The following is a 56003-nucleotide window of genomic DNA, read 5'->3' as shown; positions in this document are numbered from 1 at the left end:
ATGATGGCGATAAAGGCCCGAACACGGGCGGCATGGGTACCTATGCGCCGGCACCGGTCATGACGAAGGCTATGGTGGACAAGGCCTATGAGACGATTCTCGTACCGACCATCAAGGCTATGGAACAGGAAGGTCGCCTTTATAAGGGCTGCCTCTATGCCGGCCTTATGATTACGGCTGAGGGGCCGAAGGTTGTCGAGTTCAACGCGCGCTTTGGCGACCCGGAGACTCAGGTTGTCCTGCCACTCTTGGAGAGCGACCTTGTCGATATCATGCTGGCCTGTGCCGATGGCACCCTGGCCGGGCAGGACATCCAGTGGAGCGATGGCGCAGCTGTCTGCGTGGTCATGGCATCGGGGGGCTATCCCAAATCCTATCAGAAGGGATTTGCCATTGCAGGTTTAGCGGAGGCCAAGGCCGCTGGTACGGAAGTATTCCATGCGGGTACGGCGGAAAAAGATGGCCAGATCGTCACGGCTGGCGGCCGCGTCCTCGGCGTTGTCGCTAAGGCGGCTGATGTCAAGACAGCTGTGGACAAGGCGTATGCTGGCGTTAAGAAAATTTCCTTCCAGGATGCCTTCTATCGCAACGATATTGCCCATCGTGCCTTGGAACGGCTTTAAGTTGGATTGGATATGTTGGCATAGCAGGTATGTCTATTTGTGTATACTTTTGCAGGCTATTTACAACTTGACAGTTGTCTATTATAATTAACCACATAGACGTCAATGGTGGACGCTCTGAAGTTGTCAGCTGACAACAACAGGGCGTTTTCTGTGTCTTAGGCAATCATTTTTGCGATGTGGTTTTGCAAGTTATATCGGTGGAGGGGCTTATGGATCTGACAAGGCTAATGGCAGATATCAATGACTTTGTTTGGGGGCCTGTGATGCTGACACTCTTAGTCGGCACAGGAGTTTTCTTGACTATACGCTTGAGATTCCTTCCCTGGCGGAATCTCGGTTATGCGATCCGGATGATCTTCCGGCAGAAAAAGGAACATGAGGGAGATATCTCGCCGTTCCAGTCGCTGATGACAGCTCTTTCGGCGACGGTGGGGACTGGTAATATTGTCGGCGTAGCGACGGCGATGGTTCTCGGCGGCCCAGGGGCGTTGGTCTGGATGTGGATCAGTGCGGCCTTTGGCCTGTCGACGAAATACGGTGAGTCGGTACTGGCGGTGAAATATCGTGAGACCAACAGCGTTGGTGAGATGGCTGGCGGTCCGATGTATGCGATGAAGAACGGCATCAAGAATAAATATATCGGCCGCGGACTGGCTGCGCTGTTTGCCTTCTTCGTCGTTGTTTCGTCATTCGGTATCGGCAATATGACTCAGGCCAATTCTATCGCGGCTGCGCTGTCGACGAGCTTTGCCGTGCCGGCCTGGCTGACTGGCGGCATCGTAGCCGTGCTGGCACTGGCGGTGCTGCTGCGCGGCATCCATAGCATCGGTAAGGTGTCGAGCGTGGTCGTGCCGGCGATGGCAGCTTTCTATTTCGTCGTAGCTCTCATTGTCATTGTGGTGAATTTTGCAGCGGTACCGGCCGGTGTGGCTGAGATGTTCCGCATGGCCTTTTCCTTTGACTCTGTGGCTGGCGGTATCGGCGGCAGCATTGTCGCATCGATGCTGACCTCGATGCGTTGGGGCGTGGCTCGCGGTGTGTTCTCGAATGAGGCTGGCCTCGGCTCGGCGCCGATTGCAGCGGCTGCTGCCCGGACCGATCATGCGTCCCGTCAAGGCTATGTCAATATGACCGGAACTTTCTTCGATACGATGATTGTCTGCATGCTCACGGGCCTTGTCATTGCCTCGTCGGGGATGCTGGGCACGGTGGATCCGGTAACGGGCAAGATGGTTTCGGGGGCGCAGCTGACAATCCTGGCATTCAGCTCGGTATTTGGTGAGTATGCCAAACTGATCGTTTCGGTGGCATTGTCACTATTTGCTTTTTCGACGATTCTCGGCTGGGAATACTATGGCGAGAAAGCACTTGAGTATCTCGTGAGCAACCGCAAGGCAATCATTGGCTATCGCGTCTTGTTCAGTCTGGTTACTTTTGTGGGTGCGACGACGGCGTTGGAGGTTGTCTGGAATTTCTCCGATACGATGAACGGTCTCATGGCTATCCCGAACCTTATCTGCCTGCTCTGGCTCAATAAGGATATCGCCGAGGAATGTTTTGAGTTCGAGCGTGTGGTCGTAGTCCGCGAGAAAATGGGCGAGAAGATCGACTATCAGTCGGATGTTGAAGATTTGCAGATATGAATGAAAAGAGGAGCTTTGCCGAAAAGCTCCTTTTTGCTATATGGATAAAACAAAAAAGCCAGCAACCGAAGTTGCTGGCTTGACCATTCAGATGGTCGGGATGACAGGATTCGAACCTGCGGCCTCTTCGTCCCGAACGAAGCGCGCTACCAAACTGTGCCACATCCCGCAATCACAAGAAATATTATACGCATAATGGTCATGCCTGTCAACACCTTTTTTATATTTTTCGTTAAGTTTTTTACTGGAAAGTTCTGGTTGCAGATTTTGGATAGATTTGTTACACTTATAGCGTTAACTTTATAGAATGATTCACTAGGGGCGCAGGTCCTATCCTGCTGAGAGACAAATGTCGACCCTTGGAACCTGTTGGGTTAAGACCTGCGTAGGGAAGTGACAAGTAAGATTGCCGTTCAGCTATGCTGGGCGGCTTTTATTTTTAGGAGGTTATACGATGGCAACACAGATGCAGTTGGCCCGTGAGGGCAAGATTACAGAAGCGATGCAGGCAGTAGCGGCAGAGGAACATGTTCCGGCTGAAGTCATCCGGGCTGGTGTGGCAAAGGGAACCATTACGATTCCCTGCAACATCAATCACAAGGGTCTGAAGCCGTGTGGTGTTGGCGAAGGGCTGCGTGTCAAGGTCAACGCCAATATTGGCACGTCGAGTACCTATCCAGATATTGAGCCTGAACTGGAAAAGCTGGCGGAGGCGGTCAAATGCGGTGCGGATGCTGTCATGGACTTGTCGACAGGCAACAATATCGACGCTTCACGACGTGAGATCATCGCCAAATCCCCGGTGATGGTCGGAACGGTACCAATCTATGAGGCCACGGTGCGTGCCATCCGCGAGCATGGCGCGGTGGTCGAGATGACAGAGGAGGATCTTCTGGAGACCATCGAGCAGCAGGCAAAGGATGGTGCTGACTTCATGACGCTGCATTGCGGTGTGACCCTTTCAGCCATCGAGCGCATGCGCAGCCAGGGACGTCTCATGGATATCGTGAGTCGTGGCGGTTCATTCATTGCCGGCTGGATGCTGCACAACGAACGAGAGAATCCGCTTCATGAACATTATGATAAGATCCTGGATATCTGTGAGAAGTACGACGTGACGCTGAGCCTTGGCGATGGCATGCGCCCAGGCTGTACGGCTGATGCGACGGACCGCGGACAGCTCACGGAGCTCATCACGCTAGGCGAACTTGTGGACCGCGCTTGGCGTCGTGGCGTGCAGGTCATGGTCGAGGGGCCGGGTCATGTGCCTTATGATCAGATTGCCGCCAATATGAAGCTTGAGAAACGCCTTTGCCGCAATGCGCCGTTCTATGTGTTGGGGCCGCTGGTGACGGATGTCGCGCCAGGGTACGATCACATTACGGCAGCGATTGGCGGGACGCTGGCAGCGGTCAGTGGTGCGGATTTCCTGTGCTATGTGACGCCGGCTGAGCATCTGGCGCTGCCAACGATTGAGGATGTGCATACGGGGGTCATCACGTCGCGGATTGCAGCGCATGCGGCCGATATGGTTCGCGGTGTGCCCGGTGCTGTGGCCTGGGACAAGAAGATGGCCGAGGCGCGCAAGCAGCTTGACTGGGAGGCACAGCTTGACCTGGCCATCGATCCTGATCTGGCCAGAACGAAACGCGGTGCCCGCAACAAGCAGGGGGAGGAGGCCTGCTCGATGTGCGGCGACTATTGTGCCGTCAAGATCATCGGGGAGTATTTTGACAAGCCGCAATGTCCCTGTAATGATTGAACTGCAAACAATTGAAAAAATTCAGTCGAAAAGCAGGAATCATCAGCCAAAATCCCGAATATAGCTATATACAATAAAACGAACTCGTTGGGAGGTTTTATTATGGGGAAAATCAAAAAGATCTTGGTACCGGTTGATGGTTCTGTAAATGGCTGCAAGGCTGTAGATGAGGCGATTTTCTTTGCGGAGAAATGCCAGGCGGATCTGGATTTTGTCTATGTCGCCAGCAATATCAATAAGGATATCCCAAGCCATATTGTTTTTGATCGTATTTGGGAGAAAATCCCTGATGATATCAAGGCGGCAAAACATGTGGAGACCGGCAACATCCCGAAGGCTATCATCCGTGTGGCCGGACAGGAGCACAGCGATATGATCATTATGGGCAGCCGTGGCCTGGGCCTCTTCAAGGGCGCGCTGATTGGCAGTGTCAGCCAGAAGGTCATTGAGGAGTCGCCAATTCCGGTAATGGTCATTAAATAAAGTATCGTGGCAGCTGCCAGTGGATTCCCGCTGGCAGCTTTTGTTCTTATGTTTGCAACAGGGAAGGTGTTTAGCATGCAAGTCAAAGATATCATGACCAAAAACGTAATCACAGTAAAACCTGAAGCAACGATTCGTGAGTTGGCAGAGCTGCTTGTGACGAAGAAGATCTCTGGTGTGCCTGTCGTCGATGATGCGGGCAAGGTTTGCGGCATTGTCAGTGAAGGCGATCTCATGCGCAAGGAAATCGCACCCGAGATGCCCGATGAGCTCTGCATCCTTGGAGCTGTCATCTACTATAATGGATTGCAGGAATATCGCGATGCGTTCCGGAAGTTCTCAGCATTGACTGCCGAGCAGATCATGACGGAGGATGTCATAGCGGTCAAGGCGGAGGATGAGGTCAGCAAGATTGCCAAGCTCATGCATGACAAGCATATCAAGCGCCTGCCGGTGCTTGATGAAGCGAAGAATCTGATTGGCATCGTAAGTCGGACGGATATCGTCAAGATGCTGCTGTGATTTCTTGGCGGGCGCAAAAAGGAACTGCCTGCGTAGTGGACGACAGGCAGTTCCTTTATTTTTGCGCTTCGTTGCTGTTTTTGGCCAGCCAGCGTGATTCGCGTTTGATTTTCTTCTGTAGCAGCCGGTTCTCGTAGATATCTTCGATGACAAGCTTGCAGATAACGATGAAAGGCACGGCCAGGAACATGCCAGTGGCGCCAAGCAGTTCGCCGCCGAGAATGATGCCAAGGATGATGGCAATCGGGTGCAGGTTCAGTGACTTGCCAATCAAGGTCGGATAGACAAGATTGTGGTTGATTTGCGTGAGCAGCAGGTAAAATCCCGCTGTCTGCAAGGCAATGAGCGGATCGACTGTTGCCGTCAGCAGGATACCGAAGACGGAGGCTACTGTCGGGCCGAGTACCGGGATGAATTCCGCGATGCCTGAGACAGTGGCAAATACCGAGGCATATGGCAGGCTGCGCATGGTGAAGTAGAGAAAGACGATGGTGGCAGTGATACAGCAGATGACGAGCTGGCTGCAGATGTAGGTGCGCAGGGCGCTCAGGATGTTGTTGAACAGCTTGAGCACACGGCCTGTGTCACGCTGTGGGAAACGCGTGACCAGATACTGCTTGATTTCCTCGCCATCTTTCAAGAGGTAGAAGGTCACAAACAGGATGATGACGAAATCGATGACCTTGCTGAAGAGCGAGAGCAGCAGCTGTAGCGAGGATTTCAGTGCCGTGATGCCTGTGGATTTGATTTCGGCCCAGACATTGCCGAGTTCGCTGTGCAGGAACTCAGATTCCTGCAGCAAGGGCAGATTCTGGAACTTTTCAGTTATCTGCGGAAAATCCGTGATGAACCGGGAAAAGGTCGGCACGAAACTGCTCGATACGAGCCCCAGCAGCAGGAATCCGACGCCGATGAAGACGGTGAGTACGAATCCGGCGGCAATGGCCCGTGGCAGTTTCTGGTTCAGGCGGTCGACAGCTGGCAGCAAGAGCAGCTGCAGCAATAGTGACAAAAAGATGATGAAGGCCAACTGCGGCATGAACCAGAAGGTTGACAGCAGTATGGTAAAGGTAATTCCAAGCAGGATAGATGTACGGTAATCGCGTAGATGCATAGATGCTCCTTTTATTTGATGGCATTGAGGCGCTCAGCAAGGGTGTGGGCACTTTCGTCGCCGTTGACACAGGTCATGATTGGCTGGGCACCGAGCATGACGGTATTGCCGTCTGCGTAGGCGCGGCGCTTGTCATAGCCTTTGTGGTAGGCGGCAGCCAGGTTGCCCATGACGAAGTAGGAACGTTCGCGGGCGCTCATGCCGCCGGCAGGGGCCGGGGTAGTGAAATCTTTCGTATTGACGCGGACGAGACCGTCCTTGTTGGTGACATGGTTGCCGCTGTAAGCGGAGATTTTTTTGACATAGGCATCGCGGCGGTCGTCATCGGCGGGATGGTCCGAGAGGAATTCCTGCACGGCGTTCGCTTTGGTTTTTGACAGGTCAAGGACGCGCTGCCAGACAGCCGCTGTTGCACCGGGGTTGTAGCTTGTATGGGTGATGTAATCGAAGGCCAGGGAATCGGCCTCATTCTCCATCGGCTTGGTGATATGGCGGTTGTTGATGACCTGGGCCATGACTGCACCGGCCTGAGAACCTGTGGCGGCACCGAGAATCTGCACGTTGAGGGAGCGGCGGGCGCCCTTGGCAGGATGATCTTTCTGACCGTGGCCGAGCTCGTGGGCGAGGACAACGGCAATCTCGTCTTCATTGGTCAGGACATTGTATAGCCCTGTGTTGACGCTCAGATTGTGCCCAAGCGTGCAAAAGGCATTGAATCCTTTTTGGTTGTTGATGAAATAATTATAAGGTTTGTTGTATATTGAGGGATCGACGGCACCAATGCCGGCTGTAAGATTGGTCATGATGCGGTCGAGCTGTTGGTTGAGTGCCCAGTCATTATTTACGCCATATTGTTTTTTCATCTCGCGGAAGTATTCCTGACGTCCTTCCTCGGAGTCATTGTACTTGCGCAGCAGGGCATCGAGCTGCGAATGAGCAGCAACGCCATTGATGAGTGCGCCGATGATGCTCGCTGTTCCGGCTTCGGCAGCCGGTGCTGGAATCGTACTGAAGGATAGAGGAAAAGCCAGTAGGCTGGCGGCGATTGTTCCCGTAATCAGCTTGCGCAATTTCGTAGATTTCATGTATAATTCCTCCTGTAGATGTTTGTTGTTCTCTGCAATCATTATAGCGAATTTTGGCGAGAAGATGCTAGAAAATTCGCTAGAATTAATAGAAATTTAACCTGAAAACGACTGGGTCGTCTGGGCTCGGGATAAGGAGGCGTGACTCATGGAGGAAAAAGCATGGCGCACCTTGCGTTTGACCATCAATGGATTAGGTCATAAGGTGCGGTATAATCAGGAGACCATTGACAATCTGTTCCTGCCGTTCTTGCGGCGTATGACAAAACTGCAGCGCGAGAAGGGCACACGGATTGTCGTGTATTTGGTGGCGCCGCCGGGCACGGGGAAATCGACATTGGCTTTGCTGCTTGAAAAACTCTCGCTGACCGATTCGGCGCTGGAACCGGTGCAGGCGCTAGGACTGGATGGCTTTCATTATCATGCGGATTATATCCGCACCCATACGGTGGAGCGTGATGGCAAGCAGGTACCGATGAGCCTGGTCAAGGGCTGTCCAGAGACCTTTGATGTGGAGCACTTGCTGGCAAAGCTTGCGGGGCTCCGCGATAGCGACTGTCGCTGGCCCATCTATGACCGCACGACCCATGATGTGGTGGAAGAGGTCATAAAAGTTCGCCGTTCGATTGTCCTGCTGGAGGGCAATTGGCTGTTGCTCGGCGATGACCGTTGGCTTACGGTGCGCAATTTTGCGGATTATTCTCTGTTTGTTGGGGCAGAGCCGCAGGATCTCAAGGAACGGCTCATTGAGCGCAAGATACTTGGTGGCAAGAGCCGTGAGGAGGCAGAGATCTTCTACCGGAACAGCGACCGAATAAATGTCGAGCGGGTGCTGAAGAAATCTTGGCCGGCTGACGAGACCTGGCAGATGCTGTCAGATGGTGACTATCAGCTGCGCGGCAAGATGATGCCGAACCGTATGGTAAACCGCGATGTGCTGTGGAAAAAGCCTGATGTGACTATCGACAACAGCCTGCTTAGTGGCATCAACCGCCGTATCAGTGCGGAACCGGGAGATGTGGGCCGCCTCTATAAGAACGGGTATGCGGAAGGGCTTTCCCATGCCCGCAAAGCCATTCTGCGGAAACTTTATCAGGATGGGACAATGAGCAGCAAGGCAATCATGGAGACTTTTGAACTCAGCGATGACGAACTGCAGGATATCCTGAAATGAATTTGTGATAAACAATGAGCCTGCTGGCAATCTGATTGCCGGCAGGCTCATTGTCATTAGCGGGTCTTGCTGGAAAAGAGATAGACGAGAATGGTGAGGATAATGCCGCCGACGCCCCACATCCAGCCTTTGTCATACCAAGCGTAGGCTGTGGCCGCAAGGCAGAAGAGCACGGCAAACAACGTCTGCTTAGCGTTTTCTTTGCGATAGGCGAAGGTTTTGTAATCGACACCAGTCAGCCGTTCGAAGCATTCCGGGCAGATGACCTTGCGCTGGCCGTCTTCGGTCGTATGGACGAGCGCTTCCTTTTCCTCAAGGTCGCGGCTGCATTCTGAACATTTCAGCATATATGGATTCCCCCAGTTGATTTCTTGCGTATTCACACATATCTTTTATTTTATCGCATCTATCGTGATTTGACTAGGATTTCTTGACACTGTACAGGAAAAACATTAAAATAATAGAGTATAGTTATGTATCAACTATCCGAGAATCAATCATGCATAAAAGCAAATAAAAAAAGAGGGGGTGAGTATTATCGTTATCGAAATAGTAGTAGCGGTAATAGTTGCAGCTATCATCGGTGCCTTTTTTGGCTATGTTGCCCGTAAACGTACGGCAGAAGCGCAGATCGGCTCCGCTGAGGAAGAAGCAAAACGCATTGTAGCAGACGCGGAAGAAAAAGGCGAAACCAAGAAGAAAGAGGCCCTGCTGGAGGCGAAGGAGGATATCCACCGCCTGCGCCAGGAACTCGATCGCGATACGAAGGAGCGCCGCAGCGAGATCCAGCGCCAGGAGCGCCGCGTGGTGCAGAAGGAGGAGAATCTCGACCGCAAGCTCGATTCCATCGAGAAGAAGGAAGAGGCTCTTTCCCGCAAGGAGTCGCGTCTCGACAAGAGCCAGCAGGCAGTTGACGAGATGCATGAGAAGCAGAAAGCAGAACTCGAGCGCATCTCAAGCCTGACGGCTGAGGAGGCGCGGACGATGCTCATGGCAGAGGCTGAGGAAGAACTCAAGCATGAGAAAGCCATGAAGATCAAAGAGTATGAGCAGCAGATGAAGGATGAGTGCGACAAGAAGGCGCAGGATATCCTGAGCCAGGCCATCCAGCGCTGTGCAGCTGACCATGTGGCTGAGACGACGGTTTCGGTCGTCGCTCTGCCGAACGACGAGATGAAGGGGCGCATCATTGGCCGTGAGGGCCGCAACATCCGCACATTGGAGACAATGACGGGGGTTGATCTCATCATCGACGATACGCCGGAGGCTGTCATCCTGTCGGGATTCGATCCGGTACGCCGCGAAGTTGCCCGCATTGCCCTGGAGAAACTGATCCAGGATGGCCGCATCCATCCGGCCCGCATCGAGGAAATGGTCGAGAAGGCAAAACGCGAAGTCGATCAGCGTATCAAAGAGGCTGGTGAGCAGGCTACGTTTGATACGGGCGTTCACGGCATCCATCCGGAGCTCGTGAAGATGCTCGGTCGTCTGCGTTACCGCACGAGCTATGGGCAGAATGTCCTCAATCACTCGATTGAGGTAGCGCACCTGGCTGGTGTCATGGCATCGGAGCTGGGCTGCGATGTGACGCTGGCAAAACGTGGCGGTCTGCTGCACGATATCGGCAAGGCCATCGACCGTGAGGTTGAGGGTTCGCATACGACGATTGGTGCCGATCTTGCGCATAAGTTCCGCGAGTCCAAGGATGTCATCAACTGCATCGCTTCCCACCATGGGGATGTCGAGGCAACGAGCGTAGAGGCTGTCCTCGTCGCTGCTGCCGATGCTGTGTCGGCGGCAAGACCTGGTGCACGCCGTGAGAGCCTTGAGTCGTACCTCAAGCGCCTCAAACGTCTCGAGGAGATTGCTGAGTCCTATGAGGGCGTAGAGCGCTGCTTTGCCATTCAGGCCGGTCGTGAGATTCGCGTCATGGTCAAGCCGGACAAGGTGGATGATGCTGAGGCTGCTGCCTTGGCACATGATATTGTCAAGAAGATCGAGGACGAGCTCGAATATCCGGGCCAGATCAAGGCTACGGTCATTCGTGAGACGCGCGTCGTCGACTATGCGAAATAAGCAAGGAATAAGAGATTTGGGGATGCAGGGCCTGGCTCTGCATCCCCATTCTACCTATAAGAGGATAGACGATGTTCAGATTCAAGGATTTGATGAAACAAGCGACGGGAAAACAGCCGGGTGATAAGACTGGCATACAATTGCTGGCTTCCATACTCGTGTGCTATCCGGAAATCGAGTCGATAACCTATGAGCCCGAGCATACGGAGATCGTCATGGAGTTTATCGTTACGGGCAAGCTGGACAAGCCGGAGCTTGAGGAATTTGTCAAACTGCTCGACGACAGCTTGCAGGCTTATCATGAGCTTGATTCGGGCAGACAGGTATGGATGGCTGCCGAGGCGGAGTGTCTCGGCAGCATGACGACAATCCATATCCATCGGCAGCTGGTGACTTTGACGCGTGGTGAGCTGACGCTTATCGCGGACCTGTTCCAGGAGAAGTTTGGCGAGCGCCTCAAGTGCGACAAGCATTCGCTGGAGCAGTTGGAGCCGGATTTTGCCGATGCGCAGAGCGCGGCACTTGACCATTTGCTCGATCAGAATCAGGAGTACAGGATCCGTGAGCAGATGATCGGGATTCGTGATCGGGATAGGGTTGTAGTCTATAACCGCTGAGCAGGCTTGGTGGGAGGAGGAAATAAAAACGTGCGAGTAATGTTGGTTGGGGATGTTGTCGGCCGCCCAGGGCGGAAGGCCTTTCAGTTATATACACCAAAACTCCGTCAGGAGAAAGGCATCGATGTGGTCATCGTCAATGGTGAGAACTCGGCGGGAGGCAAGGGCTTTTCACGCAAGTCCCTTAATGAGCTTTATCATGGCGGCGCTGATATCATCACGTCGGGCAACCATGTTTGGGATAAGAAAGATGTTTTGGAGTTTATCGATCAGGAGCCCTTTTTGATCCGACCGGCAAATTATCCGGAAGGAACACCGGGCAAGGGCTGGTGCATCTATCCGTTCAAGGCCAAGAATATCGGTGTCATCAATCTTTCGGGAAGGGCCTTCATGCCAGCGCTTGACTGTCCGTTTCAGAAGGTTGAAGATATCCTGCATGAAATCAAGCAGGAGTGTGACATCATCTTCTTGGACTTCCATGCGGAGACGACTTCGGAAAAGATGGCGATGGGCTGGTATCTTGACGGCCGCGTCAACGGTGTTGTCGGCACGCATACGCATATCCAGACAGCCGATGCGCGCATCCTGCCCCAGGGAACGGCCTATATCACGGACCTTGGCATGACGGGCCCGTGGAACTCGGTGCTCGGTGTCAAGACTGAGATCATCCTGCGCAAGTTCACGACGGCCATGCCGTGCCGGTTTGATCTCGAAGAGAGCGGGCCGCAGGTCTACTCGGCTGTTATCGTTGACATCGATGATGCGACGAATCGGACGACGGGAATCGAGCGTATTTTTCTTACTGAAGAGTAAGCCGAAAATACTTTAGTTTATAGAAAAAAGAAGGACTTTGCAGTTTTTTGCAGAATACTCTTCCTAGTGACAGTAAGTTTTGACTACAGGATATACACAATTTGTTGATGTAGTGTTTTTGTTGAGAGGACGTGCTGAACATGGAAATTCTGAAGGTATCTGCGAAGTCGAATCCGAACTCAGTGGCAGGCGCTTTAGCCGGGGTACTGCGCGAAAGCGGCAGTGCTGAGATGCAGGCGATTGGCGCTGGTGCGCTTAATCAGGCAGTCAAGGCTGTGGCCATTGCCCGTGGATTTGTAGCACCACATGGGATTGACCTCATATGCATCCCCGCTTTTACGGATATCAAGATTGACGGTGAGGAACGTACCGCTATCAAACTGATTGTAGAGCCGCGCTGAGTATAGAGTATAGGAGTGGATCCGAATGCCAAGTGATTTGCATATGCATACGTCTTTTTCGGATGGCAAGCTGACACCGGAAGAGCTCGTAGCAGCCGCAAAAGCAGCCGGCCTTACTTATATGGCCATCACAGACCATGATACAGTGGAAGGCATCGTCGATTTATACGAGAATGGACACTATCCGGCCCGGGGGATACGCATTATCCCTGGGATTGAGTTCAGTGCGCATCATCCGACCCAGGAAATCCATATCCTGGGATTCAATGTAGATATCTACTACCGGGGGCTCGCCGACAAACTCAACGATGTGACGGAAGGACGCTGGAGCAGGTTCTCAGAAATGGTGGAGAAGCTGCGGGCTTTAGGCTATAACATCACCGAGGCTGATGTCTTGGCAATTGCCGGGGCCAGCAAGTCTATCAGCCGCTCGCATATAGGCCGTGTACTGGTCAAGAAGGGGTATTTTGCCTCTGTGCGGGAGGCCTTTGATGCGGTGTTGAGCAAGGGACAGCCTGCCTATGTGCCGCACTACCATTTGGAGGTAGAGGAAATCATCGCTATCATCAAGGCTGCCGGTGGTACGCCAGTGCTGGCACATCCCAAGCTCATCGGTGATGACGAGCTGGTGCGGGAACTTTGCCAGCGTGGCATCGAAGGGCTGGAAGTATTCTATCCGCAGCATGATGCCGAGGATACGAGCCGTTATCTGGCCATGGCTGAGGAGTTTGGCCTCATGGTGTCAGGGGGATCTGATTTTCATGGGTTTCCGACGCGCTATCCGCAGGAATTGGGGATATTCACGATTGAAGACAGCTGGGCGGAGAAATTCTATCGTCCGGAACAGAAACTGGGATAAACAGGAGTGTAGAGCATGAACGTAATCGCACTGGTGGGACCCAGTGGTACTGGCAAGAGCCATCATGCGCTGGTTGTGGCGCATGAAAACAAGGCGGATGCTATCATTGATGATGGCATCCTGATCAAGGACGGCAAGATCCTGGCTGGTCATTCGGCAAAAAAGGAGCAGAGCAAGATCATGGCAGTGCGCCGGGCAATCTTTGTCCTGCCGGGACATGCCGAGGAGGTGCGGGCTGCAATCCAAGAGGCAAAGCCGCATCGCATCTTGATTCTCGGGACATCCGAGAATATGGTGCAGAAGATTGCTAAGGCACTCAAGCTGCCGTCAATTGCGAAGATCATCCATATTGAGGATGTGGCGTCCAAACAGGAGATGGAAAAGGCACAGTTCTACCGTCTGAAGCAGGGAAAACACATCATTCCTGTGCCGACCATTGAGCTAAAGCCACATTTCTCCGGCTATCTGGTGGATCCGCTGCAGACCTTTTTCAAGCGGTCATCGACGCGGCGCCGCCGCCTGGGTGAGAAATCTATCGTGCGGCCGGTATTCAGTTACTACGGCAAGCTCGAAATCGATGATGCGGCCATCAAGTCCATCATCCGCCAGGTAATCACGAAGCAGGAGCCCTTTACGAAGGTAAGCGGAATTGACGTTACGCACCTTATGCAGGGTGAAGAGGATTTAGGGCTAAAGATATCGTGTGATGTTGTCCTGACTTATGGTAATCACATCCCGACGCTGATCGCGCAGGCGCAGCATAGTGTGCGTGAGGCGGTGGAATACATGACCGGCATGATCGTGCACGAAGTGAATATACGCGTCAAGGCACTTTTTGTGCAGTCTTGATGCCTGATAATGAAAATACCCGTTGCAAGCGTTGTACGTTGCTTGTAACGGGTATTTTCATATATGTCATTCTGTTGCTGCAGGGGCAGGATTCTTGGTAACCAAGATCTTATCGATACGCGCCCGGTCCATGTCGACGACTTCGAATGTCAGGCCATTCCAATCTTTCTTTTCGCCGGCCTTGGGAATATAGCCGAAATAGGAGGTCAGAAAGCCGCCCATGGTCTGATAGTGGTCGTGGTCTTCGTCAGGAAGTTCGTCGATATCGAAACGTTCCTTGAAGTCATCAATCGAGTAGAGACCATCGACAAGCCAGGAATTCTCATCGCGGACAGTCAGTTGGACGGGATCAGGCTCTCGCGTTGATAGCGAGTCGCCGATGATTTCCTGCAGGATGTCGTCCATGGTCAAAAAGCCGATGACGCCGCCGTACTCGTCGAGCACCATAGCCTCGTGGGTTCCGCTGTCGCGGAACTGCTCGAGGACGCGGAAGGTTTCCATGGAACGTGGCACGAACAGCGGCTTGCGGATATAGAGCGACAGGTCGAGTGACTTGCGCTCAAGTGAAGCATTCAACAGGTCCTTGGCATAGAGGATGCCGCAGAAATCGTCGAGACTGTCGCGGCCGACAGGAAATACGTCCTGAGGGGTTTCGCGGATCAATCGCAAATTGTGTTTCAGCGAGTCAGAAAGGTCAAGCCAGAGCATCTGCGTGCGTGGCGTCATCAGTGCATAAGCTGTCTGGTCGCTCATATGGAAGATGCGGTCGACCATGGCCTGCTCGGTCTTTTCAAAGGTACCGTCTTCGGTGCCCTGCTCGATGAGGTCTTTGACCTCGTCTTCCGTGACAGTGTCCTCATATTTAGGATTGATGCCGAATATCAGCAGGATGAGGTTGGCGGAGCCAGACAGCAGTGTGATGAGTGGCTGGGTGAGCCGCGTGATGATGCGTAGGCTGCGGTGGTACTTGAGCAGTACGCGCTCGGGGGCCTGCATGGCTGCCTTCTTGGGCAGGAATTCGCTGAAGAGCAGCGTGATATAGGTCATGATGACAATGCTTACGAGGAGCGCCAGAGCATGTGCCTGTGGGAGGAAGGGCATCATGGCGGCGAGAACGGGCGCAAGGAATACCCCCGTGCATAGTCCGGTCAGGATGCTGGTCAGCGTGATGCCGACCTGTGCCAGTGAGAGCATCTGCTCGGGACGCTCGAGGATGGCCAGTGCGTTTTCAGCATCAGGGTTGCCGTCTTCCTGCAACCGCTCGAGGCGGCTGCGGTGGCTTTCGGTAATGGCTGTCTCAATCAGTGAGAAAAAGCCATTGATGCTCAGCAAAAACAAGAGCAAGAGAAATAGTAAACCTGCTTGGGAACTATCCAATGAAAAATACACATCCTTTTTGACAATTCAATAAGTCGGAAATAAACCGTTAAAATTGCTTATAGTATACCATATTCTGATCGGTCAGTCATCAGAAATGGAGACAAGGCTTGCCAGCGTATTGTATAATAGATACATTGACATTTGCAAGGAGTACTTGATTCGGAGGTTTTCAGAATATGATGGATAGAGAGAAAGATACGCGAACGGATATCCCTACCCTGCAGTGGTTCCCAGGACACATGAAAAAGGCACAGCGCTTGATCGAGGAGAACCTGAAGCTCGTGGATGTGGTCATCGAGCTGTTGGATGCGCGGATTCCCGCAAGCTCGGCTAACCCGATGCTCGCCGAGATCATCAAGGATAAGCCGCGCATGATTGCACTGAATAAAGCGGACCTGGCTGACAGCCAGAGCACGAAGAAGTGGCTTGCCTATTTCCGCGCCCAGGGGATTCCCGCTGTGGCCATTGATTCGATGAAGGGCAAGGGCATGAAACAGCTGGTCAAGGAGGCCGAGGAACTCGCGCGGCCGAAGACGGAGAAATTCGTTTCCAAAGGGGCGCGTGCGCGCGCAGCCCGCTGCATGATCCTGGGCATCCCGAACGTCGGCAAGTCGTCGCTGATCAACCGGTTGGCTGGTGCAGTAAAGGCCAAGGCTGCCAATCAGCCAGGTGTAACGCGAGCTAAACAGTGGATCAAGATTGGCAGCAATCTTGACCTGCTCGACACGCCGGGCATTCTCTGGCCGAAATTCGAAGACCAGACCGTTGGTCTTAAGCTTGCGTTCACTGGGGCAATCAATGATGATATCTACGATCGCGAGCAGGTTACGGCCCTGCTGCTGGCATCGATGCGCCGCGATTACCCGGAGCGCTTGATCGAGCGGTTCAAATTCAAAGGCGAGATGCCGGCCGATGGCTTGGAACTGTTGGAAGCTGTAGGCCGCAAGCGGGGCTGTCTTGTCAAGGGCGGTGTCGTTGACCTCGAAAAGGCGCAGAATATTGTTCTGACCGAGTTCCGCGCCGGCAAGCTTGGTCTGGTGACACTTGATGAAGTACCAGCTGATACAGCTGCAGAGGAAGAGGCGGAAAAAAACATTGAATGATTTGGCAAATTATACGATAAAAGATATAGAGGGTCTGTTTGCTGCGGAGAAAATCGATGCAGCATTCCTGGAGGCCTGCCGGGCTGACAGCCGCAAGGCTGTCGCGCGACTTGTCCGCCGCTATGAACGTGAGCAGCAGGATCGCATCCGCGTCATGACGATGTATAGCTATGAGCATCAGGCCATGGCCGAAGGCTATGATATCGTCGCTGGCGTCGATGAGGCTGGCCGTGGCCCCTTGGCTGGGCCAGTGTCCGTGGCAGCTGTCATCCTGCCCCATGACCTGTACCTGCCCAAGATCAATGATTCCAAGAAGATATCGGCCAAGGTCCGCGAGGAACTGTTTGATGAGATCCAGGCTAAGGCACTGGCCATCGGCACGGCGCTTATCGATGCGCAGACTATCGACCGCGTCAATATCTATCAGGCCACCATCAATGGCATGTACGAGTCGATTTTCATGCTGAAGCCTGAGCCGAAGAAGGTGCTTATCGATGCGGTGAAACTCGACAACCTGCCGATGGAATCGGAATCCATCATCAAGGGCGATGCGAAGTCGGCATCGATTGCTGCGGCATCGATTATCGCCAAGGTCACGCGAGACCGGCTGATGGATGCTTACGATAAGCAGTATCCTGAGTACGGCTTTGCCCAACACAAGGGCTATGGCACGGCACAGCATCTTGAGGCCTTGCGGAAATATGGTCCTTGTCCGATCCACCGTCTTTCCTTTGAACCGGTACGGTCATTGGTAAGTGGTAATGGCTGAGTAAAATGTGATTTTCGATAAAGGTGTGTGAAAGCAATGGCAATGGAAACGGCGATGAATGTAGGGATTCGTCCGGTAGACCGTCCGCAGTCGACTGGTGGTACGGAAGGCGTATCCCGTCGTGGCGATGGCGGCAGCTCTTCGGCGGCGTTCAGTCCGAAGACGAACGTTTCCATTCAGAGTGCAGTCGATGATATGGCGGGCATCCTGTCTAAGATATCGAGCAATCAGAGCGAGGCTGTGGATAAGATGCCTCAGGATCTGCAGAAAGTCATCCAGAATGTGCTCAAGCAGGCACTTTCTTTGGAGGAGACTTTGGGACAGGGGCTCGGCAGCACGCTGGAGAGCCAGCGCTTTTCGATGGATCAGCTCAGTGCCCTTTCCCGTATGCTTTCACAGCTGGGGGCAATGGCCGAGAAGGGCATGCCTGTGGAGGTAAGTGATGAGATGCGGGCCCTGCTGTCCAATTTCAAGGCCCTGGTCGCAACAGAAAATGGTGCATCGCTGGAGCCTGTACTGTTGACCAAGGCAGCGTTTGAGCTGCTTGACAACAAGAGCTTCAGTGAACTGCCGAAGGAAGTGCAGGCGCTTTTGCTGACCTTGCAGCCGCAGGGACAAACGGCGGCCATGCAGGCTGATTCTGATAGCAGCATGGGCTTTTTGAAGCAGCTCGTGCAGTACTTCATGCCGCGTCCGGCAGCGGAGGAGGCACCGCAGAGTCAGCAGCCAGCTCCGCAAGGACAGCAGAATGCCAACCAACCTCAAGGCCAGCAGGGGGCAAATCAGCCCCAGGGACAGAATGCCGCGCAGAGTAACGCGAATACGGCAGGTACCCAGCAGGGACAGCAGAGTGGCACGCCACAGCAGGCAGGACAGAATGCTGCACCGCAGGGGCAAGCCCAGGGGCAGCCCGCCGCCGGTCAGCAGCCAGGTCAGGCACAGCCTCAGCAAGGGGCAAATCAGCTCCAGGGTCAGAATGCTGCGCAGGGCAATGCGAACCCGGCAGGTACCCAGCAAGGGCAGCAGAGCGGCACGTCGCAGCAGGCAGGACAGAATGCTGCGACGCAGGGGCAGGCCCAGGGACAGCCAGCCGCTGGTCAGCAGCCAGGCCAGGCGCAGGGCCAGCAAGGGGCGAATCAGCCGCAGGGACAGACTGCTGCACAGGGGAATGCGAATCCAGCAGGCATGTCACCGGGGCAGCAGAGCGGCAGCGCGCCGCAGCAGGCCAGTCAGAATGCAGCTCCCCAGGGGCAGGCGCAAGGGCAGCCAGCAGCGAATCAGCAGATGCAGGGCCAGCAAGGGGCCAGTCAGCCCCAGAGCCAACAGGCGGCGATGCAGCAGGCTAAGGCACAGCTGATGAGCCAGACCATGGAAAATACCCAGCAGGCGATGAATACCATGAAGAGCCTTGCTCAGCTCTTGATGAAGAATACGGAAATGAGCCAGAATGATCTGAAGCTGTTGCAGAATTTTGTCAATGGACAGAGCAGCACGCTGAACGATAAGGAAGCCAAGCAGCTGCAGCAGCTGATACGGCTCTGCCAGCAGAATGTGCCGGCGACGGTCCAGCAGGCGGCTGTGCAGCAAAATCTTCCTGACCTGCCGCGGCTGTGGGCTTTCATGCAGCTTTGCGATATGATGTTTGCCAAGCGCATGACGGCGCGTCAGCTCAAGAGGGCCGGCAAGGATGTGGCCATGTTGGTGCTGTCGATGCGCAATGCGATGGGTGGTGACAATTCCTCGGTGCAGGGGCAGCGCTCCCTTAACTTCATGCTGCCGATGTATATGGGGGAGGAGAGTACCTATCCATCCTATATCCATGTTTATGATGAAAAGCAGCCAGATCCTGAGACTGGTGAAATGAAGAAGGAGACCTGGCTTAGGCTTTGTGTGCTGACTGACAACATCGGTGCCGTTGAGCTTACATGCCGCGTGTTCAATGAAAGTGAGCTCGATATGCGCGTGTTCTTCTCCAATCCGGAATCGGCGAATGAGTTCCGTGAGCAGGCGGAGGCTCTGCGCGAATCGCTGAAAGATTCGACGCTCAAGCTCAATGATTTGAAGATCGGTGCAGTGGGTGAGCGCCGGTTTATGTAAGTTTCCAAGTGATAAGAAATAATGTCCTTGACGATAGAACAATAACAACTTATAATGTGACCGTAAAGAGGCATTCAGGCAGGTGATAAGGATATGAGACCAAGGCAGCAGTTACAGGAAGAGCCGGAGACCAACCCGGATGTGCCCCAGCAGGCAGTAGCGCTCAAATACGATATGGAAAAAGACCAGGCGCCACGGGTGGTAGCGAAGGGGCGCGGTCATGTTGCCGAGAATATCCTTGCGGCAGCGCAGAAAAACAGTGTTCCGGTCTATCAGAACAAGACTCTCGTCAGCATGCTGATGGCCCTGGATATCGACCGAGAGATTCCGCCGGAACTGTACCGGACCATTGCAGAGGTCATGGCCTATGTCTATCGGATTGACAAGAAGGCCAAGAAAGAAAAGCCGCCTGAAGTCCGTCTCTAATCGATAAGGATAAGAGGTTACGGCAGATGAACAACAAGATTCTGGGCAATCAGGGAGAGCAGGCAACGGCTGACTATCTGGAACGCCATGGCTATCGGGTTCTGGCGCGTAATTTTCGTGTGCCTGTAGGCGAGATTGATATCGTTGCTGCCAAGCAGGAATTGGTGGCCTTCGTGGAAGTGAAGACACGCAGAGGCCTTCGCTGTGGTACGCCGGCGCAGTCGGTAACGTATCACAAACAACAGAAGATCATCCAGACAGCGCGCTGGTTTTTACGGCAGAGACATTTAGAGGATAAGTGTCTCTGCCGTTTTGATGTTGTGGAGGTCTATGCCCTGCCGGAGGGGCAATGGGAAATCCATCATATACCGGGAGCATTCGAGACTTGAGCGGGCAGGGGGAGATAACATGTTTGCACGGACATATGGCGCTACGACCATGGGAGTTGACGGACTGATCATCGATGTGGAAGTGGATTCAGCAGCAGGACTGCCAGGTTTTGAGATCGTGGGCTTGCCGGATACGGCGGTAAAAGAGGCCAAAGAGCGTGTGCGGACAGCGATACGCAACAGCGGCATTCAGCTGCGGCAGGAAAAGGTAACGATAAACTTGGCACCGGCCAATATCCGCAAAGACAGTCCCGGCTTGGACTTGCCAATCGCTATGGGCCTTTTGGCCGCATATGGTGTGGTACCAGCAGAAAGCCTGGCCCATTGCCTGCTGGCGGCTGAGCTTTCGCTGGAGGGAGAGTGCCGCAGTGTCCATGGTGTCCTGCCGATGGCCATAAAGGCGCGTGAGCAGGGCTTGACGGAGTTCTTTGTGGCCAAAGAAAATGTGAACGAGGCGCTGCTGGTGGATGGCATCAAGGTTTATGCACTGGAGAATCTTCTGCAGCTCGTTCAGTTCCTCAATGGCGAAGAGCGGCTTGAGCCAGCGGTGCCGGCGCCGGTGGAAGTGGAACATGAGGAAATCATGGATGATTTTGCCGATGTACAGGGGCAGTATCAGGCTAAGCGAGCGTTGGAGATTGCGGCGGCAGGCGGCCACAACGTGTTGATGGTGGGCGTTCCAGGCTCGGGCAAAACGATGCTGGCCCGGCGTGTCAGCACGATCCTGCCGCGCCTGTCGCGGGAAGAGGCACTGGAAGTCACCAAGATATACAGCATTGCCGGCTTGCTGCCCCGCAACGGTGGCTTGATCACAAAACGGCCGTTTCGCAGTCCGCATCATACGACTTCGATGACGGCCATGATCGGTGGTGGCAGCATCCCGCGGCCGGGAGAAGTCACGCTGGCTCATCATGGTGTCCTGTTTCTCGATGAGTTGCCTGAGTTCAGCAAGAAAACGCTTGAAGTGCTACGTGAGCCCGTAGAAGACAGGCAGATAGCTGTGGCACGAATACATGCCACACTGACGTTTCCCGCCAGCATAATGCTGGTCGCCGCGATGAATCCATGCCCTTGTGGCTATCAAGGCGATAAAGACCATGATTGTGAATGCACGCCGGGCGAAATCAAGCGCTATACGAGGCGTATTTCGGGGCCGCTGCTTGACCGTATCGATATCCATATCCGTGTGCCCCGCGTGGAGTATCATGATCTATCGTCCACCCAGAAGGCCGAATCATCCGCTGTTATCCGGGCGCGCGTCGAAAAGGCGAGGTCCTTGCAGCATGAGCGGCTGCGCGTCTATGGGATATACTGCAATGCGCAAATGAACCATGCCATCATTCGCCGGGAGTGCCATATGACCGATGAGGCCCAGCTGATCTTGGAGCAGGCCTTTACGCGCCTGCTGCTGTCGGCAAGGTCCTATGATCGTATCATCAAGGTGGCACGCACGATTGCGGATCTGGCTGAGGCAAAGGATATAACAGCTGCGCATATTGCCGAGGCCATCCAGCTTCGCAATGATATTGGCTTGGCTAATGAGTAAAAAACTTTTTTTTTGTCTGGCCATCGTGTATAATTTTTATAACAGAACGATGATTTGCGTGAGGGATGGTGAGCGGCATGAAGACGAAAAATACGGATTCCCAGGATCTGATGACAGAACTGCTCGAGAATATGGATACCATCGTCTATGTCTGTGATGTCGAGACGCAGCAGCTTTTGTATGCTAATAAGGCGGCCATCAAGAAGAGTAATTGCCATGGTGATTACCGTGGCAAGACCTGTTATAACTACATGTTTGGCCGCAACAGCGTCTGTGCTGACTGCCAGCTGCGCAAGATGCATCTGGGCACGCGGCAGGAGCTTGTCCGTCATGATACGAGCAATGACACGTATCTCAATATCGAGAAGAAGGGCATCAGCTGGCATGGGCGGTTGGCCTGTGCGCACTTCATCAACGATGTCACCGATCGCAAGCGCAATGAGAAGATGCTGGCTGCGGAGCATGATATGGCCGCCAAGGCTGCCTTTATCTCGAATGTCAGCCATGATATGCGTACTCCGCTGAACGGCATCATCGGGTTTACGGAACTGGCAATGCGGTCCGATGGCGAAAAGCGCGAGGAGTATCTTGAGAAGATCCGCACGACGGGCAAGTTCATGCTGTCGCTGATCAACGAGACTCTCGATCTCAGCAAGATTGCCAGCGGCAAGCTAGAGATGGAGCCCGAGAACATCAGCATTGACAGTCTGCTCGACACAGTTGTGGTAGCGGCTCATGCCAATGCCGAGATCAAGCGGGTTAATTTCCGCATCGATTTGGAGAATATGTGGTTCCAGGATGTCTATATCGATCCGCTCAAACTCCAAAAAGTGCTGATGAATCTTTTGTCGAATGCCATCAAGTACACACCGGCAGGCGGGACGGTGACCTTGTCCATGGAAGGGCCGCTGGATTTTGGTGATGGCTATAACTGTCATATTGTCGTGTCCGACAATGGTGTCGGCATGACCGAAGACTTCCTGCCCAAATTGTTCCAGCCCTTTTCCCAGGAGCGCACCAAGTTGACCCGTAACCTCGAAGGCACAGGTCTCGGGATGTCTATCGTCAAGCAGCTGGTCGGGATACTGGGCGGGCGTATCGATGTGGAGAGTGCGAAGGACAAGGGGACGCGGTTCGACCTTTGGCTGACTTTGCCGCCGGGCAAGCCGCAGCCGAAGGAACAGGCTGTGGGAAATGTCTCCTATCCAAACCTTGCTGGCAGATGCGTGTTGCTCTGTGAGGATAATGAGATCAATCGCGAGCTCGTGGAGAACCTGCTGCTGACCCAGAAGATGAAAGTCATTGCGGTGGCCGACGGGCAGCAGGGCGTTGAGGCCTTTGCGCAGTCAGAGCTCGTCAGTATTGCTGCGGTGCTCATGGATATGCGTATGCCAGTCATGGATGGCATCAAGGCGACGGAGGCTATCCGGGCGATGTCACGGGCTGATGCACAGCGGGTTCCCATCATCGCCTTGTCGGGAGAAGACGAGGCGGCTGACCGGCAGCAGGCGCAGGCAGCCGGGATGACGGATTACCTGCTCAAGCCTGTCGATGTGCATGAACTGTTGCGCCGCTTGAGTGAATTACTGCCGGCAGAGGAGTCTGAGTGAATGGTTGAGGAAATATTGTTATATGGATGGTGCAGTAGATGCTGACGGCAAGTGTATTTGTGAATATCCCGGTTAAAAGCATAGCGAAGGCGTATACTTACAGCGTGCCAGCCGAGCTCTCCTTCTTGGAGGCCGGCTGGCGCGTTTTTGTGCCGTTTGGCTGGCGCAAGGTGGAGGGCTTTATCCTGGCAGTCGGGGAAAAAGAAGAGGCTGAGCTTGACGGGATCAAGCTGAAGCCGATACAGGCAGCTGTGGATGAGGAGTGCTGGTTTACGCCGGCGATGATCAAGGCGGCCCGCTGGCTGGCAGACTTCTATCTTTGCTCTTTGGCAGAGATGATGCGGCTCTTCATGCCGGGCAAGAGTGGGCTCAAGATCTCGGTGCAGTATGAAGCTGTGTCAGAAGAGCGTGAACATATCTTGCTGCAGATGCCGATGTACCGTGCCGTTTATCAGTGTCTGCAGGCCGAGGGACCACAGGGGAGAAATGCGATAGCCAGGGCTTTGCCGGAGCTGAAGGATGAGCTGCCGGCTATCCTGGATAAGCTCACGCAGTATAAGGTGCTGCGCAAGGATTATGCGGCGCAGAAACGAGATAATGCCCGCTATGAGAAGCTCGTCGTGTTGACTTGTCAATTGACTGGTCAAATCCGAGAAGACTACAAGCGGAAAAAGGCCCAGCTCCAGCTGCTGGAGCTATTGGCAGCGGCTCCTGAGAAGACGATGACCATGGCAGCCCTCAAGGCGGCGAAGGTCTCTTCGGCAACGGTCAAGCACCTTGCCGAGGCGGGAATGGCAGAGATCCGCCAGCGCCGCGTGTTGCGGGACAGCTATGGTGCTGTGCAGGCCACGCGGCAGCGCGTGGAACTGACGGAGGAACAATCGGTGGCCGTAAAGGCGATGGAGTCGGCGCTGGTTAGGCATGACTATCGAGGCTTCCTGCTCAAAGGCGTCACGGGCAGCGGCAAGACCCAGGTCTATATCGAGATGGCCGAACGCGTGCGCAAGCTCGGGCGTCAGGTCATCGTGCTGGTGCCAGAGATCGCTTTGACCGGTCAGGTCGTCATGGCGTTCAAGGCGTATTTTCCGGATGATATCGTCGTCATGCACAGCCGTTTGTCACTGGCCGAGCGCAATGATGCGATAATCCGCGTGCGCCGTGGCGGGGCGGGCATCATCATCGGCGCGCGCTCGGCGCTGTTTACACCCACGGAGGATATCGGCCTTATCATCATGGATGAGGAACAGGATATGTCGTATAAGCAGGATGAGTCGCCACGCTATCATGCGCGCGTAGTGGCCGAGGAGCTTGCCCATATCCATCAGGCGGTGCTGCTGCTCGGCAGCGCGACGCCGTCGCTGGAGTCCTACCATCGGGCAAAGCAAGGGGAGCTTACGTTGTTGACCATGACGAAACGCATTGGCAATTTGCCATTGCCGCTCGTAAAATGTGTCGACATGCGGCAGGAGCTGCGGCTGGGCAACCGCCATATCATGTCGCGCCCCTTGCAGCAGCTCATTGAGCAGACGATAGCGAAAAGGCAGCAGCTCATCATCATGCTCAATCGCCGCGGCTTTTCGACTTTTGTCATGTGCCGCTCTTGCGGTGAGGTCATCAAGTGCAAGCTTTGCGGCCTGCCACTCGTCTATCATCAAGGCGTGGGCGGCAGGCCGGGGCGGCTCGCCTGCCATCACTGCGATGTGACGGAGCCAATCCCCGATACCTGCCCCAAATGCGGCAGTCGTTATATCAAATATTTCGGCTCAGGGACGGAAAAGCTCGAGCAGGAGCTTCATCAGGTTGTGCCGTCGGCACGGGTCGTCCGCATGGACCGCGATACGACAAATACGAAGTTTGCCCATCAGGAAATCCTCGCGAAATTCCGGCGGCAGGAATACGATATCCTGCTCGGTACCCAGATGGTGGCAAAAGGCCATGATATTCCCAATGTCACAGCCGTAGGCATCATAAGCGCGGATGCTAGCCTGAACCTGCCCGATTTCCGGGCAGCCGAGCGCTGCTTCATGCTCATCACGCAGACTGCAGGCCGCGCCGGTCGTCATACGGAGCAGGGGCGCGTCATCATCCAGACCTACAATCCTGAACATTATGCCGTGACCTGCGGCATCGCCCAGGATTATGAGGGGTTCTATGCTAAGGAGCTTGCCATGCGGCAGCAGCTGTTTTTCCCGCCATACAGCCGTCTCGTAAAGCTTTTGTACCAGTCGGAAGAGGAGCAGGCGGCGAGGCAGGGAGCTGCTCAGCTCATAGCGGCGTTCAATCAGCACTTTCGGGGGGCTAAGGGCCAGCAGATCATCGGCCCGGCCCCGGCGGCAATCGCAAGGTTGCGCGGCATATACCGCTTTGTCGTGCTGATAAAGACGGCTGACCTTCCTGCTGTGCAGCAGTTCTTGCGGCAGCAGGCCCTTCATCTGCGGCCCGATGTGGCCATTGATATTGACCCGATAAGCATGCTCTGATCGGTAATAGGGGAGAAACTATGGATATTCAAAAGAGATTGTTTGAATTGCAGGATAAGGGCTATCAGGAATTCAGCAGCAAATTGATCCCAACCGTGCCGCCAGCCAAAATAATCGGTGTGCGCACGCCAGCCCTGCGGCAGCTGGCCAAAGAGGTGATGGCGGCAGGGGCAGCAGAAGCCTTCCTAGATGGGCTGCCCCATAAGTACCATGAAGAAAACCAGCTCCATGCCTTTATCCTTTCGGCTGTCAAGGATTATGACAGCTGTATGGCCTATGTGAATGCGTTCCTGCCCTATGTGGATAACTGGGCTACCTGCGACCAGATGTCGCCGAAGGTTTTTTCCAAGCACCGGCCTGAACTGCTGCCGCAGATAAAGCGGTGGCTGGCTGCGGAGGATACCTATACGGTGCGCTATGCCATCGGTATGCTCATGGTCCATTTCCTTGACGCGGATTTTGACCAGTCATATCTGGAGCTTGTCGCACAGATCCGTTCGGAGGAGTATTATATCAACATGATGATTGCCTGGTATTTTGCCACAGCGTTGGCCAAGCAGTATGCGGCAGCACTGCCCTTTATCGAGGACAGGAGGTTGGCATTGTGGGCACATAACAAGGCCATCCAGAAGGCTATCGAGAGCCGGCGGGTGAGCGCAGCGCACAAAGCGTATCTGCGGACGCTGAAACAGCGAAGCTAAGGGATGAAAATCAAAAGCTTTTAGGTAGTCTGTATTTGTGATATACTAATAAAGTATTTTTTTATGCAAACAACTAACATCTATGGATGGTGAGAAAATGAAAGTTACCAAAGAAGATTTGCAGAACGTGGCTGTTCTTTCCCGCCTCGCGATTGCCGAGGAGCAGGAGGAAAAGTATCTGGGCCAGCTCGATAAGATCCTGACGTATATGGACAATTTGTCGGCACTTGACACGACGGACGTCAAGCCGACCACCTATGCCCTGCCGATGCAGAACGTATTCCGTGAGGACGTAGTCAAAGAGTCCCTCGACCGCGAGGCTGCTCTTGCCAACGCACCGCTCAAGGAAGACGGCTATTTCAAGGTACCGAAGGTACTTGAGGACTAAGCAGGGGAGGAACAAACGTGAGATTATATGAGAAACCGGCGCATGTCCTCCATGACATGCTCGTCAATAAAGAGATTACGGCCGTAGCACTGACGGAAGATGTGCTGAAGCGCATCGATGAAGTCGAGGGCGACGTCAAAGCATATCTGACCATCACCCGCGACGAGGCACTGGCTCAGGCCAAGGCTGTGGATGAAAAGATTGCCAAGGGCGAAACGATTTTCTTCCTCGAAGGTATCCCGGGGGCTATCAAGGACAACATCTGCACCAAGGGCATCAAGACGACCTGTGCATCGAAGATCCTTGAGAACTTCGTGCCGCCTTATGATGCCACGGCGATGACGAAAATCAAGGCCCAGAATCCGGTCATCCTGGGCAAGGTCAACATGGATGAGTTCGCCATGGGCGGATCGACGGAGAACTCCGCCTACCATCCAACCTGCAATCCGTGGAATACGGACTGCGTACCGGGTGGTTCCTCGGGCGGCAGTGCGGCAGCAGTTGCTGCGGGTACCTCCATCTGGGCCCTGGGCTCCGATACGGGCGGGTCTATCCGTCAGCCGGCATCCTTCTGCGGCGTCGTCGGCATGAAGCCGACCTATGGCCGTGTTTCCCGCTATGGCCTTGTCGCCTATGCATCGTCGCTGGATCAGATCGGTCCTTTGACCCGTGACGTCACGGACTGCGCCAACATTCTCAACATCATCTGCGGTCACGATGAGATGGACTCCACCTCCAGCGAGGCAGAAGTCCCGGATTTCACCAAGGCCCTGGTGGAAGATGTCAAAGGCCTTAAAATCGGCCTGCCGAAGGAATACTTTGTGGATGGCATGGACCCGGAGGTCGAAAAGACCGTCCGTGCGGCTATCGAGAAATACAAAGAGCTTGGGGCAGAAATCGTCGACATCTCTCTGCCCCATACGAAGTATGCGATTTCGGCCTACTATCTGATTGCGCCGGCTGAGGCTGCTACGAACCTCCAGCGCTACGATGGCGTAAGCTATGGTGAGCGCGTCGAAAGCGACGACCTGGTTGGCATGATGACGAAGACCCGTACGGAAAAATTCGGCGAAGAGGTAAAACGCCGTATCGTCATCGGCAACTATGCCCTGTCGGCTGGTTATTACGATGCCTACTACCTCAAAGCTATGAAAGTCCGCACGCTGGTACAGCAGGACTACAATGAAGCCTTCCAGAAAGTCGATGTCATCATGGCACCGACGGCGCCGACGCCGGCCTTCAAGATTGGCGAGATGATTTCTGACCCGCTGCAGATGTACCTGCAGGATGCCTGCACGGTTCCTTTGAACCTCGCCGGCCTGCCGGGCATGTCGATTCCTTGCGGCTACAGTGCATCCGGCATGCCAATCGGCCTGCAGATCATCGGCAAGGCACTCGATGAGGAAACCATCATCCGCGCTGCCTACACGTATGAGCAGAGCCAGAACTATCATAACGAGATGGCCAAGCTGGGAGGTAACAACTGATGAAATACGAAGCCGTAATCGGTCTGGAAATACACTGCGAACTGAAAACCAATACGAAAATCTTCTGCGGCTGTGCCACCACCTTCGGTGCTGACCAGAACACCCATGTCTGCCCGGTATGCCTGGGCATGCCGGGCGTACTGCCGACCATCAACAAGCGCGTTGTCGAGTTCGGCATCAAAGCCGGTCTGGCTACGAACTGCGAAATCAACAAATACAGCAAGTTCGACCGCAAGAACTACTACTATCCGGACCTGCCGAAAAACTGGCAGACGTCTCAGTACGACCTGCCGATTGCTGAGCATGGCTGGGTCGATATCGATGTCGAGGGCAAGAAAAAACGCATCCGTCTGACGCGTATTCACATGGAGGAGGATGCGGGCAAGCTCGTTCACTCGGGTACGACCATCAAGGATTCGTCCTCGTCAAACGTTGACTACAACCGTACCGGTGTACCTCTCCTCGAGATTGTCTCCGAGCCGGATATGAGCTCGGCGGAAGAAGCCCGTGCCTACATGGAGAAGATCAAATCCATCATGGAGTACATCGATGTCTCCAACTGTCGCATGGAGGAAGGCAACTTGCGTGCTGACATCAACGTATCCCTGCGCCCGGTGGGCTCCAAAGAGCTTGGCACCCGCACGGAGATGAAGAACATCAACTCCTTCAAGAACCTCGAAGACGCCATCAACTACGAGATTGAGCGCCAGGAGGAAGTCCTGGAGGACGGCGGCCATATCGTGCAGGAAACCCGCACCTTCGACCCGGCCCGCGGCATCACCCTTTCCATGCGCAGCAAGGAAAATGCTCATGACTACCGCTATATGCCGGAGCCGGACCTGCCGCCAATCGTCACCAGCGAGGAGACCATCGAGAAGTACCGCAGCGAGCTGCCGGAGCTTCCGGATGCACGCCGTGCCCGTCTCGAAAGCGAATACGGCCTGTCGGATTACGATGCCGGCATCATCACGAGCTCGCGCGCTATGGCTGAGTATTTCGATGCCGTCATCGCTGAGGGCGCTGACCCGAAACTGGCCGCCAACTGGATTATGGGCGACCTGTCCAAGGAGCTCAATGCTGACGGCATCGACATCAGCAAGTCCCCGGTTGAGGCCAAACGCCTCGGCGAGATGATCCAGCTCATCATGAAGGACACGATTTCCGGCAAGATTGCCAAGAAAGTCTTCAAGGAAATGTGGACGAATCCGGACAGCCCGGAAAAAATCGTCAAGGACAAGGGCCTCGTACAGATCACGGATACGAAGGCTATCGAAGGCATTGTCGATGAAGTCATCGCCAATAACCAGAAAGCCGTTGACGACTACAAGGGTGGCAACAAGAAAGCCATCGGCGCATTGGTCGGCCAGGTCATGAAGGCCTCGAAGGGCAAAGCCAACCCGCAGATGGTCAACAAGCTGCTGGCCGAGAAACTGAACTGACAGTAATTGAGAATAACAGCCTTCCCTGCGGGGAAGGCGTATTCTATTTCAGAAAGGAGAACACCATGCCAAGCACGAAAGAAAAATTGCCGGGAGAAAACTACTGCTTTGCCTGCGGGCCGGAAAATCCCATCGGCCTGCACCTCGATTTTCACTTCGAGGAAGATAAGTATGTGGCCGAAAAGACCCTGCCCCATGAATATCAGAGCTATGAAGGCGTTGTCCACGGCGGCATCATCACGACGATGCTGGACGAGGCCATGGGGGGCTATCTCTACTCCGGTGGCGAGCGCGCTGTGACGGCGCGTCTTGATGTGCGCTATCGCAAGACCACACCTGTCGGCGAGCACCTCGTGATCACCAGCTGGGAGGAATCGCGCCGCGGCAGCTTCGTCAATATGAAAGCGACGATTGCGCTGGCTGATGGCACGGTTACGGCCGAAGGCACAGCCAAGATGGCATTGGTGGACTGACTGGAGAAAACGAGGCGATATCATGAAGTATAAAGCGGCGATTTTTGACTTGGACGGCACCCTTATCGATTCCTTAGCGGATTTAGGGGACAGTGCCAATGAGATGCTGGCAAGCTATGGTTTTCCTGCCCATACCATCGAGGAATACCGCTATTTTGTCGGCAATGGCTCCCGCAAGCTCATCGAGCGCTGCCTGCCGCAGGACAAGTCCAAGGATTCTTCCTTGGTCGATGAAGCATTGGCCCGCTACAAGGCCTGCTACGATAAGAATCTCGTCCACAAGACGAAATGCTATGCCGGCATTGACGAAATGCTGCAGGCTTTGCAGGAAAAGAACATTCCGCTCGGAATCTGTACCAACAAGCATCAGTCGGCAGCCGATGAAGTCTGCCAGAAGCTTTTGTCGGGGCATTCCTTCGTGGAAATCATCGGCGACCGTCCGGGCCTGCCGCGCAAGCCGGACCCGAAGAAGGTGCTGGCCATTGCAGCCAAGATGGGCGTCAAGCCAGAGGAAGTGGCCTACTTTGGCGATACCAGTGTTGACATGGAAACAGCCCGCAACGCAGGCTTTTTGCCCGTGGGCGTAACCTGGGGCTTTCGTCCGCGGAAGGAGCTTGTGGAAACTGGCGCCAAGGTGCTTTTAGATAAGCCCATGGAGCTCTTTGCCCATTTGGAATTTTAAGCAAGATTGAAAGAAAGAGGAAAACATCGTAATGAGAAAACAAGTTCCCGTCGAAAAAGGAAAATCATACGAGATTGAAATCAGGACGCTGGGTACCAGCGGTGAGGGGGTTGGCCGTTATCAGGACTTTACGGTCTTTGTACCCTACGCCCTGCCTGGGGAGAAGGTCATGGCGGTCATCGACGAAGTCAAAAAGACTTATGCCAAGGGCCATGTGAAGGAAATCCTCACCAAGAGTGCCGACCGCGTGGAGCCCGTCTGCGGCATCTACGACAAATGCGGCGGCTGCCAGCTGCAGCATCTTGACTATATGGCCCAGCTCAAGGCCAAACGCCAGCAGGTCATCGACGCTGTCACGCGCATCGGCAAGCAGCCGGATCTTTTCGTTGAGCCGACCATCGGTGCGGCAACGCCGTGGAACTACCGCAACAAGATGCAGTTCCCCATCGGCCGGGATAAGGGCAAGACCATCATCGGCTGCTTCGCCCAGGGCAGTCATGAAATCATCGATACCACCGACTGCCATATCCAGAAGGAAGGCAATAATGACGTGGTCAATGCCGTGCGCGAAATCGTCACCAAGCTCAATATCCCCGTTTACAACGAGGACAAGCATACCGGTGTCCTGCGTCATGTGGTGGGCCGCGTGGGCAAGAACGGCGACATCATGGTGGTCATCGTGACGGCTACGAAGACCATGCCGCGGGAGAAAGAATTCGTCAAGATGCTGCGGGCCAAACTGCCGAAGGTGGTCAGTGTCCATCAGAATATCCAGACCTATCACAACAACGTCATCATGGGGCGCGACACGAAACTCCTCTGGGGCCGTCCCACCATCCAGGATGGCATCGGCCGCCTGAACTTCCATATCTCGCCGCGCTCCTTCTTCCAGGTCAATACGGCCCAGGCAGAGGTGCTCTACAACAAGGCACTGGAATTTGCCAATCTGACCGGTCAGGAAACGGTCATCGACGCTTACTGCGGCACGGGAACGATAACCTTGTTCCTCGCCCAGAAGGCCAGAAGCGTCATCGGCATCGAAATCGTAAAACCGGCCATCCTCGACGCCCAGAAAAACGCCCGGGATAACAACGTGCGCAACGCCGAATTCATTGTCGGCGATGCAACCCAGGTCATGCCAAGGCTCTACAAACAGGGCGTACGCGCCGATGTCGTAGTGGTAGACCCGCCGCGCGCCGGCTGCACGCCGACGGTACTGGAAACCTTTGCCAATATGAAACCAGACCGCATCGTCTACGTCTCCTGCAACCCTGCCAGTCTGGCTCGCGATATCGCCATCCTGGACGAACTCGGCTACAAAGCCGTAAAAGTCCAGCCAGTAGACATGTTCCCCTGCACTTCGCACGTGGAAAGCGTTTGCCTGCTGACGAGAAAAGAGAAATAAGCCGTTATGTACGAATTGAACTGGCAGCATTTTTCGGCTACGGATTTTGCTGATTTGCAGGTACGGCTGCGGGAATCCTGGCAGGAGATTCTGCCGGGGGGGGAGTATTATGGGCAGATTCGCATTTGTGATGTTTGCTATGATATTCAGGCCGAATGGCTGAATTGCGAGGATTATGAAGACATCTTTGTGACGATGAGTCCGTTCTTTCCCCATGATGGGGAATCTATGGAGGAACCTTATCAGGAAATGGTTGAGGGGATGCCTTTTGATACGGCAGATGAAGCTAGTATCGTTTATGCGAAAGAAGATTTTTTAGCGCTCAGCTATTTGCGTTTCTGTAATGATGCCACGCAGAAAATACAGCAGATGCTGCAAAGGGATGTATTTGCCAAGGCACTGGCACAGGATACGAATTTTTGGGAGCGCCATGATGAAAAGCTGCGGCAGAAAAGAGGTCGGTTAAATGAGTGATATGGGGAAAATGCTTATCGGCATGGGGATACTGCTGATTATTGTCGGTGGAATCCTGCATTTTGGCGGCAAGTTCCTGCCATGGGGGAAACTTCCCGGTGATATCAGCATCACAGGCGAGCACGGCTCCTTTTATTTTCCGGTGGTGACTTGCATTGTCATCAGCATCGTGTTGAGTTTTATCGCGAATCTGTTTAATCGATAATATTGTATGATTACAGTGGACTAGTGGTGCGGATACTGAATAAAAGATGATAAATCTTCAACCAGGGTGTTGACTTTATTGTCAATATTTACTATATTACATATAGATAAAATATGCTATATAGTATGGGGGTGTTTTCATGAGTCATCAATTATGGAATCTTATCAGTGAGCTGCAGTCCGAGAAATATGAATGGGTAGATTTGAGTCATTCGTTGAATAATGACAGTCCCTATTGGCCAGGTATACCTGAGGGTTCAGTGGAGCTTGCGAAGACAGTATTCGACTGGGGCAATCCTATGCTTGAGTGCTTGATCCAAACCTTCAAGTTTCCTGGGCAGTTTGGCACGCATATTGATTTCCCTGGTCATTTTGTCAAGGATGCGGCGCTTTCGGAAAATTTTGGTGTCAAGCATATGCTTTTCCCGTTAGTCGTAATTGACATCAGCGATAAAGTGCGCGAGGATGTGCATTACGCTGTTACGGTAGAGGATATCAAAGCGTTCGAGGCAAAATATGGTGATATACCCGACGGCGCTTTTGTGGCACTCTATGCTGGCTGGGCATCTAGGTGGCCGGATATGGATAAGTTGTCGGGGCTTGATGAGGATGGCAATGAAAATGCTCCTGGCTGGTCGCTGGAGGCATTGAAGTACATTTATGAAGTGCGCAATGCTGCAGCTAATGGCCATGAAACTCTTGATACAGATGCCAGTGCCGTAGCAGCTGCTGCAGGTGACTTGGTTTGCGAGCGTTATGTGCTAAGCAAGGGAAAATTGCAGATTGAGGTTCTGGATAACTTGGATAAAGTAGCACCGGTGGGAGCTTTGCTATTTGCTGCCTGGCCTAATATCGAACAAGCTACAGGCTTGCCCGTTCGTGTGTTGGCTATTACGCCTAAGAAAAAATAAGATGATCAAAAAAAGAGTCTTGCTAGACAGTAGACACGGTCAGACCGTCGTTCTAGCAAGACTTTTTTATATAGCAAGCACTTCAGGTCTTTTGCCATTCTGCATAGCCAGAACTTGGGGACATTTGCGGATGTGACATGTAAGCAGGATTTTTGCAATTCCTAGGGAATTATGAAAGGAAGAAGGGTGTATATATCTTTGAGGAGGAGCGCACATCATGAAAGACTTACATCGAGCCGTAGATGCTATGCATCACCCCCATCAGTATTCGGATTTGGAGTTGGAGCGTGCAAATGAGGCTATTCAGCAAAGTCCGTTGCAGCAATTCTATAAGGAATATTATAAGAATCTGTACAAGCGCATCTTGGAGTGTAAAAGGAAAAATAGACATGTCGCAGAGGAAGTCGGATATTTCGGCGGCTAAGCGGCTGGCAGAGAGAGCACAAGGGGACAGATTGACTTTTCACTATGCCCGTCATATACTATCTATCCATAGGAGGTAGTTGTTTGATGTCCATGGTGGTCCGTTATGTTTTGTTTGTTGTTGCCGTTATTGTGCAGGCTTCTGGTATTGCCTTGGTGGTTAAAAGTATGCTGGGGACGTCGCCAATTTCCAGCCTGCCCTATGTGATAAGTCTGGCCTCGCCCTTTACCTTGGGGCAGATGACTTTTACCATAAATATGGTGATGGTGCTCGGTCAGTATCTGCTGCTGCGCAAGAGTTTTGATCGGATACAATTCCTGCAGGTTCCGGTTACGTTGATATTTTCCTGGTTTATTGATTTCTTCATGGATGCCTGGGCGTGGGTGATGCCGGCAAACTACGTGTTACAGCTGCTGCCGTTGCTAATCGGAACTACGCTGATTGCTTTTGGCGTTGCGGTGCAGGGGATTGCCAATGTGTTGATGCTGCCGGGAGAAGGCATCGTCTATGCGGTGTCTAGGTGTTTTCATATGGAATTTGGCCGGGTGAAGACGGGCAACGATGTTCTTTTGGTAATGCTGGCCGCAGGTATCTCCCTCCTATACTTGGATGGGATTGAGGGAATCCGGGAAGGGACGTTGATATCGGCGCTGATTACCGGAACCATTGCCAGGTTTTTCCTAAAGCATCTGGGCAAGGTGGATGCGGAGGGCAAGCTGGTATTTCATCCGCATTGGTAAGGTGAATCGTGTGAGTAAGACAAGAGTGAGCGGCAGGTGGATGCAAGCGCTCTTGTTTTTTTATGGGAAATAGAGGATATGGCCAATCGAACACGAAAAATAAGGGAAGAGAGTTTATCGGAAAGAAAGTATTCCAATGACAGAAATTGAGGGTTGAAGATGAAGATATATTTTGCTGGTTCTATCCGTGGTGGCCGACAGGATGCGGAGCTTTACCGCAAGGTCATAGCCGTCCTGAAGGAAAACCATCAGGTGCTCACGGAGCATGTGGGGGACTTGAGCCTGTCCACGGTGGAAGATAAAGGCGATAAGGCCATCTATGAGCAGGATACGGCCTGGCTCAGGGAATGTGATGTGGTAGTGGCTGAATGCACGCAGGTATCGCTGGGGGTGGGCTATGAGCTGGCCTATGCGGAGGCCCATGGCAAGGAGGTCCATATCTTCTATCGCCCGCAGGCGGCGCAGCTGTCGGCGATGTTGGCGGGAAATGAAAGGTTCCATATCCATCGTTATGCCGAGGAAGAAGAGCTGCTGGCGCAGATAAGAACCTTGTGGGGTTGAGAAAGCCGGAAGGGAAATGTGAGGAGGTAGGCGTTATGATAAGGATAAGGACAGAGCTGGGCGATATTACTGCCAAGCATTATGCCGAGGCGATTGTCAATGCTGCCAATGAAAGTCTGCTGGGCGGCGGTGGTGTCGATGGTGCGATACATAGGGCTGCAGGGCCGGAGCTCCTGGCTGAGTGCCGGACACTTCATGGCTGCAAGACCGGGCAGGCAAAAATCACGAAGGCCTACCAGCTCCCTTGCGATTATGTCATCCATACGGTCGGTCCCGTCTGGCATGGCGGCAGCCAGGGCGAGGAAAAGCTATTGGCGGATTGTTATCGCCACTCGTTGGCACTGGCCATGGAGCATGGTATCCATAGTGTGGCGTTTCCTTCGATATCCACGGGGGTCTATTCGTATCCGGTCCAGCAGGCGGCCGCGATTGCTGTGCGGACCGTCCGGGAATTCGTGGCCGGACACCCGCAGGCCTTTGCGGAAATCCTCTGGGTACTGTTCGATGCGCGGACGAAATTGGTCTACGATGGGGAATTATACTGATGGTTGAGGGAATACGATGATTATAAGTGTCAGCCGCCGGACGGATATTCCAGCCCTTTACTGGGATTGGTTTTGCGGGCGGCTAAAAGCAGGTTATGTGGATGTGGTAAATCCCTTCAATCGCAAGCAGGTGAGCTGCATATCTCTTCAGCCTGAGCGGGTAGACTGTCTGGTGTTCTGGACGAAGGACCCCACGCCGATGCTCGATAAGTTAGCGTTGCTTGGTCACTATCCTTATTATGTGCAGGTATCCCTGACCCCTTACGATACGGATATTGAGGAGAATCTTCGGCCAAAGGAAGAAATCATAAAGGCCATGCAGGCACTGTCGCTGCAGTTGGGGCGTGAGCGGGTAGTTTGGCGTTATGACCCCATTTTGCTGAACGCTGTTTATACCAAGGAGAAGCACTTTGCCTGGTTTACTCAGGTGCTTGCGCAGCTGGCACCCTATGTTGAGCGGTGCGTTATCAGCTTTATCGACCTCTATGCCAAGACCAAGAAGAATACCCAAGGCCTCAATCTGCATGAACTGTCAGAAGCGGAAATGCGGGAAATAGCGGCAGGGCTGGCAGGCCTTGCGAAAGGAAGCGGCGTTGTGCTGCAGACTTGTTCGGAGGCCATCGACCTTGCCGCCTATGGCATCGGCCATGGTGCCTGCCTTGACGGTGCGCTCATCGAGCGCATCACGGGAAAGCCTCTCAAGAAAACCAAGGCTAAAAGCCAACGGCCGCTATGCAACTGCGTGGAAAGCTTTGATATCGGACAGTATGACACCTGTATCCATGGCTGCCACTATTGCTATGCCAATGCCAGCCCGCAGCGGGCACAGCAGGGCTTTGCGGCCCATGTGGATAGTTCTTCTCTTCTTACCGGGAAGCTGCTGGGGGACGAGCGTATTACCGAGCATGGAAGAGAAAAGCGGAAATGATGAGAGGTCAGGAGGTGCCGAATGGAGAGCAAGATCGATACACTGGCAAAAATCCTCAAAGACAGCACGCGGGCAGTGTTCTTCGGCGGGGCGGGCATGTCAACGGAGTCGGGGATTCCGGATTTCCGCAGTGCCGATGGGATTTATAACCAAAATCTGCATCGCAGGTTCCGCCCTGAGGAGATGGCATCACATAGTTTTCTGGTCAAGCATCCGGAAGAATTCTTTGATTTTTATCGTCAGCGCATGATGTTTCTAAGCGCAGCGCCCAATGCGGGCCACAAAGCACTGGTGCGACTGGAACAGCAGGGCATCCTTGCGGCTGTAGTCACGCAGAACATCGATGGCCTGCATCAGCTGGCTGGTTCCAAGATCGTCTACGAATTGCATGGTTCAAGCCGCCATTGGCATTGCATGGACTGTGGCAAAACCTATCCGATGAAATATGCCCTGCAGGAAAAGAACCAACCCATTCCGCACTGCACGGAATGCGGCGGCGTGGTGCGTCCGGGAGTAGTCCTTTACGAAGAGGCCCTTGACGATGCAGTGGTGCAAAAGGCACTGCGGGCCATAAGCGCAGCCGATACCTTGATTGTCGGCGGTACTTCGCTGGTGGTATATCCGGCAGCTGGGATGATTGACTACTTCCGCGGGAAACATCTGGTGCTCATCAATAAGACGGAAACGAAAGCTGATGCACAGGCAGAACTCGTTATCCGTGCCCCCATTGGCAAGACGCTGGCCGAGGCGGTGGATAGGTTGATGAACGAGTAGTTTTTGGAAGTTTTGATGGGACGATTAAAGCAGGGCGATACACTGGTGGTAAAGAGTCTAGATAGGCTGGGGCGGAATTATGATGAGATGATTGAACAGCTGGATATTATCATGCGACTATGCATAACATTTGATGGCAATAGTTTTAAGGAGATTTTTAGGTATTATAAAATGCCCAGAGGATTTATGTCGAAATCCTCTGGGCATTTTTTTTATCTGTCAGAGATAGGCGTCGTATTTTCCTGTATTGAACTCGCAGGCTTCGGTGATGAAGTTGCAGTCGACCAGCAGGCTTTCGATTTTTTCTCGATGCTGATTGGCCTTATGCAGTCTGGCCAGCTCCTTGATATCGTCGTCGGTGAAGCACCAGCCGATGTCCATGGAGAGGTCTTCCCCCTCTTCGACGGAGGCCAGGGCGGCTGACCAATCCTGGCGGATCTCTTCGTCACGTTCTTTTGTCATAAAATGTCCTCCTGTTCGCAATAGAAATGTATTTGGTTCTAGGATAGCAGGCAATTTTTAAAGACAGCTTATCAATATTTCAGAGAATCATTAGGGTTATATTTTTTGTCAGAGGCCAGTAAGGCCAGATTTCCAGTTGCTATGGGAATCTGGCCTTTTGTTATATTTTCATTCTGGTTATTTTTATATAGTCAGTTTAGCGCTATCCTAAGGGTGTTCCGTTCATTTCTGGATAACGCAAAGGAGACTTGGCAATGGCAGAGAAAACAGAGAGTATGGGCAATCGTTATGAACTCAATAAGAATTTGGCCCAGATGTTAAAGGGCGGCGTGATTATGGATGTGACGACGCCAGAGCAGGCAAAGATTGCGGAGGAGGCAGGTGCCTGCGCCGTTATGGCGCTGGAGCGCATCCCTGCTGATATCCGCGCGGCAGGCGGTGTGGCCCGCATGAGCGATCCGGCGATGATCCGCGGCATCCAGGAGGCCGTGAGCATCCCCGTCATGGCCAAGTGCCGCATTGGTCATATCGTCGAGGCGCAGCTGCTGCAGGCCATCGAAATCGACTATATCGATGAGAGTGAGGTCTTGTCTCCGGCAGACGATGTCTATCATATCGACAAGCGGAAGTTTGCCGTGCCCTTTGTCTGCGGTGCCCGTGACCTTGGCGAGGCCCTGCGCCGCATCAGCGAGGGCGCGGCAATGATCCGCACGAAGGGGGAGCCGGGAACTGGCGATGTGGTGCAGGCCGTGCACCACATGCGGAAAATCAATCAGCAAATGGCGGCCATCGCTTCCCTGCGGGAGGATGAACTTTTCGAGGCGGCTAAAAAGTATCAGGTCCCCTATGATCTGGTGGCCTACGTGCATGAACATAAAAAACTGCCGGTGGTCAATTTCGCGGCTGGCGGCGTGGCGACCCCAGCCGATGCAGCTTTGATGATGCAGCTGGGAGCCGAGGGCGTGTTTGTCGGCTCGGGCATCTTCAAGTCGGGGAATCCGGCCAAGCGGGCGGCAGCTATCGTGCAGGCAGTCACCAATTACGAGGATGCAGGGCTCATCGCAAGGCTTTCGGAAAATCTCGGCGAGGCCATGGTGGGCATCAATGCCGATGAGATCGAGCTGCTCATGGCAGAGCGTGGCAGATAAAGAGGTGAGAGAAGGTTGGACAAAATGACGATTGGCATTCTAGCCTTGCAGGGGGCCTTTGCTGAGCACGAGGCAATGCTGGAAGCACTGGCGGCAGATTACTGGGAAATCCGTCAGCGCAAGGATTTGACCGATGATCTCGCTGGCATAATCCTTCCAGGTGGCGAAAGTACCGTACAGAGCAAGCTCCTGCATGAGTTGGGGCTGTTTGAACCGTTGCGGCAGAAAATCCTCCAAGGGCTGCCCGTGCTGGCGACTTGTGCAGGACTTATCCTGCTGGCCCAGGAGGTCAGCAATGATGAGCCTTCGATGGCAACCCTTCCCGTACGGGTACGGCGCAATGCCTATGGCAGGCAGCTGGGCAGTTTTGCGAGGGCTGGTGATGTGGCCGATTTGCGGGGATTTCCGCTGCGGTTCATCCGCGCTCCCTATATCGAAGTATGTCTTGACAAGAAGGTGCAGGTGCTGAACGAGACGGAAGGACATATCACAGCGGTGCGGTATCACAATCAGCTGGCCATGGCTTTCCATCCGGAGCTGACCCGTGACCTGCGGATCCATTCCTTTTTCCTGGATATGGTGGCGAAACGCAAAGAGCTTGCGCTGGGCGCATAAAAGAAGCTGGCTGTTGGCCAGCTTTTTTTCGTGGAAACAGGCAAGAGATGATATAATTAGGGAAAGACGAAGTATCAGCGTATGAATAGAAAGCAGGATAGGAAAGACAATGGCGTATTTCTATGTGTTTATTGGCGGCGGCCTGGGGGCCGTGTGCCGTTATGGCGTGACGACGACGGTGGGTATGCTGCTCGGGGGGATGTTTCCCTGGGGAACGCTTGTCGTCAATCTGGTGGGAAGTCTGCTGATGGGGTTGGTGCTCGGGGGATTATTGCCACTGGCCAAGTCCTTGCAGCTGCTGCCCGAATCGCTGCGGTTGATCTTGACTGTAGGGTTCCTGGGTGGCTTTACGACGTTTTCGTCCTTCAGCATGGAGACGCTGACGCTGCTGCGGGGCGATAGTTTTTTCCTGGCGGCGGTCAATGTGGTGGGCAGTATTGTGCTGGGATTGGCGGCAGCTTATATCGGCTATCAGTTGGCGATGGTATTTCAGCGCTGAGGGAGAGTTTCTATGGATGTAATAGATTTTTCGGCGGCCCGCCAGCGGCGGCTGGCGGCGATGGCGCGGACCAAGGCCGGGCCTCAGGCGCGGTTTGCTGCCATGCAGGAGGCGCTTAGCCAGGATGAGCTGACGGCTATGGGGCGCATTGTCCAGCAGCATGCCCTGCGGCTGGCCTATCGCATCGTGGCCGCAAGCCCTGTATGGGGGAAGCCCGAAGAAGCGGAGCCGTTGCGGGTTTGGACAGAGCTGGAGGCAGTGGTGCCGGTGCTAGCGGATCTGATCATGGCGGAAAGCTATATGCCAGCGGCGGTGCGTATGGCAGGTGTCCGGCTGACTTCCAATGAGGTGGGATTATGGGCCGCGCGCCGTCTGGTGCTCGACTATCTGTTGATATTGATTGACGATAACAGCCGTCCCGACGATTGGCTCGATATCCGCGACAAGGAACCACTGCGCAATGTATTTGCGTATTTAGGCTATGCGATGGATTGACTTACAGGAGAGACGGTGAGAAAATGACGAAGGCATATGACGAGGAACTGCGCGCGAAACTATTGGGCAAGAACGGGCGGAATGGGCAGCCTTTGGGAAACAGTCAAAGGAGCCTTGGCGAGTCGAAACCGCCAATCGCAAGCCCAAAGGCTTGGGGATTCAGCATGATTATCCCGTGAGGATTCACTTTGATGCGGCAATTGATGTTCTTCGTTTATGGTGGCAGATACGGGAAATGAATGGGCAATGCCGGATGCGTTGACCGGGGAGGAGCAGGTTTGCTGGCAGTATTTGACTTGTCAACCAGCGGCAGCCAAGCGTTTAGAGCAGGAGAAGATTCCAGCGTTTGAAGTAAGGGCGGCTTTGGATCGTCTGTTGGGACAGAAAGGCGACGAATAAGCGGAATCGGTTAGAAAAGCGGCAGGAGGGATGGCGATGACTAAGGTGATCTGTACGTTATGCCCGCGGGAGTGCCGGCTCTCCGAGGGACAGGTGGGCTGGTGCCGGGGGCGGATTTGCCGTGAGGGGAAAGTGGTGGCACAGAATTATGGCCGGCTGACCTCGGTGGCCTTAGACCCCATTGAGAAAAAGCCCTTGGCCCGTTTCCATCCCGGGAGTTATATCTTATCTGTCGGCAGCTTTGGCTGCAATCTGCGCTGTCCGTTCTGCCAGAATCACGCGATTTCCCAGGCGGGAGCAGAGTTTGCCACGCAGGATGTGATGCCAGCAGATCTCGTGGCCTTGGCCGAGGAGCTGGCGGCCCGGCCCGCAGGCAATCTCGGCGTGGCGTTCACCTACAATGAGCCGCTTATAGGCTATGAATTCGTGCGTGATACGGCAAAGCTGCTGCATGAGGCAGGGCTCAAGGTGGTACTGGTGACCAACGGCATGATAAATGCAGGGCCCTTCCTGGCACTGCTGCCACTGGTGGATGCCTTCAATATCGACTTGAAGGGCTGGCGGCAACAGGTCTATGATGTCTGCGGCGGCAGTCTGGCGGCGGTGAAGCAGAATATTGCCGCGGCGGCTGCCGTAACCCATGTGGAGGTGACGACATTGATCGTGCCGGGGTTGAATGACAGTGCCGCAGAGATGGAGGCGGAGGCAGAATGGCTGGCGTCGCTGTCAGTGGATTTGTCCTTGCATGTGAGCCGGTATTTTCCGCGTTGGCAGTCGACAAGACCGGCTACGCCGGTCGATACGGTCTATACACTGGCTGAGGTGGCGCGTAAATCGCTGCGTCATGTTTATACAGGTAATTGTTAGGAGGGAATGTTCATGGGGATTATGGCAGCAATGGCGGTGCCGCATCCGCCGCTTATCATTCCAGAGGTCGGAGGCGGGCAGGAAAAGATTATCGCCAAGACAGTGACTGCATATGAGACGGTGATGGCGCGGGCCGCAGCCCTGCAGCCCGATTTGGTGATTGTCGTGAGTCCGCATTCGGTCATGTATGCAGATTATTGTCATGTATCGCCAGGCGCTGGTGCGAAGGGCGATTTCGGTCAATTCAGAGCACCGGAGGTGCAGGTATCAGCTGTGTACGATGGGGAGTTCGTGGCGGCCTTGAGTGATGCCTGTGCAGCAGCTGATATTCCCGCCGGGACATTGGGCGAGAAGAATCCGGCCCTTGATCATGGCACGATGATTCCATTGTATTTCCTGCAAAAGCATTGGCAGAAATTCCAAGCGGTGCGCATTGGCATTGGCGGGGTGCCCGCACGTGAACACTATCGGCTCGGGCAGCAGCTGGCGGCTGTGGCTGAGCGGCTTGGGCGGCGGGCCGTCCTGGTGGCCAGTGGCGATTGGTCACATAAACTCAAGGCAGAAGGGCCATATGGTTTTGCTGCAGAGGGGCCCGTGCTTGATGAAAAGCTGGCAAGAGATCTTGGTGCGGCGGACTTTCTGTCAGTGCTTACGACACCGGCGGAGTTAGCGGAAAAGGCAGCCGAGTGTGGCTTGCGGGCCTTTTGGATTCTGGCTGGCGCTTTTGATCGGCGTCAGGTAAAGGCGGAGCTGCTATCCTATGAGGGGCCGTTTGGCGTTGGTTATGGAGTGGCTTTTTTCTGGCCTGGCGAGGCGGATGCGTCCCGCGCTATTGGCGAGCAACTGGCGCAGCAGGAACGGGCGGAGTTAGCGCGCTGCCGTGCAAGCGAAGATGCCTGGGTGCGGCTTGCGCGTCATAGCCTGGAGACCTATGTGAAGACCAAGTCCTATGCCAAGCTGCCCAGTGACTTGCCGCAGGAAATCCTGACGGGACATGCGGGGGCCTTTGTTTCCATCCATAAGGATGGTGCGCTGCGCGGATGTATTGGTACCATCCTGCCAGTGCGGGCGAATCTGGCAGAGGAAATCCTCTATAATGCCGTTTCGGCTGGCACGCGCGATCCGCGTTTTGCGGCTGTCCAGCCAGCAGAACTTGATCAGCTTGTCTACAAGGTCGATGTGCTGACTGAGCCTGAGCCGATATCGTCAAGTGATGAACTTGATATCAAACGGTATGGCGTCATCGTGCAGTGCGGCGAGCGCCGCGGCTTGCTGCTGCCGGACCTGGATGGCGTGGATACGGTGGAGCAGCAGATAGCCATCGCGCGCCGCAAAGGTAATATCGGTGCCGAGGAAACGTGCCAGTTATGGCGGTTTGAGGTTGTGCGTCATTATTGACATGTCAAAAGGGGCACCGGATAGGATGAGCTATCTGGTACCCCTTCATTTTTGGAGTAGTTGACCGGTCAAAATATGACAGGCTTACTCGATCGTACGGATAGGAATCTGTTTCGGTGCGTCGATGGTCGCCGCTGACTTGGGCAGTGTGACCGTCAGGATGCCATTCTGGAACTCAGCCGTGCAGCGGCCTTCTTCGATGTTGTCGATGTAGAACGAGCGGCTCATGCTGCCACTGTAGCGTTCCCGGCGGATGTAGTTGCCATGTTCGTCCTTTTCGTCGTGCGACTCCTCTTTCTTGGTAGAAATCGTGAGGTAGTTGTTCTGGTAGGTGAGATTTATATTATCTTTCGTCAGACCGGGGAGTTCGGCTTTGAGCTCATAACTGGTGCCGTTGTCTTTCACATCGACCTTGAAGGAGCTGCCGGTGAAGCCTGCATCATTGAACAAGGTGGAAAGCGGCTGGTTCATGAAGTCGAAGAGGCGATCGAAATCGTCATCTACCGTTGCCATCGTGTTTCTTCTGCCAAATGGAATTAACCCAAACATAAAATCGATCCCCTTTCATAAAGAAGTGTGAAATATCTTTTTCAATTCTTATTATAGTCTTAAAGGTCAAAAAGTCAATAGGTCAAAATACAGTTTTTCATAAACTTTTTGCCATCAAAAAAGGATATAGAAAGAACTTTACAGAATAAATAAAAGAAATTGTTTTATCTATCTATTTGAGAGGAGTCTTGTTATGCAGACCATTGCGCTTATTGCACACGACAAAAAGAAAGATGAGATGCTTGATTTTGTGGGGCATCATAAGGATTTGCTGCAGCATTTCCATCTGATTGCCACCCGGACGACTGGTACGCTGATCAATGAACAGTATCATCTTGAGGTGGAGACGATGATGTCTGGCCCATTGGGCGGCGACCAGCAGATTGGTGCGCGGGTGGCTACGGAGCAGGTTGACTATGTGATCTTCCTGCGCGATCCGTTGACATCCCAGCCGCATGAACCGGACATCAACGCGCTGCTCCGATTGTGTGATGTTCACGATATCCCGCTGGCAACGAATCGTAAGAGTGCGCATATCCTGTTGCAGTATGCTGATAAGAAACTGCAGGGCTGAAAGACTTTCTTAGGGGCGGACAGGAAATATAGTTATTGACATATGACAAAATAGAGGTATAATTTATTTAGTGACATATGTCAATAAAAGGAGGCCGTTATGGCGAGACCGGCAAAGAAGAAGAAGATTTGCTCATTGCCTGCGTATCAGGAGTTTGGTGCCGGAGAGGCCGCGAAGGATAAGCCGATAGTGTTTATGCCGGTGGAAGAATATGAGACGATACGTCTTATGGACTACCATGGCATGAACCAGCAGGAGTGTTCCGAGCAGATGGGGGTAGCCAGGACTACCGTTCAGGCGCTTTACACGGCGGCGCGTAAGCGCATTGCCTCCTGTCTGGTCGAAGGTCGGCCGCTCAAGATTACTGGTGGCGACTATGAGATCTGTCAAGAAGATGAGGATTGCTTGCGCAGTCGTCATTGTCCCTATAGAAAGAAAGGATGTATTAAGATGAAGATTGCAGTGACTTATGATAATGGCCAGATTTTCCAGCATTTTGGCAAGACGAGTGAGTTCAAGGTATATACGGTTGAGGATAGCAAGGTAGTCAGCGCTGAAGTTATCGGTACGAATGGTCAGGGCCACGGTGCACTGGCTGGCATCCTGCAGCAGCAGGCTATCGATACGCTGATTTGCGGTGGCATCGGCGCTGGTGCGCAGAATGCACTGGCTGCTGCTGGTATTACCCTTTATGGCGGCTGCAATGGCTCGGCAGATGAGGCTGTGGAGGCACTGCTGGCAGGTTCGCTCGATTACAATCCGGCTGTTCATTGCAATCATCATGGTCATGGTGAGGCAGGCCATACCTGCGGTGACCATGGCTGCCATTAATTGCAGCAAATGATGTGTTTTATAAGGAGCAGTTTAGGAGGCTAATCGTATGGCAGAAGAATGCAATCATGATTGCAGTTCGTGTGGGACAACCTGCGGATCGGATACGCGTAAGAAAGATATGCATGAAGCTCCGCATGAGCTCAGTGAGATCCGTCACGTTATTGCAGTGGTAAGCGGCAAAGGCGGCGTTGGCAAATCCCTCGTCACGGGTCTGCTTTCGGAGGCTATGTCGCGCAAAGGCCGCCATGTCGGCATCATCGACGCTGATATCACAGGTCCTTCGATTCCGAAGATGTTTGGCGTGAGTGCTGAAATCTGCGGCAGCGAGGCTGGGGCTTATCCGGCGACGACGTCTGGCGGTATCGATATCGTCAGCATGAATCTGCTGCTTGAGAACGGCAGTGACCCGGTGGTTTGGCGCGGCCCGATTCTCAGCGGTGTCGTCAAGCAGTTCTGGCATGATTTCATCTGGAATGATATCGACTACATGTTCATTGATATGCCGCCGGGGACTGGTGATGTGCCGTTGACGGTCATGCAGTCGATCAAGCTGGATGGTATCGTCATTGTCACGAGTCCGCAGGAACTCGTTTCGATGATTGTCGAAAAGGCTGTCAAGATGGCATCGGCGATGAATGTGCCGATCCTGGGCCTCGTGGAGAATATGAGCTACTTCCAGTGCCCGGATTGTGGCAAGAAACATGAGATTTTTGGCAAGAGCCATCTGCAGGAAATTGCCAATCAGTATCATCTCGATATTCTGGGACGTATCCCGATGGATCCGATGCTGGCGGCAGAGTGCGATGCTGGTCAGGTGGAAACGTTAGAGAATATCTATTTACAGGATGCCGCCGAGAAACTCTTGCAGCTTGAGCAGGAGTGAGGCAGCTGCCTAATTTATGAAGATAAGCAGGAAAATCACCTGTGGGTGATTTTCCTGCTTTTGTTTTTCTGCCATGGTATACTTGTATTATAAGATTATTGTGGACGAGAAGAGGGAGATTATGCGTTTTTTTCATCTTTCCGATTTGCATATTGGCTTGAAACTCATGAATCATGATTTGGCTGAGGATCAGGAACATATCCTGGCGGAAATCGTGCGGCTGGCAGCCGAGCGGCAGCCTGATGCTGTGGTGATTGCCGGGGATATCTATGACAAGGCAGTACCGTCAGCTGAGGCGGTGTCGCGATTCGATCATTTTGTCACGGAGCTGGCACGGGCAGTACCCCAGGCCGAGATCATGATGATTTCGGGTAACCATGACAGTGCCGATCGCGTCAATGTATTCCGGCAGGTGCTGGCACGGCAGCATATCCATATGATTGGCCGTCCTCCCGAGCTGCCCGCTGAAACGATTGCTAAGGTCACATTGACGGATGATTATGGCCCGGTGAATTTCTATCTGTTGCCCTTTGTCAAGCCGTCGATGGTCAAGCTGATCACGGGAACGGACAAGGATGGCAATAATTTCTCGTATGATGAGGCGGTGCATCGGCTGATTTTACGGGAGAAGCTGGCAGAGCAGGAACGCAATGTATTGGTCAGCCATCAGTTCTACTTATCCACGGGCAAGGATGATACGATTGAGCGCTCACAGTCGGAGATTGTCACGGTTGGCAATATCGATTCAGTACAGGGAGATATCCTGAATCGCTTTGATTATGCGGCGCTGGGGCATATCCATAAGCCGCAGCGGCTAAACGGCAAAGACTGTTATCGCTATTGCGGTACACCCATTGCCTGCTCGTTCAGCGAGGAGGGGCAGCAGAAGGGCGTGATTGAAGTGGATCTGGGCGCGAAGGGCGAGGTGACGACGACGGTCTTGCCGCTGGTACCTCTGCGGCAGGTGCGCACTATCAAGGATACCCTTGCCAATGTGCTCGCCCAGCCCTCGGGAGATTATGTCAGCATCACCCTTACCGATGCGGATGATTATCTGGCCTTTGACATGCGGGACCGGCTTGATGCTTGTTTTCCACATCTGTTGCATGTGGGACGAGAGCGCACGGAGGCTGCTGGATATCGGTTGGAGCAGGGAGAAGCCGTGCAACTGTCACCCTTTGAGCTTTGCCGGAACTTCCTGCAGGATCTTGATGAAGAGGAAGAGGCGTTATTGGCGGCAGTTATCAATGAGGTACAGGAGGCAGAGAAATGAAACCAATCCAGTTGACGATACAGGCCTTCGGTTCCTATGGCGAACGGGCAGTCATCGATTTCACGAAACCAACGCAGAATCTCTTTTTGGTGACTGGCGATACCGGTGCGGGCAAGACGACAATCTTTGATGCTATTGTCTATGCGCTTTATGGCGACAAAAGCGAGAAGAATACCGAAAAGAATAAGTCGATTCCGAATCTGCAGAGCCAGTATGCAACGCTCGATGTGCAGCCATTTGTTGAACTGGTCTTCAGCGAGGTTGTGGGGGGAGAGGAGCTGGTCTATACCGTACGCCGTGTCCCGCATCATGAGCGCAGGCATTTGAAGAACGAGGTGAAGGAATCAGTAACCTTGACTTTGCCGGACCATACGGATTATCCGGGCACCATGACTATTGTCAATAAAAAGCTCTGTGAACTTGTCGGCCTTACGAAGGAGCAATTCATGCAGGTCGGCATGATAGCACAGGGGGATTTCATGCGTATCTTGCGCGCGCCGACGAAGGATAAGCGGGAAATATTCCGGCGGCTGTTCAATACAGAAATATATGCCAAGATTGTCAGCCGGTTGAATGAGCGTAATAATCAGCATCGCGAGGCACTGTTGAATATCCTGCGCCTTTGCCAGGCGAAGGCAGAGGATATCATCATTCCTGATGATTATGGGCAAAAGGTGGGACTCGAGGAGCTGTTGCAGAAAATCCGCAAGGATAAAACGCCGAGCCTTGTCGACTTTGAGGTATTGCAGGCTTATCTTGGTGAGGTCTGTGAAGGGCTTGGCAGGGCAGCGGAGCTGGCGGCTGCTGAGTCGGCTGCTGCCCAGAAGGCGTATGACGCAGGAAATGTTGAACTGACAAAGGCCGAGTCTTTAAAACAATCTTTTGACCAGCTGACTGAGGCCAAGGAAAGTTGGCAGGGCTATAAGCGAAAAGAGTCGGCTATGGCGGATGCGGAAAACTGTGCGCTGCGAATCCGAGCGGCCTATGCAATCCGGAATGCGTACAAGGCTTGGGAAAGCCAGCAGCAGGCGGTGGCAGATACTGAAAAACTGCAGCAGCAGTATCAAACGACATTGCCGGAGCTTCTCCAGCAGTCAGATTCTGCGGCGGCAGCTGTCACGGCGGCCAAGGCAGGGCAGGACAAGGCAGCTGAGGTCTTTGGCAAAGTGCAGGCTGAGGCCAAGGCTGCACTGGATATCTTTGACGAAGTGGCGGTAAAGACCGAGGAGATACAAAAGGCTGCTAAGAATGCGCAGGCAGCGGAGGAGGCCGCGGAGCAGGCCAAGCAAAAGCTTGCTGCGTATCAGAAACGGGCAGAAGACTGGCAACAGCAGGTAAAAGAGCTGCCAGAGCTGAAGATAACGCTGGGGAAAAGAGAGCAGGAAAAGCAAGCATTCTTGCAACATGAGACTGAGGTCAATGATGGCATTGAAATAGGCAAACAGATGAAAAAGGATGAGGCGACCGCAGAACGCGCTAAGGTGTTGTTTCAAGAGGCACAGCGGCTCTATCGGGACAAGCAGGTGCTGTATGAGCAGGAACAGCAGGTATTCCTCAATGCACAGGCGGGAATCCTCGCAGAATCCTTGGTCAGCGGTCAGCCTTGTCCGGTATGTGGTTCACTTGAACATCCGCAGCCACATGTGCTGACTGAGGCGGCTAAGCCCTTGGCACGGGATGAATTGGAGCGATTAGCTGCCGAGGTGGCGGAGCTCAATGCGAGACAGCAGCAAGCCGCTGAGGATTCTGGCAAGGCAAAAGTCAATTTTGACAAGTCAAAAGAGCAATTTGACTTGTCAATGGCGAAATTGCGCCAAAAGGTGCCTGGCTGTGAGACGGCAGAAACGCTTAACGAGATCTATCAGAAAGTCCGTCAGCAGCTGTCAGCCTGCGAGGTGGATATGCGCAAGCTTACTGGTCAAATCGGGACGCTGGAAAAAATCCAGCAGGAACTTGACAAGTCAACGGAAGTGCTAAGGCGACTGCAGGCCGATAAGGAGGCGTTAGCTGAAAGATGCCAGCAGGCCAGAAATCAGCAGGAGAATGCTGTAAAGACGCGGCAGCTGCTGCTTGGCAAGCTGCGCTTTGCGACGCGGGAAGATGCTGAAAGCATAAGAGCGAAGGCTCAGCAAGAACTCACAAGGTGCGAACAAGCTTATGCCCGTGCCGATAAGGTGGCCAAGGATTTGCAGGCAAAGCTTGCTGAGGCACGGACAATCCTCAGCCGTTGTGAGCAGGAGCTGCCAGATAAGCAGCGCCGGAGTCAGGAGCTGCAGCTGGCGTATCAGAACGTATTGCAGGAAAAAGACTTGACTGAAGAAAATTGGCAAGCTGTTGTCGGTGAGTATGAGGAAAAGCGTGCCGAGGTCATGCAGCAGGAAGTCCAGGCTTGGCGCGATGCCTATCATGCGGCAAAGGGCCGGATGGAGGCTGCCGAGAAGGCTGTGGCGGGACAGAAGCTTCCGGATATCGCAATGCTTAGGGAAAAACGCGATGCGGCAAGAGATCTTTCTAAGCAGGCTGCGGAACGGCTGGCCGAAATCAACGGGCAGGCTGGTCGTGACAAGCGTGTGGCAGAATATCTAACCCAACAGCTTGAATCGCGTGCGGCTTTGGGAAAAGAAGCGCGCAATATCAGCAATCTGTATGAACGTTTGTCAGGCAATCGCAGTGGCGCCCGCATGGATATCGAGACATATGTCCAGCGTTATTATCTGCAGCAAATCCTGGGGGCAGCCAATCGCCGGTTACGCTCGATGTCGGGCAATCAGTTTGAGCTCATGATGCTTGATGAGACGGAAGCTGCGCGCGGTGGCAATTATGGGCTTGACCTCAAGGTATTCCATATTGTCACGGGCAAGGAGCGTGCCATCCAGACATTGTCAGGAGGCGAGTCATTTATGGCCGCCTTGTCGCTGGCCTTGGGCCTTTCGGATCAGATTCAGGCCAATCGGGCGTCTATCAATCTCGATGTATTGTTCATCGATGAAGGCTTTGGCTCGCTCGATGACAATTCCCGCAATGAGGCGGTCCGTGTCCTGCAGAAGATGGCCGGTGGCTCAAAGCTCGTCGGTATCATCTCGCATGTGACGGAACTAAAACAAGAAATCGATAATCAGCTGCTGGTCACAAAGGATGATAAAGGAAGTCATGTGCAGTGGCAGATCAGTTGATTTTCCAGCGGGATGACTGGTTTATCTGTGGGATTGCGCTTATAATGTAGATAGCAAATGAATGAAGAGAGGCTCTGTACGTTATGGAGTATGTCCGTACAATAATCGCTGCTTTGCTTGGCGGTGTGCTGTTTTATTTTATCAATGCCCCGTTGCCATGGACGTTAGGGCCGATTGTGGTCGTGGCGCTGATTGGCCTGGTGCGCAAACGGCCGATGGTCTGGAGTTTGCGCATCCGCAATGTGGCACTGGTCTTATTGGGGTATGCGATGGGACGCCCGTTTACCATAGCGACATTGCAGGCTATCCTGGATCAGCTGCCTTTGATGCTGCTGGCGACCTTCGTTACAGTCTGTGCAGGAATCTTTACAGGCTGGTTGATGTATCGCAAGACGGGACTGAACTTCACGAGCTGTCTTTTGGGATGCGTTCCAGGAGGCCTGTCTCAGATGGTTGTATTGGCGGCTGAGATGGAGGATGTGGATCTGACGGCTGTGACCATCATGCAGACGCTGCGCATGCTGGCTGTGGTATTTACGATTCCATTCCTGACTATCCATATGCTGTCGGATGGTCCCGTAGATGGTGGCGCAGAAGCGGATTTGCTGCCAGCTGCTGATATGACGACGATGCTTATGTTTGCATTGGTGGCAATTGCCGGTGCGGTTGTGGGCAAGAAGATTCACTTGCCCACGGCAACGATGCTGGGGCCTATCCTGGCGACGGCGGGATTTGTCATTGCCACGGGCATGACGGCACCGGCTGTGCCGCAGCCGCTGTTATATGCTGCGCAGCTTTGTGTTGGAGCTTTCATCGGCATCAGTGTTGAGTTGCAGCGTATCGTGAGTTATCACGGCATGGGACCGGTACTTTTAGGTGGTGTGCTGCTGGTGCTGGCGGTTTCCATGGGCATGGGCACTGTGGTGGCCATGCTGACTGGCGAAACCTTTGCCACTGCCTTTTTAAGTACGGCCCCAGGCGGCCTTACAGAGATGGGGATTACCGCGTTGACCGTGGGGGCCAATATCTCGACGATGACAGCGTATCAGCTGACGCGGCTGCTGTTCATCATGCTGGTTTTCCCCTATGTGGCGAAGGGGATTGTGGCGTTTTATGAAAAGAGAATTATCAAATGAATTAGGAGAGCATAGAGAAATATGACACGAGAAGAGCACTTAGCGCAGATCAAGCAGGCCGATGCCGTGTATTATGGCAACTCAGGCGAAGTTATCCTGTCTGATGCGGAGTACGATGCCCTGCGCCGTGACTATATTGATAAATACGGCAGTGAGGATCTTGACTATGTACCGGGCGCAGACCTGGGGGCGGCAAAATTTCAGCACCCACATGAGGCAAAGTCGCTGGGCAAGATTGATGAGACCGAGACGGATAAGCTGCTGGCTTATATTGAAAAGTTCCAGCCTGTGGTTGTGGAGCCTAAGCTCGATGGCTGCAGCATCGTTGTCTATCCGCAAAATGGTGAGCCGATGTATGTGACGCGTGGCGGCGGCGATGAGGGCGATATCCTCACGCGTTTCCCCAGTCATCCGCGGGACGTGAAGTATACGGCCGAGTATCCCATCCGCGGCGAAGTTTATATGGATTTTGCCGCTTTTGAGCAGATGAATGCGGAGCTTGAGGCGCAGCAGGAAAAGAAACGGGCAAATCCGCGCAACAGTGTCAATCCCATCCTTACGGGGGGCAAGCATCCGGAGTTTGTCAAATACCTGAGCTTTCAGGCCTACGATGTCATGGGCGTGGATTGGAGCGAGTCAGAAAAGATGGCCTATATCCTGGAGCATACGCCCTTTGCGGTTTCGCCGATGCTGACTTTTGCCGATGAAACACCGGCAGAGATTGCGGCAAGGATTCCGGTGCTCTATCAGGAGTATGAGAAAGAACTCGGTTATCCGATTGATGGTTTGGTCATCAAATGCAATTGGGCTGATTCCTTGCAGAAATTCGGCACGACGGATCATCATGACAACAATGCCATAGCCTGGAAACCGAGCCAGATCCCTGTCAGCAGTGTGGTGCGCGATGTGCATTGGCAGGTCGGCAAGACTGGTGCGCTTACGCCAGTGGCTGATATTGAGCCTGTGGATATCCTCGGGACAATGGTGTCAAATGTCAACTTGCACAATATGAATGTCGTCAAGCGGCTCGGTGGAGTGGCCATTGGCGATAAGGTCGGTGTCATCAAGGCCAAGCTCATCATCCCGCAGCTCGTCATCGTTTATGAGCATAATGGTGGCGAGGCCATTGAAGCAATCGATTGCTGCCCGTACTGCCATGCACCGCTCGAGCAGCGTGCGAATGCCGCGTCCGCCGACGAGGATGATACGAATCTCTTCTGTATCAATCCGCATTGTCAGGAACGCATTGCGCAGCAGATTGGCTTTTTGGCCAAGCGCAATGTTCTCGATATCAGTGACTTGTCAATCGATCGTGCACGGGCGTTGGTGCGCACGTTTCCCGAAAAGGCAGAGGCGGCAGGTCCTTATATGATTTTTGCGCTTACGGCAGAGGACATCCGTGCGGCAATCATCACGCCCTTTGCGGAGCTGACTTCTACGAAACAGAAGATTGCAGCTGAGGCGCAGAAGGGCAACGTGATTACTGCGGCAGATCTGCAGGATACGCGCGACTTGAAGAGCCCCGATAAATTGAAAGCCGCGATAGACGCAGCGCGGGCGGCTGTTGATATCCCGCGGTTTGTCAAGGCCTTGCTGTTTGATGGCATTGGCGATAATATCGGCAAGCTGCTGGCAGAAAAGTATCAGACGGCAGAAAATATTCTGGCGGCACTTGCGCGCAAGGATGCCTTTCAGGAAATCGATGGCATCGGTCCACGGACCGAAGAGATTTTGCAGGGACAGGATTTCTATGACCGCTTTGCGGCGCTGCTGCAGTATATCAAGCCGCAGGCTTATGCGGCACTAGTTGTTGATGCTGCTGCGATGCCGTATGCAGGCAAGGTCTTTGTGCTGACTGGCAAGGATCCCGATGGCAAGCCCCGCAATTTCTACAAGGAGCTTATCGAAGCTGCGGGAGCTAAGATGGGCGCAGCGGTCAGCGGCAATACGGACTTCTTGGTCATTGCTGATCCTGCCAGTACATCGAGCAAGGCGGTAAAGGCACGGAAACTTGGCACAAAACTCATCTCGTATCAGGAGACTGCGGAAATGCTGCAGTGATTTTTGACGGCGGGAAGGTTTTTGCTGTTGGATGACGAAATAGATATATAGCAAAACTGATAACAGGGGGCATGGATATGATGGATGTAAAGCGGCCAGTACGCGAAGCACTGGAACATCTCAAGGAAAGGCAGGCATTTGAAAGCAGTTACGCGGAGATCAACAAGGTACAGGCCTTGATCAATACCTTTGCGAATCTTGATTATGCCTGTGATCTGATGGCCCAGGAGCTGGCTGAAAAGACAGGGCAGAGTCGTGATGAGGTCCTGGCTGATTTTTATCGTCGCGTGGGAATTCTTGATGACTGATGCCAAGATGGCCTGGACAAGGAATATTGTCCAGGCCATTATTTTTTATTGAATTATCGAAATAATCTATCTTTTTTCGCGATTTTATGCGATAATATAAGTAGGAAAATATGTATCCACCTGTAAGTCAAGGGAGGATGGACGACATGGATGTAAGCTTGGAAATTCGTACAGAGTCCATTGCCGCGGCACCACGTGTCAATATCGATGAGTCAAGGACTAGCCGTTATGGCCCTGGGCGTGCGCGTAAGGAAAAACATACAGGACAGGAAAGCAAGGCTGAGAATTCGGCCTATAAGCTTGATGTATCCAGCAATAAGCAATCACGCCTAAGCGAGGCGTTTGATCGGCTTACTCCTGAGCAGCTGGATATCTTTGGGGCAGGCGTAGCACGCGGTTTGAAACGGATCAATATGAACATGGGAGCCTGAATGAATGGGAACAGGGGATTGTACCATCGTAATAAGGCCTTGGACAAGGAAAGAGCCTTTCTCGCAGGAGAGAAAGGCTCTTTTGCTTTTATCGATCAGAGATGGTGTTTTCGTCATCACTGTCCTCGTCGGCAGTAGTGACGTAGCTGGGCAGCACGCCGAGAATGCCTGGGATTTTCTCCAGGTCAAGGCAGAGCTTTTGAAGTTTTGTAAGACCAGACTCTTCGGCCACAAGGATGAGTTCACCGTTGGGGGCTGTCTTTTCGACACTTACCTGTGGGAAATCCTTGAGGGCACTTTTGACATGTTCGTCCTTGCCGGGTTCAAGCTGGATGATAAGACTTGCAATAGCCATAGCAATGCTCCTTTTTATCAATGATATGTTAATTTTAGCATATGCGGCGAAAAAAAAGAAGAAAAATGCAAATAGGGTGTTGACAAGATAGAGTAAGGCGTGTAATATAATACAAGTCGTCAGCAAACAGCGCACAGCACTGGAGCGGCGATCAAGACATCTTATCGTTTTTGTTAAGTTGAGAATAAAAAGTTCTTGACAAGTCAAAATGAATGAGATAAACTATAAAAGCTGAATCGGTTGGAACTTCAAAATGTTCTGACAGATATAGCGAGATTGTTCTCTGAAAACTAAACAATGCAGAATGAATCATGCAACATGATTCAAGCCAGATGTTTGATGAAACTTCGGTTTCATATTCAAAACATCGATTGGTATGAACAACATAGCAATCGGCAATTTCTTAAGCAGCGAACAGCAATCTTGATTGCTTGTGAGTCGCTTACATAAATTACTTCAGTAATTTATGAACCATATGATAATTGAGAGCTTGATTGAGTTCTTCAATATGATTTATTGGAGAGTTTGATCCTGGCTCAGGACGAACGCTGGCGGCGTGCTTAACACATGCAAGTCGAACGAG

The 56003-nt window shown here is 53.4% G+C and carries 60 protein-coding genes, 1 tRNA gene, 1 rRNA gene, 1 pseudogene and 1 riboswitch (1 of these 64 running past the window's edge); of the genes and pseudogenes, 55 read left to right on the top strand and 8 right to left on the bottom strand.

What is annotated here, in order from left to right:
- Together purD and BM322_RS07240 are read left to right on the top strand one after the other, a co-directional pair.
- Positions 1-623 carry the end of a phosphoribosylamine--glycine ligase gene (gene purD, locus BM322_RS07245; RefSeq protein ID WP_075429238.1) on the top strand. The gene continues 652 nt to the left of window position 1, outside the view, so 623 of the gene's 1275 nt are visible here — the last part of the coding sequence; its start codon lies off the left edge, out of view; its stop codon occupies positions 621-623.
- A gap of 212 nt (positions 624-835) precedes the next feature.
- On the top strand, positions 836-2269 hold the full coding sequence (locus BM322_RS07240; protein ID WP_075429237.1) for a sodium:alanine symporter family protein: 1434 nt from the start codon (positions 836-838) through the stop codon (positions 2267-2269).
- 92 nt (positions 2270-2361) lie between these two features.
- Here BM322_RS07240 and BM322_RS07235 read toward each other — a convergent pair.
- Positions 2362-2438 (bottom strand) — tRNA-Pro (locus BM322_RS07235).
- 138 nt (positions 2439-2576) lie between these two features.
- Positions 2577-2678, top strand: a riboswitch (TPP riboswitch).
- Positions 2679-2723: 45 nt separating this feature from the next.
- Between BM322_RS07235 and thiC the strand changes: the two genes are divergently transcribed.
- From thiC to BM322_RS07220, 3 genes are all read left to right on the top strand, one after another.
- Entirely contained in the window at positions 2724-4031 is a 1308-nt protein-coding gene (gene thiC / locus BM322_RS07230) for a phosphomethylpyrimidine synthase ThiC (protein WP_075429236.1), read from the top strand.
- 102 nt (positions 4032-4133) lie between these two features.
- Positions 4134-4514 (top strand): universal stress protein, encoded by a 381-nt coding sequence (locus BM322_RS07225; RefSeq protein WP_075429235.1) that lies wholly within the window; start codon positions 4134-4136, stop codon positions 4512-4514.
- Between the two features lie 75 nt (positions 4515-4589).
- The gene (locus tag BM322_RS07220) at positions 4590-5036 is read left to right on the top strand and encodes a CBS domain-containing protein (protein ID WP_075429234.1); all 447 of its coding nucleotides are present in this window, start codon (positions 4590-4592) and stop codon (positions 5034-5036) included.
- A gap of 55 nt (positions 5037-5091) precedes the next feature.
- Here BM322_RS07220 and BM322_RS07215 read toward each other — a convergent pair whose 3' ends face one another.
- Positions 5092-6150 carry an AI-2E family transporter gene (locus BM322_RS07215; protein ID WP_075429233.1) on the bottom strand — a complete coding sequence of 353 codons (1059 nt, stop codon included), beginning with the start codon at positions 6148-6150 and terminating at the stop codon, positions 5092-5094.
- Positions 6151-6161: 11 nt separating this feature from the next.
- Positions 6162-7235, bottom strand: a complete 1074-nt coding sequence (locus BM322_RS07210) for a M48 family metallopeptidase (RefSeq protein WP_075429232.1) — start codon at positions 7233-7235, stop codon at positions 6162-6164.
- Positions 7236-7383: 148 nt separating this feature from the next.
- Here BM322_RS07210 and BM322_RS07205 point away from each other — a divergent pair, with 148 nt between their 5' ends.
- Positions 7384-8409 carry a nucleoside/nucleotide kinase family protein gene (locus BM322_RS07205; protein WP_075429231.1) on the top strand — a complete coding sequence of 342 codons (1026 nt, stop codon included), beginning with the start codon at positions 7384-7386 and terminating at the stop codon, positions 8407-8409.
- Positions 8410-8465: 56 nt separating this feature from the next.
- Here BM322_RS07205 and BM322_RS07200 read toward each other — a convergent pair whose 3' ends face one another.
- Positions 8466-8756, bottom strand: coding sequence for a hypothetical protein (locus BM322_RS07200; protein ID WP_075429230.1), 291 nt, complete (start codon positions 8754-8756; stop codon positions 8466-8468).
- Positions 8757-8943: 187 nt separating this feature from the next.
- Here BM322_RS07200 and rny point away from each other — a divergent pair, with 187 nt between their 5' ends.
- The 6 genes from rny to BM322_RS07170 all read left to right on the top strand — a co-directional run bounded on the left by rny (position 8944) and on the right by BM322_RS07170 (position 14024).
- Complete coding sequence (gene rny / locus BM322_RS07195; RefSeq protein ID WP_407047828.1) at positions 8944-10485, top strand: ribonuclease Y; 1542 nt, start codon at positions 8944-8946, stop codon at positions 10483-10485.
- Between the two features lie 71 nt (positions 10486-10556).
- Entirely contained in the window at positions 10557-11102 is a 546-nt protein-coding gene (locus BM322_RS07190) for a hypothetical protein (RefSeq protein ID WP_082334422.1), read from the top strand.
- A gap of 30 nt (positions 11103-11132) precedes the next feature.
- Positions 11133-11915, top strand: coding sequence for a TIGR00282 family metallophosphoesterase (locus BM322_RS07185; protein WP_177220834.1), 783 nt, complete (start codon positions 11133-11135; stop codon positions 11913-11915).
- Between the two features lie 140 nt (positions 11916-12055).
- Positions 12056-12316: a stage V sporulation protein S gene (locus BM322_RS07180; RefSeq protein WP_075429227.1), complete on the top strand. Its 261-nt coding sequence runs from the start codon at positions 12056-12058 to the stop codon at positions 12314-12316.
- Positions 12317-12341: 25 nt separating this feature from the next.
- Positions 12342-13175, top strand: a complete 834-nt coding sequence (locus tag BM322_RS07175) for a PHP domain-containing protein (RefSeq protein WP_075429226.1) — start codon at positions 12342-12344, stop codon at positions 13173-13175.
- Positions 13176-13190: 15 nt separating this feature from the next.
- Positions 13191-14024, top strand: a complete 834-nt coding sequence (locus tag BM322_RS07170; protein ID WP_075429225.1) for an Asp23/Gls24 family envelope stress response protein — start codon at positions 13191-13193, stop codon at positions 14022-14024.
- A gap of 66 nt (positions 14025-14090) precedes the next feature.
- Here BM322_RS07170 and BM322_RS07165 read toward each other — a convergent pair whose 3' ends face one another.
- Positions 14091-15401, bottom strand: coding sequence for a hemolysin family protein (locus tag BM322_RS07165; protein ID WP_075429224.1), 1311 nt, complete (start codon positions 15399-15401; stop codon positions 14091-14093).
- 179 nt (positions 15402-15580) lie between these two features.
- Between BM322_RS07165 and ylqF the strand changes: the two genes are divergently transcribed.
- The 25 genes and pseudogenes from ylqF to BM322_RS13870 form a co-directional block, all read left to right on the top strand.
- Positions 15581-16507, top strand: coding sequence for a ribosome biogenesis GTPase YlqF (gene ylqF, locus BM322_RS07160; protein WP_075429223.1), 927 nt, complete (start codon positions 15581-15583; stop codon positions 16505-16507).
- The gene (locus tag BM322_RS07155; RefSeq protein ID WP_075429222.1) at positions 16500-17276 is read left to right on the top strand and encodes a ribonuclease HII; all 777 of its coding nucleotides are present in this window, start codon (positions 16500-16502) and stop codon (positions 17274-17276) included. The genes ylqF and BM322_RS07155 overlap by 8 nt, the downstream gene beginning before the upstream one ends.
- A gap of 36 nt (positions 17277-17312) precedes the next feature.
- A complete protein-coding gene (locus tag BM322_RS07150; RefSeq protein WP_082334420.1) occupies positions 17313-19373 on the top strand; it encodes a hypothetical protein in 2061 nt (686 codons plus the stop codon).
- Positions 19374-19466: 93 nt separating this feature from the next.
- Positions 19467-19799 carry an EscU/YscU/HrcU family type III secretion system export apparatus switch protein gene (locus BM322_RS07145; RefSeq protein ID WP_075429221.1) on the top strand — a complete coding sequence of 111 codons (333 nt, stop codon included), beginning with the start codon at positions 19467-19469 and terminating at the stop codon, positions 19797-19799.
- Between the two features lie 26 nt (positions 19800-19825).
- Positions 19826-20188 carry a YraN family protein gene (locus BM322_RS07140; RefSeq protein WP_075429220.1) on the top strand — a complete coding sequence of 121 codons (363 nt, stop codon included), beginning with the start codon at positions 19826-19828 and terminating at the stop codon, positions 20186-20188.
- A 19-nt stretch (positions 20189-20207) separates the two neighbouring features.
- Complete coding sequence (locus BM322_RS07135; protein WP_075429219.1) at positions 20208-21734, top strand: YifB family Mg chelatase-like AAA ATPase; 1527 nt, start codon at positions 20208-20210, stop codon at positions 21732-21734.
- A 77-nt stretch (positions 21735-21811) separates the two neighbouring features.
- Positions 21812-23344 (top strand): hybrid sensor histidine kinase/response regulator, encoded by a 1533-nt coding sequence (locus BM322_RS07130; protein ID WP_075429218.1) that lies wholly within the window; start codon positions 21812-21814, stop codon positions 23342-23344.
- 38 nt (positions 23345-23382) lie between these two features.
- The gene (gene priA / locus BM322_RS07125) at positions 23383-25824 is read left to right on the top strand and encodes a primosomal protein N' (RefSeq protein ID WP_075429217.1); all 2442 of its coding nucleotides are present in this window, start codon (positions 23383-23385) and stop codon (positions 25822-25824) included.
- 20 nt (positions 25825-25844) lie between these two features.
- A complete protein-coding gene (locus tag BM322_RS07120) occupies positions 25845-26525 on the top strand; it encodes a DNA alkylation repair protein (RefSeq protein ID WP_075429216.1) in 681 nt (226 codons plus the stop codon).
- A 97-nt stretch (positions 26526-26622) separates the two neighbouring features.
- On the top strand, positions 26623-26913 hold the full coding sequence (gatC, locus tag BM322_RS07115; RefSeq protein WP_074513664.1) for an Asp-tRNA(Asn)/Glu-tRNA(Gln) amidotransferase subunit GatC: 291 nt from the start codon (positions 26623-26625) through the stop codon (positions 26911-26913).
- A gap of 17 nt (positions 26914-26930) precedes the next feature.
- On the top strand, positions 26931-28400 hold the full coding sequence (gene gatA / locus BM322_RS07110; RefSeq protein ID WP_075429215.1) for an Asp-tRNA(Asn)/Glu-tRNA(Gln) amidotransferase subunit GatA: 1470 nt from the start codon (positions 26931-26933) through the stop codon (positions 28398-28400).
- The gene (gatB, locus tag BM322_RS07105; protein WP_075429214.1) at positions 28400-29839 is read left to right on the top strand and encodes an Asp-tRNA(Asn)/Glu-tRNA(Gln) amidotransferase subunit GatB; all 1440 of its coding nucleotides are present in this window, start codon (positions 28400-28402) and stop codon (positions 29837-29839) included. Before gatA ends, gatB begins: the two co-directional genes overlap by 1 nt.
- 65 nt (positions 29840-29904) lie before the next feature.
- The gene (locus BM322_RS07100; RefSeq protein WP_075429213.1) at positions 29905-30312 is read left to right on the top strand and encodes a PaaI family thioesterase; all 408 of its coding nucleotides are present in this window, start codon (positions 29905-29907) and stop codon (positions 30310-30312) included.
- A 22-nt stretch (positions 30313-30334) separates the two neighbouring features.
- Positions 30335-30994, top strand: a complete 660-nt coding sequence (locus BM322_RS07095; RefSeq protein ID WP_075429212.1) for an HAD family hydrolase — start codon at positions 30335-30337, stop codon at positions 30992-30994.
- 31 nt (positions 30995-31025) lie between these two features.
- The gene (rlmD, locus tag BM322_RS07090; RefSeq protein WP_075429211.1) at positions 31026-32399 is read left to right on the top strand and encodes a 23S rRNA (uracil(1939)-C(5))-methyltransferase RlmD; all 1374 of its coding nucleotides are present in this window, start codon (positions 31026-31028) and stop codon (positions 32397-32399) included.
- A 6-nt stretch (positions 32400-32405) separates the two neighbouring features.
- The gene (locus BM322_RS07085) at positions 32406-32873 is read left to right on the top strand and encodes a hypothetical protein (RefSeq protein ID WP_075429210.1); all 468 of its coding nucleotides are present in this window, start codon (positions 32406-32408) and stop codon (positions 32871-32873) included.
- The gene (locus BM322_RS07080) at positions 32866-33078 is read left to right on the top strand and encodes a DUF2905 domain-containing protein (protein WP_075429209.1); all 213 of its coding nucleotides are present in this window, start codon (positions 32866-32868) and stop codon (positions 33076-33078) included. The genes BM322_RS07085 and BM322_RS07080 overlap by 8 nt, the downstream gene beginning before the upstream one ends.
- Before the next feature lie 139 nt (positions 33079-33217).
- Positions 33218-33988: a cyclase family protein gene (locus BM322_RS07075; protein ID WP_075429208.1), complete on the top strand. Its 771-nt coding sequence runs from the start codon at positions 33218-33220 to the stop codon at positions 33986-33988.
- A 217-nt stretch (positions 33989-34205) separates the two neighbouring features.
- Positions 34206-34412 carry a hypothetical protein gene (locus tag BM322_RS07070; protein WP_075429207.1) on the top strand — a complete coding sequence of 69 codons (207 nt, stop codon included), beginning with the start codon at positions 34206-34208 and terminating at the stop codon, positions 34410-34412.
- An 86-nt stretch (positions 34413-34498) separates the two neighbouring features.
- Positions 34499-35152 (top strand): YitT family protein, encoded by a 654-nt coding sequence (locus tag BM322_RS07065; protein ID WP_075429206.1) that lies wholly within the window; start codon positions 34499-34501, stop codon positions 35150-35152.
- Positions 35153-35311: 159 nt separating this feature from the next.
- Positions 35312-35713: a nucleoside 2-deoxyribosyltransferase gene (locus tag BM322_RS07060; RefSeq protein ID WP_075429205.1), complete on the top strand. Its 402-nt coding sequence runs from the start codon at positions 35312-35314 to the stop codon at positions 35711-35713.
- A 35-nt stretch (positions 35714-35748) separates the two neighbouring features.
- A complete protein-coding gene (locus BM322_RS07055) occupies positions 35749-36258 on the top strand; it encodes an O-acetyl-ADP-ribose deacetylase (RefSeq protein WP_075429204.1) in 510 nt (169 codons plus the stop codon).
- 16 nt (positions 36259-36274) lie between these two features.
- Positions 36275-37186, top strand: coding sequence for a DUF1848 domain-containing protein (locus BM322_RS07050; protein ID WP_075429203.1), 912 nt, complete (start codon positions 36275-36277; stop codon positions 37184-37186).
- Between the two features lie 21 nt (positions 37187-37207).
- Positions 37208-37960, top strand: a complete 753-nt coding sequence (locus BM322_RS07045) for an NAD-dependent protein deacylase (protein ID WP_075429202.1) — start codon at positions 37208-37210, stop codon at positions 37958-37960.
- Positions 37961-37975: 15 nt separating this feature from the next.
- A pseudogene (locus BM322_RS13870) lies at positions 37976-38068 on the top strand (recombinase family protein); the annotation flags it as partial.
- A gap of 111 nt (positions 38069-38179) precedes the next feature.
- On the opposite strand, the gene BM322_RS13575 reads toward BM322_RS13870, so the two are convergent.
- Positions 38180-38422, bottom strand: a complete 243-nt coding sequence (locus BM322_RS13575; protein ID WP_075429201.1) for a hypothetical protein — start codon at positions 38420-38422, stop codon at positions 38180-38182.
- A gap of 275 nt (positions 38423-38697) precedes the next feature.
- On the opposite strand from BM322_RS13575, the gene pdxS reads away from it, so the two are divergent.
- From pdxS to amrA, 8 genes are all read left to right on the top strand, one after another.
- Entirely contained in the window at positions 38698-39570 is an 873-nt protein-coding gene (pdxS, locus tag BM322_RS07035; protein WP_033169711.1) for a pyridoxal 5'-phosphate synthase lyase subunit PdxS, read from the top strand.
- A gap of 24 nt (positions 39571-39594) precedes the next feature.
- Positions 39595-40185: a pyridoxal 5'-phosphate synthase glutaminase subunit PdxT gene (gene pdxT, locus BM322_RS07030; RefSeq protein ID WP_075429200.1), complete on the top strand. Its 591-nt coding sequence runs from the start codon at positions 39595-39597 to the stop codon at positions 40183-40185.
- Positions 40186-40294: 109 nt separating this feature from the next.
- On the top strand, positions 40295-40684 hold the full coding sequence (gene crcB, locus BM322_RS07025; RefSeq protein WP_075429199.1) for a fluoride efflux transporter CrcB: 390 nt from the start codon (positions 40295-40297) through the stop codon (positions 40682-40684).
- Positions 40685-40696: 12 nt separating this feature from the next.
- Entirely contained in the window at positions 40697-41179 is a 483-nt protein-coding gene (locus tag BM322_RS07020; protein ID WP_075429198.1) for a hypothetical protein, read from the top strand.
- A 23-nt stretch (positions 41180-41202) separates the two neighbouring features.
- On the top strand, positions 41203-41358 hold the full coding sequence (locus BM322_RS13570) for a hypothetical protein (RefSeq protein ID WP_177220833.1): 156 nt from the start codon (positions 41203-41205) through the stop codon (positions 41356-41358).
- A 37-nt stretch (positions 41359-41395) separates the two neighbouring features.
- Positions 41396-41578, top strand: a complete 183-nt coding sequence (locus BM322_RS07015; RefSeq protein WP_075429197.1) for a hypothetical protein — start codon at positions 41396-41398, stop codon at positions 41576-41578.
- 30 nt (positions 41579-41608) lie between these two features.
- Positions 41609-42445 (top strand): AmmeMemoRadiSam system radical SAM enzyme, encoded by an 837-nt coding sequence (gene amrS / locus BM322_RS07010; protein WP_407047827.1) that lies wholly within the window; start codon positions 41609-41611, stop codon positions 42443-42445.
- A 12-nt stretch (positions 42446-42457) separates the two neighbouring features.
- Positions 42458-43843: an AmmeMemoRadiSam system protein A gene (gene amrA / locus BM322_RS07005; protein ID WP_075429195.1), complete on the top strand. Its 1386-nt coding sequence runs from the start codon at positions 42458-42460 to the stop codon at positions 43841-43843.
- Between the two features lie 84 nt (positions 43844-43927).
- Here amrA and BM322_RS07000 read toward each other — a convergent pair whose 3' ends face one another.
- On the bottom strand, positions 43928-44356 hold the full coding sequence (locus tag BM322_RS07000; RefSeq protein ID WP_318254565.1) for an Hsp20/alpha crystallin family protein: 429 nt from the start codon (positions 44354-44356) through the stop codon (positions 43928-43930).
- Positions 44357-44585: 229 nt separating this feature from the next.
- Here BM322_RS07000 and BM322_RS06995 point away from each other — a divergent pair, with 229 nt between their 5' ends.
- The 9 genes from BM322_RS06995 to BM322_RS06955 all read left to right on the top strand — a co-directional run bounded on the left by BM322_RS06995 (position 44586) and on the right by BM322_RS06955 (position 55065).
- Positions 44586-44966, top strand: coding sequence for a methylglyoxal synthase (locus BM322_RS06995; protein WP_075429193.1), 381 nt, complete (start codon positions 44586-44588; stop codon positions 44964-44966).
- Between the two features lie 99 nt (positions 44967-45065).
- Positions 45066-45797, top strand: a complete 732-nt coding sequence (locus BM322_RS06990; protein WP_075429192.1) for a DUF134 domain-containing protein — start codon at positions 45066-45068, stop codon at positions 45795-45797.
- 49 nt (positions 45798-45846) lie between these two features.
- Positions 45847-46683 carry an Mrp/NBP35 family ATP-binding protein gene (locus BM322_RS06985; protein ID WP_075429191.1) on the top strand — a complete coding sequence of 279 codons (837 nt, stop codon included), beginning with the start codon at positions 45847-45849 and terminating at the stop codon, positions 46681-46683.
- 121 nt (positions 46684-46804) lie between these two features.
- Complete coding sequence (locus tag BM322_RS06980; protein ID WP_075429190.1) at positions 46805-47956, top strand: exonuclease SbcCD subunit D; 1152 nt, start codon at positions 46805-46807, stop codon at positions 47954-47956.
- A complete protein-coding gene (locus tag BM322_RS06975; RefSeq protein WP_075429189.1) occupies positions 47953-51129 on the top strand; it encodes an AAA family ATPase in 3177 nt (1058 codons plus the stop codon). Before BM322_RS06980 ends, BM322_RS06975 begins: the two co-directional genes overlap by 4 nt.
- A gap of 83 nt (positions 51130-51212) precedes the next feature.
- Positions 51213-52265: an AbrB family transcriptional regulator gene (locus BM322_RS06970; protein WP_075429188.1), complete on the top strand. Its 1053-nt coding sequence runs from the start codon at positions 51213-51215 to the stop codon at positions 52263-52265.
- A gap of 21 nt (positions 52266-52286) precedes the next feature.
- Positions 52287-54326 carry a BRCT domain-containing protein gene (locus tag BM322_RS06965; protein WP_075429187.1) on the top strand — a complete coding sequence of 680 codons (2040 nt, stop codon included), beginning with the start codon at positions 52287-52289 and terminating at the stop codon, positions 54324-54326.
- Positions 54327-54403: 77 nt separating this feature from the next.
- Positions 54404-54634 (top strand): hypothetical protein, encoded by a 231-nt coding sequence (locus BM322_RS06960; RefSeq protein ID WP_075429186.1) that lies wholly within the window; start codon positions 54404-54406, stop codon positions 54632-54634.
- 146 nt (positions 54635-54780) lie between these two features.
- Positions 54781-55065 carry a hypothetical protein gene (locus BM322_RS06955; protein WP_075429185.1) on the top strand — a complete coding sequence of 95 codons (285 nt, stop codon included), beginning with the start codon at positions 54781-54783 and terminating at the stop codon, positions 55063-55065.
- 88 nt (positions 55066-55153) lie between these two features.
- Here BM322_RS06955 and BM322_RS06950 read toward each other — a convergent pair whose 3' ends face one another.
- On the bottom strand, positions 55154-55420 hold the full coding sequence (locus tag BM322_RS06950; RefSeq protein ID WP_075429184.1) for a chaperone NapD: 267 nt from the start codon (positions 55418-55420) through the stop codon (positions 55154-55156).
- A gap of 513 nt (positions 55421-55933) precedes the next feature.
- On the opposite strand from BM322_RS06950, the gene BM322_RS06945 reads away from it, so the two are divergent.
- Positions 55934-56003 (top strand): 16S ribosomal RNA (locus BM322_RS06945); the annotation flags it as partial.

Source organism: Selenomonas sp. GACV-9, from assembly GCA_900116485.1.
GTDB lineage: Bacteria > Bacillota > Negativicutes > Selenomonadales > Selenomonadaceae > Selenomonas_A > Selenomonas_A ruminantium_G.
This window is presented reverse-complemented; position numbering and strand designations above follow the sequence as displayed.

Bases quoted from the DNA above. Each gene is read 5' to 3' on its own strand.
- BM322_RS06950 (WP_075429184.1), bottom strand. From the start codon at position 55,420: ATGGCTATTGCAAGTCTTATCATCCAGCTTGAACCCGGCAAGGACGAA.
- BM322_RS06980 (WP_075429190.1), top strand. From the start codon at position 46,805: ATGCGTTTTTTTCATCTTTCCGATTTGCATATTGGCTTGAAACTCATG.
- BM322_RS13575 (WP_075429201.1), bottom strand. From the start codon at position 38,422: ATGACAAAAGAACGTGACGAAGAGATCCGCCAGGATTGGTCAGCCGCC.
- BM322_RS07020 (WP_075429198.1), top strand. From the start codon at position 40,697: ATGGATGTAATAGATTTTTCGGCGGCCCGCCAGCGGCGGCTGGCGGCG.
- BM322_RS07140 (WP_075429220.1), top strand. From the start codon at position 19,826: ATGAACAACAAGATTCTGGGCAATCAGGGAGAGCAGGCAACGGCTGAC.
- BM322_RS06970 (WP_075429188.1), top strand. From the start codon at position 51,213: ATGGAGTATGTCCGTACAATAATCGCTGCTTTGCTTGGCGGTGTGCTG.
- BM322_RS07240 (WP_075429237.1), top strand. From the start codon at position 836: ATGGATCTGACAAGGCTAATGGCAGATATCAATGACTTTGTTTGGGGG.
- BM322_RS07015 (WP_075429197.1), top strand. From the start codon at position 41,396: ATGGTGGCAGATACGGGAAATGAATGGGCAATGCCGGATGCGTTGACC.
- BM322_RS07175 (WP_075429226.1), top strand. From the start codon at position 12,342: ATGCCAAGTGATTTGCATATGCATACGTCTTTTTCGGATGGCAAGCTG.
- pdxT (WP_075429200.1), top strand. From the start codon at position 39,595: ATGACGATTGGCATTCTAGCCTTGCAGGGGGCCTTTGCTGAGCACGAG.
- gatB (WP_075429214.1), top strand. From the start codon at position 28,400: ATGAAATACGAAGCCGTAATCGGTCTGGAAATACACTGCGAACTGAAA.
- BM322_RS07135 (WP_075429219.1), top strand. From the start codon at position 20,208: ATGTTTGCACGGACATATGGCGCTACGACCATGGGAGTTGACGGACTG.
- BM322_RS07190 (WP_082334422.1), top strand. From the start codon at position 10,557: ATGTTCAGATTCAAGGATTTGATGAAACAAGCGACGGGAAAACAGCCG.
- BM322_RS07180 (WP_075429227.1), top strand. From the start codon at position 12,056: ATGGAAATTCTGAAGGTATCTGCGAAGTCGAATCCGAACTCAGTGGCA.
- BM322_RS07225 (WP_075429235.1), top strand. From the start codon at position 4,134: ATGGGGAAAATCAAAAAGATCTTGGTACCGGTTGATGGTTCTGTAAAT.
- thiC (WP_075429236.1), top strand. From the start codon at position 2,724: ATGGCAACACAGATGCAGTTGGCCCGTGAGGGCAAGATTACAGAAGCG.
- BM322_RS07215 (WP_075429233.1), bottom strand. From the start codon at position 6,150: ATGCATCTACGCGATTACCGTACATCTATCCTGCTTGGAATTACCTTT.
- BM322_RS07095 (WP_075429212.1), top strand. From the start codon at position 30,335: ATGAAGTATAAAGCGGCGATTTTTGACTTGGACGGCACCCTTATCGAT.
- ylqF (WP_075429223.1), top strand. From the start codon at position 15,581: ATGATGGATAGAGAGAAAGATACGCGAACGGATATCCCTACCCTGCAG.
- BM322_RS06955 (WP_075429185.1), top strand. From the start codon at position 54,781: ATGGATGTAAGCTTGGAAATTCGTACAGAGTCCATTGCCGCGGCACCA.
- amrA (WP_075429195.1), top strand. From the start codon at position 42,458: ATGGGGATTATGGCAGCAATGGCGGTGCCGCATCCGCCGCTTATCATT.
- BM322_RS06990 (WP_075429192.1), top strand. From the start codon at position 45,066: ATGGCGAGACCGGCAAAGAAGAAGAAGATTTGCTCATTGCCTGCGTAT.
- BM322_RS07080 (WP_075429209.1), top strand. From the start codon at position 32,866: ATGAGTGATATGGGGAAAATGCTTATCGGCATGGGGATACTGCTGATT.
- BM322_RS07100 (WP_075429213.1), top strand. From the start codon at position 29,905: ATGCCAAGCACGAAAGAAAAATTGCCGGGAGAAAACTACTGCTTTGCC.
- BM322_RS06985 (WP_075429191.1), top strand. From the start codon at position 45,847: ATGGCAGAAGAATGCAATCATGATTGCAGTTCGTGTGGGACAACCTGC.
- BM322_RS06960 (WP_075429186.1), top strand. From the start codon at position 54,404: ATGATGGATGTAAAGCGGCCAGTACGCGAAGCACTGGAACATCTCAAG.
- BM322_RS07060 (WP_075429205.1), top strand. From the start codon at position 35,312: ATGAAGATATATTTTGCTGGTTCTATCCGTGGTGGCCGACAGGATGCG.
- BM322_RS07120 (WP_075429216.1), top strand. From the start codon at position 25,845: ATGGATATTCAAAAGAGATTGTTTGAATTGCAGGATAAGGGCTATCAG.
- BM322_RS06975 (WP_075429189.1), top strand. From the start codon at position 47,953: ATGAAACCAATCCAGTTGACGATACAGGCCTTCGGTTCCTATGGCGAA.
- BM322_RS06995 (WP_075429193.1), top strand. From the start codon at position 44,586: ATGCAGACCATTGCGCTTATTGCACACGACAAAAAGAAAGATGAGATG.
- BM322_RS07055 (WP_075429204.1), top strand. From the start codon at position 35,749: ATGATAAGGATAAGGACAGAGCTGGGCGATATTACTGCCAAGCATTAT.
- BM322_RS07065 (WP_075429206.1), top strand. From the start codon at position 34,499: ATGTCCATGGTGGTCCGTTATGTTTTGTTTGTTGTTGCCGTTATTGTG.
- amrS (WP_407047827.1), top strand. From the start codon at position 41,609: ATGGCGATGACTAAGGTGATCTGTACGTTATGCCCGCGGGAGTGCCGG.
- BM322_RS07075 (WP_075429208.1), top strand. From the start codon at position 33,218: ATGAGTCATCAATTATGGAATCTTATCAGTGAGCTGCAGTCCGAGAAA.
- BM322_RS07130 (WP_075429218.1), top strand. From the start codon at position 21,812: ATGAAGACGAAAAATACGGATTCCCAGGATCTGATGACAGAACTGCTC.
- pdxS (WP_033169711.1), top strand. From the start codon at position 38,698: ATGGGCAATCGTTATGAACTCAATAAGAATTTGGCCCAGATGTTAAAG.
- BM322_RS13570 (WP_177220833.1), top strand. From the start codon at position 41,203: ATGACGAAGGCATATGACGAGGAACTGCGCGCGAAACTATTGGGCAAG.
- gatC (WP_074513664.1), top strand. From the start codon at position 26,623: ATGAAAGTTACCAAAGAAGATTTGCAGAACGTGGCTGTTCTTTCCCGC.
- BM322_RS07170 (WP_075429225.1), top strand. From the start codon at position 13,191: ATGAACGTAATCGCACTGGTGGGACCCAGTGGTACTGGCAAGAGCCAT.
- BM322_RS07205 (WP_075429231.1), top strand. From the start codon at position 7,384: ATGGAGGAAAAAGCATGGCGCACCTTGCGTTTGACCATCAATGGATTA.
- BM322_RS07045 (WP_075429202.1), top strand. From the start codon at position 37,208: ATGGAGAGCAAGATCGATACACTGGCAAAAATCCTCAAAGACAGCACG.
- crcB (WP_075429199.1), top strand. From the start codon at position 40,295: ATGGCGTATTTCTATGTGTTTATTGGCGGCGGCCTGGGGGCCGTGTGC.
- BM322_RS07220 (WP_075429234.1), top strand. From the start codon at position 4,590: ATGCAAGTCAAAGATATCATGACCAAAAACGTAATCACAGTAAAACCT.
- BM322_RS07210 (WP_075429232.1), bottom strand. From the start codon at position 7,235: ATGAAATCTACGAAATTGCGCAAGCTGATTACGGGAACAATCGCCGCC.
- BM322_RS07200 (WP_075429230.1), bottom strand. From the start codon at position 8,756: ATGCTGAAATGTTCAGAATGCAGCCGCGACCTTGAGGAAAAGGAAGCG.
- BM322_RS07070 (WP_075429207.1), top strand. From the start codon at position 34,206: ATGAAAGACTTACATCGAGCCGTAGATGCTATGCATCACCCCCATCAG.
- BM322_RS06965 (WP_075429187.1), top strand. From the start codon at position 52,287: ATGACACGAGAAGAGCACTTAGCGCAGATCAAGCAGGCCGATGCCGTG.
- BM322_RS07085 (WP_075429210.1), top strand. From the start codon at position 32,406: ATGTACGAATTGAACTGGCAGCATTTTTCGGCTACGGATTTTGCTGAT.
- BM322_RS07145 (WP_075429221.1), top strand. From the start codon at position 19,467: ATGAGACCAAGGCAGCAGTTACAGGAAGAGCCGGAGACCAACCCGGAT.
- BM322_RS07050 (WP_075429203.1), top strand. From the start codon at position 36,275: ATGATTATAAGTGTCAGCCGCCGGACGGATATTCCAGCCCTTTACTGG.
- rlmD (WP_075429211.1), top strand. From the start codon at position 31,026: ATGAGAAAACAAGTTCCCGTCGAAAAAGGAAAATCATACGAGATTGAA.
- BM322_RS07150 (WP_082334420.1), top strand. From the start codon at position 17,313: ATGGCAATGGAAACGGCGATGAATGTAGGGATTCGTCCGGTAGACCGT.
- priA (WP_075429217.1), top strand. From the start codon at position 23,383: ATGCTGACGGCAAGTGTATTTGTGAATATCCCGGTTAAAAGCATAGCG.
- BM322_RS07000 (WP_318254565.1), bottom strand. From the start codon at position 44,356: ATGGCAACGGTAGATGACGATTTCGATCGCCTCTTCGACTTCATGAAC.